Source organism: Candidatus Vagococcus giribetii, from assembly GCF_017316185.1.
GTDB classification, from domain to species: domain Bacteria; phylum Bacillota; class Bacilli; order Lactobacillales; family Vagococcaceae; genus Vagococcus; species Vagococcus giribetii.
Genome location: NZ_JAFLVX010000016.1, coordinates 1 through 57,177, shown reverse-complemented (window position 1 = coordinate 57,177; position 57,177 = coordinate 1). Strand labels below are relative to the sequence as shown.

The 57,177-nt window shown below is 35.1% G+C and carries 61 protein-coding genes and 1 other annotated feature (1 of these 62 only partly in view); of the genes, 46 read left to right on the top strand and 15 right to left on the bottom strand.

Going from position 1 to position 57,177, the window contains the following annotated elements; translation table 11 throughout:
- The 3 genes from DOK76_RS06250 to proB all read right to left on the bottom strand — a co-directional run.
- Positions 1-2,171, bottom strand: partial view of a YfhO family protein gene (locus DOK76_RS06250; RefSeq protein WP_370590102.1) — the 5' portion only. It extends 454 nt beyond the left edge of the window; the window shows 2,171 of its 2,625 coding nt (coding positions 1-2,171); the start codon lies at positions 2,169-2,171; the stop codon falls past the left edge of the window.
- A gap of 141 nt (positions 2,172-2,312) precedes the next feature.
- Positions 2,313-3,560, bottom strand: a complete 1,248-nt coding sequence (locus DOK76_RS06245; RefSeq protein WP_206965878.1) for a glutamate-5-semialdehyde dehydrogenase — start codon at positions 3,558-3,560, stop codon at positions 2,313-2,315.
- A gap of 3 nt (positions 3,561-3,563) precedes the next feature.
- On the bottom strand, positions 3,564-4,385 hold the full coding sequence (proB, locus tag DOK76_RS06240) for a glutamate 5-kinase (protein ID WP_206965876.1): 822 nt from the start codon (positions 4,383-4,385) through the stop codon (positions 3,564-3,566).
- 354 nt (positions 4,386-4,739) lie between these two features.
- Between proB and DOK76_RS06235 the strand changes: the two genes are divergently transcribed.
- The 12 genes from DOK76_RS06235 to DOK76_RS06180 all read left to right on the top strand — a co-directional run bounded on the left by DOK76_RS06235 (position 4,740) and on the right by DOK76_RS06180 (position 16,542).
- Entirely contained in the window at positions 4,740-6,743 is a 2,004-nt protein-coding gene (locus tag DOK76_RS06235) for a KUP/HAK/KT family potassium transporter (protein ID WP_206965985.1), read from the top strand.
- Between the two features lie 120 nt (positions 6,744-6,863).
- Positions 6,864-7,388, top strand: coding sequence for a dCTP deaminase/dUTPase family protein (locus tag DOK76_RS06230; RefSeq protein WP_206965874.1), 525 nt, complete (start codon positions 6,864-6,866; stop codon positions 7,386-7,388).
- Between the two features lie 109 nt (positions 7,389-7,497).
- The gene (gene radA, locus DOK76_RS06225; protein WP_206965872.1) at positions 7,498-8,865 is read left to right on the top strand and encodes a DNA repair protein RadA; all 1,368 of its coding nucleotides are present in this window, start codon (positions 7,498-7,500) and stop codon (positions 8,863-8,865) included.
- A gap of 16 nt (positions 8,866-8,881) precedes the next feature.
- A complete protein-coding gene (locus tag DOK76_RS06220) occupies positions 8,882-9,979 on the top strand; it encodes a PIN/TRAM domain-containing protein (RefSeq protein ID WP_206965871.1) in 1,098 nt (365 codons plus the stop codon).
- Between the two features lie 109 nt (positions 9,980-10,088).
- Positions 10,089-11,552 carry a glutamate--tRNA ligase gene (gene gltX, locus DOK76_RS06215; protein ID WP_206965870.1) on the top strand — a complete coding sequence of 488 codons (1,464 nt, stop codon included), beginning with the start codon at positions 10,089-10,091 and terminating at the stop codon, positions 11,550-11,552.
- Positions 11,550-11,761: a binding site (T-box leader), on the top strand. It overlaps the preceding gene by 3 nt.
- A gap of 45 nt (positions 11,762-11,806) precedes the next feature.
- Complete coding sequence (gene epsC / locus DOK76_RS06210) at positions 11,807-12,319, top strand: serine O-acetyltransferase EpsC (protein ID WP_206965864.1); 513 nt, start codon at positions 11,807-11,809, stop codon at positions 12,317-12,319.
- Between the two features lie 16 nt (positions 12,320-12,335).
- Positions 12,336-13,742 (top strand): cysteine--tRNA ligase, encoded by a 1,407-nt coding sequence (gene cysS / locus DOK76_RS06205; RefSeq protein ID WP_206965862.1) that lies wholly within the window; start codon positions 12,336-12,338, stop codon positions 13,740-13,742.
- The gene (locus DOK76_RS06200; protein ID WP_206965859.1) at positions 13,742-14,149 is read left to right on the top strand and encodes a Mini-ribonuclease 3; all 408 of its coding nucleotides are present in this window, start codon (positions 13,742-13,744) and stop codon (positions 14,147-14,149) included. The genes cysS and DOK76_RS06200 overlap by 1 nt, the downstream gene beginning before the upstream one ends.
- A complete protein-coding gene (rlmB, locus tag DOK76_RS06195) occupies positions 14,139-14,912 on the top strand; it encodes a 23S rRNA (guanosine(2251)-2'-O)-methyltransferase RlmB (RefSeq protein WP_206965857.1) in 774 nt (257 codons plus the stop codon). Before DOK76_RS06200 ends, rlmB begins: the two co-directional genes overlap by 11 nt.
- 16 nt (positions 14,913-14,928) lie before the next feature.
- Entirely contained in the window at positions 14,929-15,453 is a 525-nt protein-coding gene (locus DOK76_RS06190) for an NYN domain-containing protein (RefSeq protein ID WP_206965855.1), read from the top strand.
- 101 nt (positions 15,454-15,554) lie between these two features.
- Entirely contained in the window at positions 15,555-16,127 is a 573-nt protein-coding gene (locus DOK76_RS06185) for a sigma-70 family RNA polymerase sigma factor (RefSeq protein WP_206965853.1), read from the top strand.
- A 154-nt stretch (positions 16,128-16,281) separates the two neighbouring features.
- A complete protein-coding gene (locus DOK76_RS06180) occupies positions 16,282-16,542 on the top strand; it encodes a Veg family protein (RefSeq protein WP_206965851.1) in 261 nt (86 codons plus the stop codon).
- Between the two features lie 100 nt (positions 16,543-16,642).
- On the opposite strand, the gene DOK76_RS06175 is transcribed toward DOK76_RS06180, so the two are convergent.
- The 3 genes from DOK76_RS06175 to DOK76_RS06165 form a co-directional block, all read right to left on the bottom strand.
- Entirely contained in the window at positions 16,643-17,656 is a 1,014-nt protein-coding gene (locus tag DOK76_RS06175; RefSeq protein ID WP_206965849.1) for a peptidylprolyl isomerase, read from the bottom strand.
- 159 nt (positions 17,657-17,815) lie between these two features.
- Positions 17,816-18,184 carry a YtxH domain-containing protein gene (locus DOK76_RS06170; protein ID WP_206965847.1) on the bottom strand — a complete coding sequence of 123 codons (369 nt, stop codon included), beginning with the start codon at positions 18,182-18,184 and terminating at the stop codon, positions 17,816-17,818.
- Positions 18,177-18,608: an HIT family protein gene (locus DOK76_RS06165; protein WP_206965845.1), complete on the bottom strand. Its 432-nt coding sequence runs from the start codon at positions 18,606-18,608 to the stop codon at positions 18,177-18,179. The genes DOK76_RS06170 and DOK76_RS06165 overlap by 8 nt, the downstream gene beginning before the upstream one ends.
- Positions 18,609-18,742: 134 nt before the next feature.
- Between DOK76_RS06165 and DOK76_RS06160 the strand changes: the two genes are divergently transcribed.
- The 4 genes from DOK76_RS06160 (at position 18,743) to trmB (ending at position 22,271) form a co-directional block, all read left to right on the top strand.
- On the top strand, positions 18,743-19,480 hold the full coding sequence (locus tag DOK76_RS06160; RefSeq protein ID WP_206965842.1) for an ABC transporter ATP-binding protein: 738 nt from the start codon (positions 18,743-18,745) through the stop codon (positions 19,478-19,480).
- On the top strand, positions 19,481-20,707 hold the full coding sequence (locus DOK76_RS06155) for an ABC transporter permease (protein ID WP_206965840.1): 1,227 nt from the start codon (positions 19,481-19,483) through the stop codon (positions 20,705-20,707).
- Between the two features lie 103 nt (positions 20,708-20,810).
- Entirely contained in the window at positions 20,811-21,590 is a 780-nt protein-coding gene (locus DOK76_RS06150; protein ID WP_206965838.1) for a phosphotransferase family protein, read from the top strand.
- A gap of 27 nt (positions 21,591-21,617) precedes the next feature.
- Positions 21,618-22,271 carry a tRNA (guanosine(46)-N7)-methyltransferase TrmB gene (gene trmB, locus DOK76_RS06145; RefSeq protein ID WP_206965836.1) on the top strand — a complete coding sequence of 218 codons (654 nt, stop codon included), beginning with the start codon at positions 21,618-21,620 and terminating at the stop codon, positions 22,269-22,271.
- Between the two features lie 2 nt (positions 22,272-22,273).
- Here trmB and DOK76_RS06140 read toward each other — a convergent pair whose 3' ends face one another.
- Complete coding sequence (locus tag DOK76_RS06140; protein ID WP_206965834.1) at positions 22,274-22,849, bottom strand: LOG family protein; 576 nt, start codon at positions 22,847-22,849, stop codon at positions 22,274-22,276.
- A 65-nt stretch (positions 22,850-22,914) separates the two neighbouring features.
- Here DOK76_RS06140 and DOK76_RS06135 point away from each other — a divergent pair, with 65 nt between their 5' ends.
- A complete protein-coding gene (locus DOK76_RS06135; protein WP_206965833.1) occupies positions 22,915-23,232 on the top strand; it encodes a MazG nucleotide pyrophosphohydrolase domain-containing protein in 318 nt (105 codons plus the stop codon).
- A gap of 179 nt (positions 23,233-23,411) precedes the next feature.
- Here DOK76_RS06135 and DOK76_RS06130 read toward each other — a convergent pair whose 3' ends face one another.
- Positions 23,412-23,930, bottom strand: coding sequence for a DNA topology modulation protein (locus tag DOK76_RS06130; RefSeq protein ID WP_206965830.1), 519 nt, complete (start codon positions 23,928-23,930; stop codon positions 23,412-23,414).
- 63 nt (positions 23,931-23,993) lie between these two features.
- Positions 23,994-24,347 carry a PepSY domain-containing protein gene (locus DOK76_RS06125; protein WP_206965828.1) on the bottom strand — a complete coding sequence of 118 codons (354 nt, stop codon included), beginning with the start codon at positions 24,345-24,347 and terminating at the stop codon, positions 23,994-23,996.
- 183 nt (positions 24,348-24,530) lie between these two features.
- Between DOK76_RS06125 and pepA the strand changes: the two genes are divergently transcribed.
- The 7 genes from pepA to DOK76_RS06090 all read left to right on the top strand — a co-directional run bounded on the left by pepA (position 24,531) and on the right by DOK76_RS06090 (position 29,289).
- A complete protein-coding gene (gene pepA / locus DOK76_RS06120; protein WP_206965826.1) occupies positions 24,531-25,607 on the top strand; it encodes a glutamyl aminopeptidase in 1,077 nt (358 codons plus the stop codon).
- A 7-nt stretch (positions 25,608-25,614) separates the two neighbouring features.
- The gene (locus DOK76_RS06115; protein WP_206965824.1) at positions 25,615-25,926 is read left to right on the top strand and encodes a thioredoxin family protein; all 312 of its coding nucleotides are present in this window, start codon (positions 25,615-25,617) and stop codon (positions 25,924-25,926) included.
- Between the two features lie 18 nt (positions 25,927-25,944).
- Positions 25,945-26,397, top strand: coding sequence for a universal stress protein (locus DOK76_RS06110; protein ID WP_206965983.1), 453 nt, complete (start codon positions 25,945-25,947; stop codon positions 26,395-26,397).
- 65 nt (positions 26,398-26,462) lie between these two features.
- Positions 26,463-27,077, top strand: a complete 615-nt coding sequence (gene ytpR / locus DOK76_RS06105) for a YtpR family tRNA-binding protein (protein WP_206965822.1) — start codon at positions 26,463-26,465, stop codon at positions 27,075-27,077.
- A 90-nt stretch (positions 27,078-27,167) separates the two neighbouring features.
- Positions 27,168-27,434, top strand: coding sequence for an IreB family regulatory phosphoprotein (locus tag DOK76_RS06100; protein ID WP_206965820.1), 267 nt, complete (start codon positions 27,168-27,170; stop codon positions 27,432-27,434).
- Positions 27,434-27,850 carry a Holliday junction resolvase RuvX gene (gene ruvX, locus DOK76_RS06095; RefSeq protein WP_206965981.1) on the top strand — a complete coding sequence of 139 codons (417 nt, stop codon included), beginning with the start codon at positions 27,434-27,436 and terminating at the stop codon, positions 27,848-27,850. The genes DOK76_RS06100 and ruvX overlap by 1 nt, the downstream gene beginning before the upstream one ends.
- 626 nt (positions 27,851-28,476) lie before the next feature.
- Positions 28,477-29,289, top strand: a complete 813-nt coding sequence (locus DOK76_RS06090; protein ID WP_206965818.1) for a sortase domain-containing protein — start codon at positions 28,477-28,479, stop codon at positions 29,287-29,289.
- Between the two features lie 49 nt (positions 29,290-29,338).
- Here DOK76_RS06090 and DOK76_RS06085 read toward each other — a convergent pair whose 3' ends face one another.
- Both DOK76_RS06085 and rnhC read right to left on the bottom strand, forming a co-directional pair.
- Positions 29,339-29,659: a DUF1292 domain-containing protein gene (locus DOK76_RS06085; protein WP_206965816.1), complete on the bottom strand. Its 321-nt coding sequence runs from the start codon at positions 29,657-29,659 to the stop codon at positions 29,339-29,341.
- A 97-nt stretch (positions 29,660-29,756) separates the two neighbouring features.
- The gene (gene rnhC, locus DOK76_RS06080) at positions 29,757-30,680 is read right to left on the bottom strand and encodes a ribonuclease HIII (RefSeq protein ID WP_206965815.1); all 924 of its coding nucleotides are present in this window, start codon (positions 30,678-30,680) and stop codon (positions 29,757-29,759) included.
- Between the two features lie 185 nt (positions 30,681-30,865).
- On the opposite strand from rnhC, the gene zapA reads away from it, so the two are divergent.
- From zapA to DOK76_RS06025, 11 genes are all read left to right on the top strand, one after another.
- Positions 30,866-31,321 (top strand): cell division protein ZapA, encoded by a 456-nt coding sequence (gene zapA / locus DOK76_RS06075; RefSeq protein WP_206965813.1) that lies wholly within the window; start codon positions 30,866-30,868, stop codon positions 31,319-31,321.
- A gap of 25 nt (positions 31,322-31,346) precedes the next feature.
- Positions 31,347-31,898, top strand: a complete 552-nt coding sequence (locus DOK76_RS06070) for a CvpA family protein (RefSeq protein WP_206965811.1) — start codon at positions 31,347-31,349, stop codon at positions 31,896-31,898.
- 97 nt (positions 31,899-31,995) lie between these two features.
- A complete protein-coding gene (locus tag DOK76_RS06065; protein WP_206965810.1) occupies positions 31,996-34,368 on the top strand; it encodes an endonuclease MutS2 in 2,373 nt (790 codons plus the stop codon).
- A gap of 81 nt (positions 34,369-34,449) precedes the next feature.
- A complete protein-coding gene (gene trxA, locus DOK76_RS06060; RefSeq protein ID WP_206965808.1) occupies positions 34,450-34,761 on the top strand; it encodes a thioredoxin in 312 nt (103 codons plus the stop codon).
- Positions 34,762-34,855: 94 nt separating this feature from the next.
- On the top strand, positions 34,856-36,634 hold the full coding sequence (gene uvrC, locus DOK76_RS06055; RefSeq protein WP_206965805.1) for an excinuclease ABC subunit UvrC: 1,779 nt from the start codon (positions 34,856-34,858) through the stop codon (positions 36,632-36,634).
- Between the two features lie 55 nt (positions 36,635-36,689).
- A complete protein-coding gene (locus DOK76_RS06050) occupies positions 36,690-36,986 on the top strand; it encodes a hypothetical protein (protein ID WP_206965804.1) in 297 nt (98 codons plus the stop codon).
- Between the two features lie 104 nt (positions 36,987-37,090).
- Positions 37,091-38,296, top strand: a complete 1,206-nt coding sequence (locus tag DOK76_RS06045; protein ID WP_206965802.1) for an NAD(P)/FAD-dependent oxidoreductase — start codon at positions 37,091-37,093, stop codon at positions 38,294-38,296.
- Between the two features lie 152 nt (positions 38,297-38,448).
- Positions 38,449-38,766, top strand: a complete 318-nt coding sequence (locus DOK76_RS06040; RefSeq protein ID WP_206965800.1) for a PadR family transcriptional regulator — start codon at positions 38,449-38,451, stop codon at positions 38,764-38,766.
- Positions 38,763-39,452: a DUF2812 domain-containing protein gene (locus DOK76_RS06035; RefSeq protein WP_206965798.1), complete on the top strand. Its 690-nt coding sequence runs from the start codon at positions 38,763-38,765 to the stop codon at positions 39,450-39,452. Before DOK76_RS06040 ends, DOK76_RS06035 begins: the two co-directional genes overlap by 4 nt.
- Positions 39,453-39,463: 11 nt before the next feature.
- Complete coding sequence (locus DOK76_RS06030; protein WP_206965795.1) at positions 39,464-40,366, top strand: ABC transporter ATP-binding protein; 903 nt, start codon at positions 39,464-39,466, stop codon at positions 40,364-40,366.
- Positions 40,359-41,603, top strand: coding sequence for an ABC transporter permease (locus DOK76_RS06025; RefSeq protein ID WP_206965794.1), 1,245 nt, complete (start codon positions 40,359-40,361; stop codon positions 41,601-41,603). Before DOK76_RS06030 ends, DOK76_RS06025 begins: the two co-directional genes overlap by 8 nt.
- Positions 41,604-41,920: 317 nt before the next feature.
- Here DOK76_RS06025 and rpsD read toward each other — a convergent pair whose 3' ends face one another.
- The gene (gene rpsD, locus DOK76_RS06020) at positions 41,921-42,532 is read right to left on the bottom strand and encodes a 30S ribosomal protein S4 (RefSeq protein WP_206965791.1); all 612 of its coding nucleotides are present in this window, start codon (positions 42,530-42,532) and stop codon (positions 41,921-41,923) included.
- 359 nt (positions 42,533-42,891) lie between these two features.
- Here rpsD and DOK76_RS06015 point away from each other — a divergent pair, with 359 nt between their 5' ends.
- Positions 42,892-43,683, top strand: a complete 792-nt coding sequence (locus DOK76_RS06015) for a formate/nitrite transporter family protein (protein WP_206965789.1) — start codon at positions 42,892-42,894, stop codon at positions 43,681-43,683.
- Positions 43,684-43,778: 95 nt separating this feature from the next.
- Positions 43,779-44,555 (top strand): Cof-type HAD-IIB family hydrolase, encoded by a 777-nt coding sequence (locus tag DOK76_RS06010; protein WP_206965786.1) that lies wholly within the window; start codon positions 43,779-43,781, stop codon positions 44,553-44,555.
- A 52-nt stretch (positions 44,556-44,607) separates the two neighbouring features.
- On the opposite strand, the gene def is transcribed toward DOK76_RS06010, so the two are convergent.
- Positions 44,608-45,171, bottom strand: coding sequence for a peptide deformylase (gene def / locus DOK76_RS06005; protein ID WP_206965785.1), 564 nt, complete (start codon positions 45,169-45,171; stop codon positions 44,608-44,610).
- A 257-nt stretch (positions 45,172-45,428) separates the two neighbouring features.
- Between def and rpsO the strand changes: the two genes are divergently transcribed.
- The 3 genes from rpsO to DOK76_RS05990 all read left to right on the top strand — a co-directional run bounded on the left by rpsO (position 45,429) and on the right by DOK76_RS05990 (position 49,417).
- Entirely contained in the window at positions 45,429-45,698 is a 270-nt protein-coding gene (gene rpsO, locus DOK76_RS06000) for a 30S ribosomal protein S15 (protein ID WP_206965783.1), read from the top strand.
- 170 nt (positions 45,699-45,868) lie between these two features.
- Positions 45,869-48,001, top strand: a complete 2,133-nt coding sequence (pnp, locus tag DOK76_RS05995; RefSeq protein ID WP_206965781.1) for a polyribonucleotide nucleotidyltransferase — start codon at positions 45,869-45,871, stop codon at positions 47,999-48,001.
- A 93-nt stretch (positions 48,002-48,094) separates the two neighbouring features.
- Positions 48,095-49,417, top strand: coding sequence for a metallophosphoesterase (locus DOK76_RS05990; protein ID WP_206965778.1), 1,323 nt, complete (start codon positions 48,095-48,097; stop codon positions 49,415-49,417).
- An 11-nt stretch (positions 49,418-49,428) separates the two neighbouring features.
- On the opposite strand, the gene DOK76_RS05985 is transcribed toward DOK76_RS05990, so the two are convergent.
- The gene (locus tag DOK76_RS05985; RefSeq protein WP_206965776.1) at positions 49,429-50,010 is read right to left on the bottom strand and encodes a hypothetical protein; all 582 of its coding nucleotides are present in this window, start codon (positions 50,008-50,010) and stop codon (positions 49,429-49,431) included.
- A gap of 188 nt (positions 50,011-50,198) precedes the next feature.
- On the opposite strand from DOK76_RS05985, the gene DOK76_RS05980 reads away from it, so the two are divergent.
- On the top strand, positions 50,199-50,672 hold the full coding sequence (locus DOK76_RS05980) for an RrF2 family transcriptional regulator (RefSeq protein WP_206965774.1): 474 nt from the start codon (positions 50,199-50,201) through the stop codon (positions 50,670-50,672).
- Positions 50,673-50,686: 14 nt separating this feature from the next.
- Positions 50,687-53,410: a YhgE/Pip domain-containing protein gene (locus DOK76_RS05975; RefSeq protein ID WP_206965771.1), complete on the top strand. Its 2,724-nt coding sequence runs from the start codon at positions 50,687-50,689 to the stop codon at positions 53,408-53,410.
- Between the two features lie 9 nt (positions 53,411-53,419).
- Here the strand turns inward: DOK76_RS05975 and dhaS are convergent, their stop codons facing one another.
- Entirely contained in the window at positions 53,420-53,971 is a 552-nt protein-coding gene (dhaS, locus tag DOK76_RS05970; protein WP_206965770.1) for a dihydroxyacetone kinase transcriptional activator DhaS, read from the bottom strand.
- 165 nt (positions 53,972-54,136) lie between these two features.
- Here dhaS and dhaK point away from each other — a divergent pair, with 165 nt between their 5' ends.
- The 4 genes from dhaK to dhaQ are packed head-to-tail and all read left to right on the top strand — an operon-like array spanning position 54,137 to position 57,129.
- Positions 54,137-55,123, top strand: a complete 987-nt coding sequence (gene dhaK, locus DOK76_RS05965) for a dihydroxyacetone kinase subunit DhaK (protein WP_206965768.1) — start codon at positions 54,137-54,139, stop codon at positions 55,121-55,123.
- A 16-nt stretch (positions 55,124-55,139) separates the two neighbouring features.
- Positions 55,140-55,724 carry a dihydroxyacetone kinase subunit DhaL gene (gene dhaL / locus DOK76_RS05960; RefSeq protein WP_206965766.1) on the top strand — a complete coding sequence of 195 codons (585 nt, stop codon included), beginning with the start codon at positions 55,140-55,142 and terminating at the stop codon, positions 55,722-55,724.
- Positions 55,721-56,089 carry a dihydroxyacetone kinase phosphoryl donor subunit DhaM gene (dhaM, locus tag DOK76_RS05955; protein ID WP_206965764.1) on the top strand — a complete coding sequence of 123 codons (369 nt, stop codon included), beginning with the start codon at positions 55,721-55,723 and terminating at the stop codon, positions 56,087-56,089. Before dhaL ends, dhaM begins: the two co-directional genes overlap by 4 nt.
- A 50-nt stretch (positions 56,090-56,139) precedes the next feature.
- Positions 56,140-57,129: a DhaKLM operon coactivator DhaQ gene (gene dhaQ / locus DOK76_RS05950; RefSeq protein WP_206965762.1), complete on the top strand. Its 990-nt coding sequence runs from the start codon at positions 56,140-56,142 to the stop codon at positions 57,127-57,129.
- Positions 57,130-57,177 lie beyond the last annotated feature (48 nt).

Here is a 57,177-nt window from a genome sequence, read left to right as displayed (position 1 = left end):
TAACCCAAGTTATAGTACTGACCAGTTATGTTAATTTGCGATTTATAGCTCGTTCCTTGAGACAAGACTGTTGCCGTTGAACTTTCTAACTGAGAGAAGTTAGATGGGAATAAACTCAAGTAAGCTTGGTTTCCTGCAGGCACAAAAATATCATAAGTAATAGATTTGGCAACATTAGGTTTTTGTTCTTTATAGAGAACGTGATTGTTTGTTTTTTTAATAATATCTGTGTTGTTAGTATCGACAACAGTTGGCTTTTTGAAGCTAAAGTAATCTTCTTCTAAGTGAGACAACTGATTAACTAAGGCTGTTTGCGCACCTAGGTTATCATTTTTAGGTAACTTCATTTTGTAAAGATCGTCATCAGTGAGTATTCCTAGAGGCATGGCATACTCATTGGTATAAAGTTGATACTTGCCTGATTTAGAAGTTGAAGTAAAGCCGTATTTGTTAACCATTTGATCGCTAATGTTGTGCTTAATACCAAGTAAACTATCCATGAATAAAGTATTATTTTGGTAGCGAATATTTAGACTAGTACCTCTTGAACGAAAACCTAAGTCATTTAAAAAGTTAGAAGAGTGTCTGTTTCTAATGGAAGAAAACATACTGACACCACTATAGCCATAATTAAAACTGTCATTTGAAGAAATAGGTGCCAGTGACTCTAAGCGGTAGAAGTCTTCTTTGTTGTCTTTGTCTGCTTGATCAACAAGTTTTTTATAAGAAGGATAAGGCTCAGAGTAGAGACTTCTTGATGCGTAATTCCAATCATCTAAAATACCGTTTAACATATAAGACGTATTTAAAAAGGCTTCACCTGTCACCATAATGAGTAATAAAAAGGCTAGGCGCTTAGGGGATATTTTCTTTAATTGGAAGAAAATAATCGCTGTTAAATAAAGCAAAATGAATAAAATGGTGATTAAGAGATTGACCGGTGTCACGTAATCGTAACTACTCTTTGGTGAGGTTAGTGCGGCAATCACAAAAACAATCGGTAAGACTAAACAGATACTGACAAAGTGACCTCTGTCTTGTTTGGTGAAAGATTCCCACCCGTATCCAGCCAGCATAACGACTAGAAAAGAGAACAAGAAACTAAATCTAAAGAGAAACATATTAGGTGCATGGAAACCATGCCAAAATAGATTAAGTGGTTCTATGTAAAAACTAGCAATTAAAAAGGCGAAAAGACTACCGTAAGCTAGCTTCTCTCTAAGAGTTATTTTCTTAGTTACAAAATAGAATAAACAGAAAATCAAAGGTAGTAACCCTACATAAATAAAAGGAATAGAGCCGTACTTGGTGGTATCAAAGACACCAATCATGTTTTTCATCACGATATCCCAAAAGGCAGTGGCTTCTGTTTTGAATTTAGTCATTTCTGACAGAGTTTCACCATTTGTGGATAGGTCCATCACCGCTGGTAAAATCATAATCATAGAACTAATACCTGCTAAAAAGGAGGTAACAAAGTAAGGAATAATTCGTTTTGTATAGGCTTTGGGTTCAATGAGTAGACGAACAAAAAAGTAAGCAACAGTAAAGACGCCGACCATAAAACCAAAATAAAAATTAGAGATAAATAGTAGTAAATAACTAGCAAAAAGTAATTTGGATTGTCCTTTTTCTAACACCCGATTAATCCCTAAAATAACTAATGGCAAGTATACGAAAACATCGAGCCACATGATTAACTCGGAGTGAGCCGTAATAAAGGACATTAAAGAATAAGACACACTCAAAGTCACAATGGACCAAGGAGCTATTTTGTAAGTTTCTTTTCCGTAATACCAAAAGGCAAGACCTGCACAACCAACTTTGATTAAGGTTAGTAGATACAGCGCATCAGGAATGTTTTGGTTATTAAAAAAGAAGACTAAGGGAGTAAAAATACCACCTAAATAGTAAGAGATTAAGGACCAATAATTAAGACCTAAGGAAGCATTCCATGTGTAGAGAATACTTTCTTTTCCGTGAAGCACGTTGTTAAAGCTTGCATGGAAGTTGGAAAACTGAGAAAAAGCATCACTAGCTAAGACACTGCGATCACTTCCCCAATAAATGCCAATACTTAAATACACGAAAAACATGGTGAGAAAAGGGATTAAAAAGGCTGTTAAGCCGTATTTGCCTTCTCGTTTAAAATAATCTTTAAATTTAGCTATATTCAATTGATAAGTCCTCCGAATTTGTACTGATTTAACTCTTTTATTTTAACATAAAAGAGTGAGAGAAAATAAAAAGGTTCCTTTAATAAAGTGAAAAGTCTTCTAACAAAACAAAGGAGTGTTAGAAGACTGATTGATTTAGTGTCTGATTTGACCAGAACCATAAATAATGTATTTAGTTGAAGTGAGTTCATTAAGCCCCATAGGACCTCTAGCATGAAGTTTTTGGGTGCTAATGCCAATCTCACCACCAAAACCAAAAGCACTGCCATCAGTGAACCTAGATGAGGCATTCACGTACACAGCTGCTGCATCAATTTGTTTTAAAAAGCTTTGAGAAGTGGTGTAGTTGTTTGTCACAATCACCTCAGAATGATGTGTGGTATAGGTTTGAATGTGCTCAATAGCTTCTTCAGAGCTTGCCACCGTTTTTATTGCTAGAATAAAATCGTTAAATTCTGTTTTAAAGTCTTCCTCAGTTGCAGGAATGCTAGTTGATAAATAGCGACTAGAAAGCGTGTCTGCTCTTAGTTCTACATGAAACGGCGTCATAGCTACTTCTAATAAAGGCAAAAAGCTTTCAGCAATTGCTTCATGAACGATTAATGTTTCTGTCGCGTTACACACAGATGGGCGTTGGGTTTTACCATTCATGACAATATTTAATGCCATTTCTAAGTCCGCGTCTTTGTCCACATAAACATGACAATTACCAGTTCCTGTTTCAATGACAGGAACTGTAGCTGTTTTGACTACTGTTTGGATTAAATTAGCACCGCCACGAGGAATAAGAACATCGAGATAACCATTTAAGGTCATAAAATCTTTAGCTGTTTCACGACGAGTGTCAGCTATAAATTGAATACATGCTTCTGGGAAATTAACAGAAGCAAGGGCTTTTTGCATAGAAGTAACAAGAGCTTGATTAGAGTGGAAGGCTTCTTTTCCACCGCGCAAAATCACAGCGTTTCCTGATTTAAAGCAAAGACTAGCAGCATCCGTGGTGACGTTTGGACGAGCTTCGTAAATCATACCGATAACACCCAGTGGCACACGTTGTTTACCAATGGTTAAGCCATCAGCATTTTTCCACATCTTATCCACAAGTCCGATTGGATCTGCTAGGCGGATAATGCTTTCAATGTCAGCGCACATCGTCATCAGTCGATCAGATGTCAACAATAAACGGTCCATCATGGTTTCAGGGACATTGTTTTCTTTTGCTAAAGCTAAGTCTTTCTCATTAGCGGCTAAGATAATGGATTCATCTTGTTTTAGTTGAGCTACAATAGCTTCAAGAGCAAGATTCTTGTCCTTTGTTTCTGCCACAGCTAAAAAGCGAGCAGCTTTTTTGGCTTGTTCTCCTAGTTGAATTAGGGTTGTCATAAGTTAGTCTCCTTCTGTATACGTTGAACTGGCAAATAAAGTACCGATTGTCTGACCTTCTAGAATATCAAAGATAATACTAGGTTCTTCACCATTAGCTAAAATCATTTGGCTATCACGGGCAAATATTCGTTTTGCAGCTTTTAGTTTACTTGACATACCACCTGTTCCAAAACGACTACCTTCACCACCAGCAGCAGCTTCAAGGGAATCTGTAATATCTGTAATGCGGTGGTATAAGGTTGCATTTTTGTCAGTATTTGGATTAGCTGAATAAAAACCATCAATATCTGAGAGCATGATTAATAAATCAGCATCTGAGAGATGAGCTACGATAGCTGATAGTTGATCGTTATCCCCAAACTTAGTCAAATGATCTAATTCATCTACAGCAACACTGTCATTTTCATTAATAATGGGGATAACTTTCATTTCTAATAATTCTTGAATCGTGTTAATAACATTTTTACGGCTTTCTGGGTAATCAACAACGTCTCGTGTTAGTAGCACTTGAGCCGATGTTTGATTGTAATATTGAAAGCGTTGGTTATAGATTTTAATTAATTCTGATTGACCAATAGCAGCGACTGCTTGTTGTCTTGAAATAGTCGTAGGGCGTTTGTCTAGACCGAGTTGGTGAAGACCGGCTCCAATAGCACCTGATGAAACTAAAATGACTTCATAGCCTTGATTGTTTAATGTGGTTAAAGTGAAGGCCATTTGATCAATGGCTCTTAAATTGATTTTTCCATTTGGTAAAATAAGTGAACTAGTTCCAACTTTAACGACTAGTCGTTTAACTGATTGAATTGATGTACGAGACATGGGTAACATTCCTTTTTCTATATAATCTATTACTGATTTTAACTCATTTATTGACAGGTTGCCACGTATATAGTGCATTCTGTAGGAATTAGAGAAAAAAGGAGGCGAATTAATAAATTATGTCATAAGAAACGTACTTTATATAGTGAGGGAGTCTTTAAAAAAGAAAGAGGCTGGTTAGTTGTTAAAACTGGGTTAAATAACGAATGATTTTTTTAATAAAAAAAGAGATTGACTTTTAAAAAAAAGAGACTATAATCAGTGTGTTTGCAGTAAAAATAAACGATAAAAAAAAGGAAATGTTTGCTTGAAAGTGAGGGAAAAAAAGTGAGTCAGGAATTGACTAAAAAAAATATGGATACGTTTAAAGTGGGAGGAGCTTTAGTAGCCATGGGAGTGGTGTATGGTGACATTGGTACCAGTCCACTTTATGTAATGAAGGCTATTATTGAAGGAAACGGCGGCTTAGCTAATGTTTCCACTGATTTTATCTTAGGATCAGTTTCTTTAGTGTTTTGGACACTAACACTATTAACAACGGTGAAATATGTGATGATTGCTTTAAATGCAGATAATCACGGAGAAGGTGGGATTTTTTCTTTATACACCTTAGTCAAGAAATCAGGAAAATATTTATTGTTCCCAGCCATGATTGGTGGAGCGGCACTTTTAGCCGACGGGGTGTTAACACCTGCCGTAACAGTAACAACAGCTATTGAAGGCTTAAGAGGAATCCCAATCTTTTATGACACCTTTGGCAATGATCAAAATATTATTGTTATTATTACCATGATTATTATTTTTGGATTATTTATGATTCAACGCTTAGGGACTCAAAAAGTCGGAACTGCCTTTGGACCCATTATGTTAGCCTGGTTTACTTTCCTAGGTGTTATGGGAATTATGAACTTCGCTAATGATTGGAGCGTGTTAAGAGCGCTAAATCCATATTATGCGTTCCATGTATTAGTATCAGACGAAAATAAAATGGGAATTTTTATTTTAGGAAGTGTCTTCTTAGCCACAACAGGAGCAGAAGCGTTGTATTCTGACTTGGGGCATGCGGGAAGAAAAAACATTCGTGTTAGCTGGCCATATATTAAAGTGTGTTTAACCCTTAATTACTTTGGTCAAGCCGCTTGGTTAATTAGTGTGAAAAATAACCCAACGTACCAACAAATTGAGTTATTAAATCCATTCTTTAGAATGATGCCTGATTCAATGACTGTTGTAGGTGTGGTCTTTGCGACACTAGCAGCGATTATTGCCTCTCAATCACTTATCTCAGGTTCTTATACCTTAGTATCAGAAGCAATCAAGTTAAGATTGTTACCAAGACTTAAGATTATTTATCCTACAGATCAAAAAGGACAGCTCTATATTCCAGCTGTTAATACCTTATTAATGATTGGATGTTTAGGAATTGTATTAACTTTTAGAACATCAGCTCATATGGAATCTGCTTATGGATTAGCCATTACGATTACGATGTTAATGACGACCTTCTTAATTCTTTTCTACTTGTTACAAGAAGGTATGCCAAAAGTCTTTGCCTATAGTATCTTTGCATTCTTTGCCGTGATTGAAAGCATCTTCTTTATTTCAAGTGCGACAAAATTCATGCATGGTGGTTACGTAGCAGTATTCATGGCTCTTCTTATTTTTGGTATCATGCTTATATGGCACCGAGGCAATGTGATTCAAGAAAGAGAGTACGACCGTATTTCTTTATGTGATTACAAAGAGCAGCTTCAAGAATTAAGACAAGACCCATCAATTCCTCAATATCAAACGAACATTGTGTTCTTAACATCAAAAATTAAAGGGCATCAAATTGGCAAAGAGATTATTTATTCTATCTTGGATAAACGACCTAAAAAAGCTAAAGTTTACTGGTTTGTTAATGTGTTTGTGACAGATGAGCCATACACTAATGAGTATTACGTTGATATGATGGATACGGATTACATCGTTAATGTACAATTACGTTTAGGATTTAGAATGAATCAAGAAGTGAATGTTTACATTCGACAAATTGTGAATGACTTAATGGAAGAAGGTAAATTGCCAAAACAACCTCAAAAATACTCGCTAACTAAGGGACGTGAAGTAGGAGATTTTGCTTTTGTTTTAATTCGTGAAGAGTTAACACGTGTGACTTCGTTAAGTGCTATTGATACAGCTGTTATGCAAATTAAGTTAGCAATCAAAAAAATTGCTTTTGATCCAGCCAGATGGTTTGGGTTAGAGTATAGTGATGTGATTGTTGAGCATGTGCCTTTAGTGATTGGTAGTCAAAAACAAGTCACTAAGCTGACTCAAATTCAAGTAGATGATTTTGATGAAGAAGACGACTAAACAATAGAGATGAGTTTTTAAGGAAGAGATAAAACTTTTATAGTTTTATCTCCTTTTTTTTGTTATTTTAGGTATAATTAATAGGATAAAATAAAACGTAATAAGGGGAAGAAGAGACAAATGAGAACTAGAGGTTTTGAAAAAGTATCAACATTTGAAGGAATTAACTTACCAAAGAGAGCGACAAAGCACGCAGCTGGTTATGATTTTGAAGCAGCTGAAGAGATAGTTATTCCATCTATTTATAAATCAGGTATCGCAACAGCGTTAAAAGTGGCTTTCAATAAAGAAGAGATTTTCATGGATGAAACCATGTTAAAACAAGTGAAACCTACTTTAGTACCAACAGGTGTGAAAGCTTACATGGGAGAAGAAGAATTTTTACAACTATGTAATCGCTCAAGTAACCCAATGAAAAATTTCTTACTTCTAGGAAACGGAGTAGGGGTCATTGATAGTGATTACTATAACAACGCTGATAATGAAGGTCATATCATGTTTCAGTTTATTAACTTTGGTTTGAAAGATAAGGTAATCAAAAAAGGGGAACGTATTGGTCAAGGAATCTTTTTACCTTTTTTAAAGGCAGATGGAGATGAAGCTGGTATAGATCGCACAGGTGGGTTTGGGTCTTCTGGAAAATAAGGAAAACTTCAATAAAAAGTTACTCTTTTTTTAAAAGGAATACTTAATAGTATGTTAGAATGTTTATGTACTTGTGAACAAACTAATCAGTAGGTGAGGAGATGAATTAATGGCAAAAAAGAAAAATGAATTTGTTTGTCAGGAATGTGGGTATATCTCGCCTAAATACTTGGGACGTTGTCCTAATTGTGGTAATTGGAATACCTTAGTGGAAGAGATTATCCAAGAAAAGGCCACTCGTCATAGTCGTGTCAGCTTAACAGGTGAAACAACTAAACCTGAAAAACTAGATAAAATTGTGTTTAAAAAAGAAACGAGAGTCCAAACAGATTTAGAAGAATTGAACCGGGTTCTTGGTGGTGGGGTTGTGCCGGGCTCAATGGTATTGATTGGGGGAGACCCAGGAATCGGTAAATCAACCTTGCTTCTTCAAGTCTCTCAACAACTGAGTAAGTTAGACGATCATGTGTTGTACGTGTCAGGGGAAGAGAGTGCCCAACAAATAAAAATGCGTGCAGAACGATTAAGCCAAGAAAACAATGATTTTTATGTTTATGCTGAGACAGATATGGGCATGATAAAGCAAACCATTGAGCAAATTAGACCGAATTATGTAGTGATTGATTCGATTCAGACGATGATTCACCCTGAGGTCACTAGTGTGGCTGGTAGTGTGAGCCAAGTTAGAGAAACCACAGCTGAGTTGATGCAGATTGCTAAGACAAATCAAATCACGATTTTTATTGTGGGACATGTGACAAAAGAAGGGTCTTTAGCTGGACCGCGTATGTTAGAACATATGGTAGATACGGTGCTTTATTTTGAAGGAGAACGTCATCATACCTTTAGAATTTTGAGAGCTGTAAAAAATCGTTTTGGCTCAACTAACGAAATAGGTATTTTTGAGATGCGTGAGGAAGGTTTGGTGGAAGTTAGTAACCCCTCAGAAGCGTTTCTTGAAGAACGGTTAGCTGATGCTACTGGATCGGCTATTGTGTGTTCTATGGAAGGAACGAGACCAATTTTAGCTGAAGTACAAGCGTTGATTACTCCGTCTGTTTTTGGTAATGCCAATCGAACAGCAGCTGGTCTAGATCGTCACCGAGTGTCACTTATTATGGCAGTGTTAGAAAAACGAGCAGGCTTGTTACTCCAAAATCAAGATGCCTATTTAAAAGCAGCTGGTGGTGTGAAATTAGACGAACCTGCTATTGACTTAGCTATTGCGGTTAGTATTGCTTCAAGTTATAAAGACCAAGGAACTTCCCCTCATGAGTGTTTCGTTGGTGAGATTGGTTTAACAGGTGAAGTGAGACGAGTCAATCGAATTGATCAACGAGTTAAAGAGGCTAAAAAATTAGGTTTCAAGAAGATTTATGTTCCTAAAAATAATTTACAAGGTTGGAAATTACCAACGGGAATTGAAATCATTGGTGTCTCAACTGTATCTGAGACATTAAGAAAAGTGTTTAAATAAGAAAGGAGGAAAACAGATGCAAAAAAAGATTTTTAATGGTGTAATGGCCCTAGTAGGTTTTAGTATCGGGGTCACGTTAATTCCAACAGTTTGGAAAGTATTTAACTTATCTAGTAATCAATGGTTGAACAATGATGTGACGAACGGCTTGATTGGTGCCATTATTTTTATTATTATTTCCATGTTTACGTTTCGTTATGTTAGAAGTGCCATTAAACAAGTAGAAAAATTTATTGGGGAGCAAAGCTTACAAGACATTGTGTTTGGTAGTATTGGTGTTATTGTTGGTTTGCTTTTAGGGGCTTTGGTATCCATACCACTGTACTCACTAAAAGTAGCCTTACTTAATATCTTGTTACCAGCGTTAATTATGCTCCTGTTAGGTTATTTTGGTTTTAAAGTTGGAACAACCAAAACCGAAGAGTGGAAGAAATTATTTGCACCTAAACCTAAAAAAGGCACTGAGGAAATTATTGATAAGAAACAAGCAGTTAATTATCATCAGTACAAAATTTTAGATACAAGTGTTATCATTGATGGACGTATCTATGATGTAGCTAAAACTGGCTTTATCGAAGGAACGTTATTGATTCCTAATTTTGTGTTGTATGAGTTACAATACATTGCTGATTCAGGGGACAGTTTGAAACGTGTCCGTGGTCGTCGTGGTCTAGATATTTTAAATGCCCTTCAAAAGGAAGAAAATATTTCAGTTGAGATGTACGAAGGGGACTTTGAGGATATTCAAGAAGTTGATAGCAAGTTGATTAAACTAGCTAAGTTATTAGATGGTATTGTTGTAACGAATGATTACAATTTGAATAAAGTAAGTGAGTTCCAAAATGTACCAGTGTTTAATATCAATGCGTTAGCCAATGCGATTAAACCTGTAGTGATTCCTGGTGAAACCATGGATGTCTTAGTAATGAAAGACGGAACCGAGCGTCAACAAGGAGTAGCTTATCTAGATGATGGTACAATGGTTGTTGTAGAAGACGGTAAGCATTTTATGAACAAACGCATTAATGTGGTGGTGACAAGTGCTCTTCAAACAGCAGCAGGTCGCATGATTTTTGCGAAACCTTCACATTCACAAACCACAATCAACAACTAAGTAAAAAAAGGAAGTATTCCTGTTCAGTTAGCTTTACTAATGACCCAAATGAGGGTAAAATTTAGAGTGACAAATAGATGGGAAAAAAGAGAGTAAGGAAGGTAATTTCATGACAAAAAAAGTACGTGTAAGATACGCACCAAGCCCAACAGGACATTTACACATAGGGAATGCGAGAACCGCATTATTTAACTATTTATATGCAAGACATCACGATGGAGAGTTCATCATTCGTATTGAAGATACGGATCAAAAACGCAACATTGAAGGTGGCGAAGAAAGTCAGTTAGACAACTTAACATGGTTAAATATTGATTGGGACGAATCTCCTCAAAAACCAGGGAAGTATGGTCCTTACCGTCAGTCAGAACGTGGTGACATTTATGCACCACTTATCGATCAATTATTAATGAGCAACTTAGCATATAAATGCTATTGTACAGAAGAAGAATTAGAAGCAGAACGTGAAGCTCAAAAAGCTCGTGACGAAATTCCTCGTTATAACGGTAAATGTGCTCATTTATCTGTAGAAGAACAAGCAGCTAAAGAAGCAGAAGGTATTACACCAGTTGTACGTTTCCGCGTACCAAAAAACCGTTCATACAGCTTTGAAGATTTAGTGAAAGGCAACATTACATTCGAATCAGATAGCGTTGGTGGGGATTTTGTTATCCTTAAACGAGATGGTATGCCAACTTATAACTTCGCTGTAGCAGTTGATGATTACATGATGAAAATTACTCACGTTTTACGTGGAGACGATCACATTGCAAACACACCAAAACAATTAATGGTTTATGAAGCTTTTGGTTGGGAAGCACCAGTTTTTGGACATATGACATTAATTATTAACACTGAAACAGGTAAAAAATTAAGTAAACGTGATGAAACGATTTTACAATTTATCGAACAATACCGCGACTTAGGTTATTTACCAGAAGCGATGTTTAACTTCATCGGCTTACTTGGTTGGTCTCCAGTTGGGGAAGAAGAAATCTTCTCTCAAGAAGAATTTATTAAAATGTTCGATGCCAATCGTTTAGGTAAATCACCAGCAGCATTTGATAACAAAAAACTTGAGTGGATTAGTAATCAATACATGAAACAAGTTGAACGCTCAGAAATGGCTAAACTTGCTTTACCATACTTAGTAGAAGCAAAATTAGTGGAAGAAAACCCAAGTGAAGAAAAATTAGCATGGGTAGAAGAACTAGTTTCTTTATACCAACCACAAATGAGCTATGCAGGTGAAATTGTTGAATTATCAAGTCTATTCTTCAATGACACATTGAGCTTAGATGACGTTGCTAAAGAAGTATTAGCAGGAGAAACAGTGCCTCAAGTATTAGAAGCATTTGCAAAAAATATTGCTGAATTAGAAGTCTTTGAAGCAGCTGAAATTAAAGCGTGTATCAAAGCCGTTCAAAAAGAAACAGGGGTTAAAGGTAAAAACTTATTCATGCCAATTCGTGTGGCAGTCAGTGGTCAAATGCATGGTCCAGAATTAGCTGAAACCATTATGCTTTTAGGTAAAGAAAAAGTATTAGATCACATTAAACAATCTAGTAACTAAAATACGTTGACAAGAAGAGTAGATAACATGGTTATATAGAGAGCTCGTGGGTGGTGAAAACGAGTAAACCGTGTTATTGAAGTGCCTCTTAGAGTAGTTTTGATGAAAGATAAGTAGTCAAAAACGAGTGATGCCCGTTAAGCAATCAAAAGGTGGAGAAGCTTATTTCTCTACGAAAAAAAGTGGAACCACGTGGAAACGTCTTTTAGTCAAGTGACTAAAGGGCGTTTTTAGTTTGTTAAGGAAGTGAATTCATGAGTATAAAAGAGGATATCGCAACTGTCAGAAGACTTGACCCAGCCGCTAAATCAAATGTAGAAGTTTTTTTCACTTATCCTGGCCTACATGCTGTTTGGGCCCACAGATTATCCCATTTTTTATATAAAAAGAAATGCTACTTTTTAGCTAAAAGCCATGCTCAATTTTGGCGATTTATCACAGGGATTGAAATTCATCCAGGAGCGCAAATTGGAAGACGACTTTTCATTGATCATGGTATGGGATTAGTGATAGGTGAGACGACTATTATTGAAGACGACGTGACTCTTTATCACGGAGTGACCCTAGGTGGGACAGGTAATGATTGTGGTAAGAGACACCCGACAATTCGAAAAGGAGCTTTGATTTCAGCTCATGCTCAAGTGTTAGGTCCTATTGAGATAGGAGAAAACGCAAAAATCGGAGCCTCTTCAGTTGTCTTGAAAAGTATACCAGCCAATACAACAGCTGTTGGTATACCAGCTAAGGTAGTCAAACAAAATAAGTAAGGAAAGAAGGGCTTATATGAAAATATATAATACAATGACTCGCACAAAAGAAGAATTTAAAACCATTGAACCAGGGAAAGTTCGCATGTATCTATGTGGACCAACTGTTTATAATTACATTCATGTAGGAAATGCAAGAAGTACAGTTGCTTTTGATACGGTTCGTCGTTACCTAGAATACAAGGGTTATGAGGTTCATTATGTGTCAAACTTTACTGATGTGGATGATCGCATTATTAATCAAGCCATTGAAGAAGGTGTGTCAACAAAAGACATTGCTGATAAGTATATTGATGCTTTTACAGAAGACACAGGTAAATTAAATGTGAAACCAGCATGCTCTCATCCACGAGTGATTGATCACATTGATGATATCATTGAATTTGTTGAGGTTTTAATTGAAAAAGGCTATGCTTATGAGTCACAAGGTGATGTGTATTACCGTGCACGTCGTTTCAAACATTACGGTGAACTAAGTAATAAGAGTATTGATGAGTTAGAAGTAGGAGCTAGTCAGCGAACAGGCTCAGAACAAGATAAGAAAGAAGATCCTCTAGATTTTGCTTTATGGAAAGCAGCTAAAGAAGGCGAAGTGTCCTGGGAATCCCCATGGGGCGAAGGAAGACCAGGTTGGCATATTGAGTGTTCTGTTATGGCGACGAAACATTTAGGTGAAACCATTGATATTCATGCAGGTGGTCAAGATTTAGAATTCCCACACCATGAAAATGAAATTGCTCAAAGTGAAGCTAAAACAGGGAAAAAATTTGCTAATTACTGGATGCACAATGCTTACTTAACAGTAGGTGAGTCAGGTGAAAAAATGAGTAAATCGCTTAAAAACTTTGTAACAGCTCACGAGTTGATGGAAGAAGTGTCACCAGAAGTGGTACGCTTTGCTTTAGCGACAACCCATTACCGTCACCCGATGCCATTTAATGAGACTATTATTAAAGAAGCAAGTAGTAACTTGAGTAAAATCAAAGCCACTTTAAATAATGTGACATTTAGACTTGAGACAGCCCTTCCTGATTTAGAGGACGATTCAGAGTATTTAAATGAATTGACTCAAATAAAAGAGCAATTTGAAAAAGGGATGGACGACGATTTTAACACAGCTAATGGAATTACGGCAGTGTATAGCTTAGTTAAATGGTTAAATACCTATATTGAAAAAAATCAAGTCTCACAAATTGTTTTAACACAAGGTGCTGATTTACTTAATACCCTAATGGCTATCTTTGGCATTGAATTAGGTGAAAAAGAAGATTTAGACGCTGAAATAGAAGGCTTAATTGCAGAACGTAATGAAGCACGTAAAAATAGAGATTTCAAACGAAGTGATGAGATTCGTGATGACTTAAAAGCACGAGGCATTTTACTTGAAGATACGTCTCAAGGAACAAGATGGAGTAAGATTTAATGGAAGATAAAAAAGATTATTCGTTATTAAGTGGGCTGACGTTAGCGTACATTGGAGATGCGATTTATGAGGTGTATATTCGTGACTTTTTAATTCGTTCAGGTCAAACAAAACCCAATCAATTACACCGCCTAGCAACTCACTATGTATCAGCTAAGGCACAACATTATTTAATTGAGGCTATGCTTGAAGAAAAGGTACTCACTGAAACAGAAGAGAACATGTATAAGCGTGGTCGTAATGCTAAAAGTCATACGAGTGCTAAAAACACATCAATCTTCATTTACCGAGCTTCAACAGGATTTGAATGCTTGATTGGTTATTTACATTTAACAGGACAAAAAGAACGCTTAGATGAATTAGTAGACTGGTGTATTAAAAGGATAGGTGAAAAAAATGAGAAATAAAAACGAGAAGCCTCGTAAACAAGAGGAGCAAGTATCTTTAGAGGACGTGGTATTTGGTCGTCATGCCACAGTGGAAGCTTTACAAGCAAGACGTGGAAACAAGTTGTTTATTCAAGAAGACTTAAAAAGTAAGCACATTGAAGAATTAAAAACTTTAGCTAAAGAGTTTTCAGTGCCTATTGTTTGGGCACCAAAAACAAAATTAGATGACATGACTAATAAAGAAAATCATCAAGGAATTGTGATGAAAATTACGCCTTATGAATATCTGTCATTAGATGAGTTATTGACTCAAACAAAAGACAAAGAGAGTCGATTCTTCTTAATACTAGACAGCATCATGGATCCTCATAATTTAGGATCAATCATGCGAACTGCTGATGCGGTTAATGTGGACGGTATTATTATTCCAAAACACCGTGCTGTAGGGATTACTCCAGTTGTGGTTAAAACATCAACAGGAGCTGTGGAGCATGTACCAGTTGCTAGAGTAACTAACTTAAGCCAAACAATTAAAAAAATGAAAGAACAAAATATCTGGTTCTTTGGAACAGACATGGAAGGCACGGACTACACTAAATGGAACGTTGCTGGAGATATTGCTTTAGTGATTGGAAACGAAGGAAAAGGCATGGGTGCTGCTCTTAAAAAAGAGATGGACGAAATGATTACAATCCCAATTGATGGCCATGTACAAAGCTTAAACGCAAGTGTAGCGGCAGGCTTGTTGATGTATGAAGTCCACCGTAAACGCCGAGGCTAAGAAAAGGAGAAAATCATTGAAACGTCAAATTTTATTTGTAGATGGGTATAACATGATTGGGGCTTGGCCAAAGCTTAATCAATTAAAGAAGCAAGACAAACTAGGAGACGCTAGAGATGCCTTACTCTTTATGTTGTCTAACTATGCGAAGTATGAAGGCATTGAGATTATTGTTGTCTTTGATGCACAACTTGTGCCAGGTATTCAGAAGACATACAAAGAATTTGGTGTGACAGTTATTTTTACCAAAGAAGATGAAACAGCAGACACTTATATTGAACGAGAAGCTAGTCTGAGAATTAACCCTTTGACCCACGTTCGAGTGGCAACTAGTGATATGGCAGAACAATGGATTATTTTTTCAAGAGGGGCTTTGAGAGTTTCAGCAAGAGAATTGTATCAAGCTATTAAAGAATCAGAAAAAAAAATATTAGCTCATGCTGAAGATTATCAATTTGAAAATTATAGACGTAAAAGCCCATGGTCTAAGTCACAAATGGATAAATTACAAAAGATATTTAAAGAATTAGACTCAAAATAAACACGGAAAGGAACTTACGTTCTCTTTCGTGTTTTTTTATTATGTGGTATCATTTTTCGATAAATAGAGGAAAACGTTTTCAAGGGGAAGGGGAGCTTTTCATGAACGAGTATGAATTAATAAATCAAGCAAAAGAAGGATGTGAAGATGCTTTTGAAAGTATCTTCAAAAAATATGTACCAGTCGTATTACGTCAGAAAAGACGTTATTATTTAAGGTACTATGAGTTAGATGATTGGTTACAAGAAGGTAGAATTGTGTGTCATCAGTCAATAGCTAATTTTGATGCGGCACAGAATGTAACATTTGGGTTGTTTTTTAAAATCAATTTTGAACGTTGGGTGGTCAGCGCGCTTCGGTTTCAAGAAGCTCAAAAAAGGCAAATCTATCGTTACACAGACTCTTTAGAAAACCAGATTGAACTACACGGGGAAGGGTTCAATCCAGCAGAAGAAGATCACCGAGCGGGGACTAGTTTAGAGTACATATTTGTTCGAGAAACCTTGGAAAATTTTTCTGTTACGTTATCAAAATTCGAAAAAGAGGTTTATCGGTGCATTTTGGAAGGGAAAGATATTAGTCAAATTGCAAAGGAATTAGACGTGCCTGAAAAAAAAGTGATTTGTGGATACAGTCGTTTAAAAAGAAAGTTGAAAGATCAAATTGCGCAATGATAGGACAAAACTCGCTAAAACGTTCAAATAAAGAAGTAAAAAGAACATGAATAAATAATTAAAATTAAAAAAAAGAGTTGATTATGAAATCATGTTATGATAAAATTTGAAGTTTTTTCATTATTGTGGTACAATGATGGGAGAGGTGAGTTAGATGGCAGCTAGTATTTTATCAATTAAAGAGCAACTAGAAAATAAAGTTGGTAGTCGTATTACATTAGTCGCACAGACTGGTAGAAAACGACAAACAGAACGCAGCGGTATTTTATCAGAAACATATCCATCTGTTTTTATTGTAAACTTAGATCAAGATGAGAATGCTTTTGAAAGAGTGTCATATAGTTATGCTGACATTTTAACAAAATCAGTTGAGGTCCAATTTACAGAAGATGAAGACCAAGAATTAATGGGATAAGATATAAAGCCTACGTGTAACATGAAGGCTTTATATTTTTTTCTTTATCTAAAAAAAGAGGCTACAGTGTCTAAATGACACTATAGCCTCTTTTTGATTCTTATTTAGATGACTCAGTTGTTTCTTTTTTGTCGTCTTTTTTGTCAGCTTTTTTATCTGATTTTTTGTCTTGTTCTTTAGTATCTTTTGTTTCTTCTTTCTTAGGTAAGTAAGGAGTTAAAATATCCTTAAAGTCAGGGTCAGAAATTTTAACATTAGCTTTTTCTAATTCTTTACCAATTACTTCTTGTTGGAACATTGGATCAGCTAATTTAGCTTCTTCAGTGATTGTTTTTAATTCTTTTTCAAATTTCTTGTAGTCGTTACCTTTTTTCTGGTTTTTAACCATTTTAACGATGTAGAAGCTATCAGCACCAGTTGTCATGTCAGTTGCTTTGATGACTTCTGATGTTTTACCGTCTTCTAATTTGTATGCTGCTTCTTTAACAGTGTCAGGAATAGCAACACGTTCAGGTTTAGTTGTGTAAGTTGAATCAAATGTTACTTTACCGCCATCTTTTTTAGTTGCTTCTTGAGTTGATTTAGCTTTAGCTACTTCATCAAATGATTTACCATCGTTAATTTCTTTTAGAGCAGCATTTGCTTCTTCTTCAGAACCTAAAACGATCATTTGAGTATCAACGCTTGGATGGTATGTTGCCCAAGTTTGTTTTAAATCTTCGTCAGTAATTTTAACGTGTGCTTTAAGCATTTCTTTGTAAGCTAATTGAGTTTTCATGCTTTCTTTATACGTTTTAACATCTAAACCATTTTGTTTTAATAAGTCTTCAAAGGCTTTTTTACCGCCGTTTTGTTCTTGCATTTCGTTGTATTGTTTATCAACTTCTTTTTGGTCTACTTTACTGCCGTATTCTTTATCAGTGATTTCGTTTAAAATCATACCAGTTAAGACTTGGCCAGAAGTGTTTTTATCTTTCTTTAATTCTTTGTATAAATCTTCTTCTGTAATTTTTGCGCCTTTCATTGAGGCAACTTCTTTGCTACTAGAGCAACCTGCTAAAGTTAAAACACCTAAAAGTGTCACTGCAGCTAATTTAAATGATTTGTTTTTCATTACTATTTGCACGTCCTGTTCATATTTATTTTTATTGTAAAACTAATGATTGCATCACGGATATAACTATAACATAATCTCCTTTTAAAGAATATGAAATTCAAAAAAAAATCATATAATAAACACATGTTTAACCCTGTTAAATAAAAGGTTAGTGTCTTATTCATCTAATTGATTAGTTAAATTTTCCACTTCTGTGTTAATTTTTTCTAATTGTTTTTTGATGTCTTCAATTCGGTGTTTGGCTTTAAAATCAAATTTATTCAAAGCTCTCTGTGTGTCTTCTAAAAACTCAGGAACCATGGTCTCAGATAAGTGTTGCAGATTAGCAGCATGAAATTGTACATCTTCAGCGTTATTTTTCACATCAGTTATGAGTTTAATAGAATCATCAACTTCTTTAGTGATTAACTCTTTTGTTTCTTTTCCAGAGCGAGGGGCAAAAAGAAGAGCAGTTGTGCCTCCAAGTAACCCTCCTACAAATAAGCCTTTAAAAAGTTGTTTACCAGAGAATTTTTTCTTACTCATGGTCAATAACCTCCTTGATAGTTGACGCAATTTGGCTCATAGTTTCTGGTGTGTAGTTATCCCCATTGTTTTTAAAGGTAATAGAAAAGTCATCGTCTTTAGAGTAGCGAGGAATCAGATGAACATGAGAATGAAACACAGATTGATAGGCTAACTCTTTATTGTTATTGATTAAGTTTAAACCTTTCATGTCTGGGAAAGCTTTTTCTAAACCACGAGAAATTTTAGGGATTCGAGAAAATAACTTAGCAGCTAAAACGTCATCGTATTCAAAAATATCAGTGACGTGTTGTTTAGGAATAACTAAGGTATGTCCTTTAGTTGTTTGAGTGATATCTAAAAAGGCATAGACCTCATCATCTTCATACACCTTGTAGCTAGGGATTTCTCGATTGATAATTTTGCAAAAAATACAGTCTGTCATAAAAAAGACCTCCTTTGATATAAAACCACTTTACCATAAACAAGATGGGAAATGAATGGAATTATTAGGCAAAAGAGGAAATAGTGAATCGAAGATATGCTATAATTTAGCTAGTATTATTTAGGAGGATCTTTATGAGTTTAAAAATAGAACACCTTACAGGAGGCTATGGTCACATTCCTGTATTAAAAGATATTAGTTTTCAAGTAGAGTCAGGTGAAATTGTTGGCTTAATTGGCTTAAATGGAGCAGGTAAAAGTACGACGATTAAACACATCATTGGTCTTTTAACAGAACAAAAAGGGAAGATACTTGTAGATGGCAAAACCTTAGCTAGTGAGCCAGAAGCTTACCGCAAAACCATTGGCTATATTCCAGAGACACCGATTTTGTATGATGAATTAACATTAAGAGAACACATTGAAGTGACTGCTATGGCCTATGATATTCCTATGGACGAAGCTTTTGAACGAGCAGATCACTTATTAAAATTATTTCGCCTAGAAAATAAATTAGACTGGTTTCCAACTCATTTTTCAAAAGGAATGAAGCAAAAAGTCATGGTGTTATGTGCCTTTTTAACAAAACCAAGTTTATTCATTATTGATGAGCCATTCTTAGGCTTAGACCCGCTTGCGATTAATGCCTTACTTGAGTTGATGCAAGAAATGAAACAGCAAGGGGCGGCTATCTTAATGTCGACTCATATTTTAGCTACTGCAGAAAAATTTTGTGATCGTTTTGTAGTACTTCATGATGGTAGTGTAAGAGCCTTAGGTTCAATTGATGATTTAAGAACTGAATTTAATTTACCTAACTCTTCTTTAGATGATATTTATTTGTCATTAACCAAAGAAGAGGAGGCAAACTAAATGGAGGAGTTTTACAAAAAACGTCAAGCTAGCCATAAAAAGAATATGATGAAATACATGAAATATGTCTTGAATGACCATTTTTTACTCGTTATGCTGATTTCTTTAGGTGGCTTTGGTTTGTATTATTCAGAATTTGTTAAATCTCTGAATAGCTCTTTTGTCATAGGAAAAGTAGTAGCCATTGTGTTATGTGTGTTGACTGTTTTTGTAGGGCGTTTAGCGACGCTAATAAAAGAAGCGGATAGTGTATTTTTACTACCTAAAGAGCGTCACATGCTAAATTACCTTAAAACAAGTTTCAAAAACTCTATCTTATTACCATTTGTGGTGATTGTGTTAGTGACAGGTGTCCTAATGCCATTACTAGTTGCTACAAGTAAGCTTACGTTTAATGACTTTTATCCATTAGTTTTAAATTTATGGGTATTGAAGTTAGCACACTTAATCATTCAAGTTGAAAATTTATACTTAGATACAGAAAAAACAGTTAAATTTCAATGGTTTCTACTATTAATATCAAGTGTTTTAAGTATGAGTTTAAATGTCTTGATTATGCCGTGGTTTGGTTTACCTATTTCAATTCTATGTCTGGTTTATTGTTTAGTTCAGAGTAAAAATGCCGTTAGTCATCATCCGTTTAATTGGCAAAAATCTATTGAGTTAGAGCGAAAACGAATGAAGAAAATTTATTCCTTCATTAATTTATTTACAGATGTACCAGGGCTTTCAGCAGATATTAAACGACGTGCCTATTTAGATCCTGTGTTACATAAAATAAAAAGAGAGCAAGGTCAAACTTATACTTACTTGTATAGTCGCGTCTTTTTAAGAGGGACTGAGTACAGTGGTTTGGTAATAAGATTAACGCTTATTGGTAGTTTGGTTCTATTGTTTAGTGACCAACTCATTCTAAACGCGATTGTCAGTGCTTTATTTGTTTACTTAATTGGTTTTCAGTTGTTACCTATGTATAATGAGTTTGATTATATGTTAATGACCCAGTTATACCCAGTACCAAAGGGACAAAAAAGTGTAGCAGTGCAAAAAATAATTGGACTGATTTTATTAGTTGTTTCTATCTTATTTAGTCTATTACTTCTCATTGTTTTAGAGGATAAAGTAAATGCAGCTCTTGTGAGTGTCATTATTTTAGCTGAAAGTATCTTTTTCACTAAGATTTATGCGGCAAAGAGACTAAAAAAATTAGAGAAATCATTGATTTAAAAAGAAAGTCTTTTGAGAATATGTTATACTAATCTTCGACTTCCTTTTGAAAGAAAGTGGCTTTGAGTAGATCTTAGGAGAAAGTGGACGGGGAGAAAGAAAGATGTTTAATTTTGATAAAAACTGGAATCTCCAACCAATCAAAGGAGATACTGGTAAGGCATATAAAGGAATGAAAGACAGTGAACCTGTCTTTATTAAACGAAATTCAACACCATTTTTAGCGGCTCTTTCACGAGAAGGATTAACCCCTAAATTACTTTGGACAAAAAGAACAGGTGATGGGGACGTTTTGACAGCCCAAGAATGGCTAGATGGTAGGCAACTAACACCAGAAGAAATGAGTGAAAGTACAGAAGTGATTCGCATTTTGCAACACTTACATCATTCAACTTCATTAAAATCAATGTTAGAACGTATGGATGGTAGAGAGAGCTCTGCCTTTGATTTTTTAAGTGATTATGCTGTTAATTTGCCAAAAGAGTTAAAAAATAATTTGTATTTAATGCGAGTGTTTCGCTATTTAGAGGATCATTTACCGTCGTTTCATCCTGTTTATTATGCAGCGTGTCACGGCGATGCGATTCATAATAATTGGTTGTTGTCGACTAAAAATGAAGTTTATTTAGTTGATTGGGACTATTCAGTCTTAGCAGACCCAGCTTTTGATATTGGTTTAATCTTAGGTCAGTATATAAAAAAAGAGTATTGGCAGGCATGGTTGGATATGTATGACCCAACAGGAGCGGATAATTTAAGTGATAGAGTGTATTGGTATGCGGGCATGAATTTATTATTGCAAATCAAGCGCAGTTACTTAAGAAATGATCACAAACAAGCGAATTTTCATATTGCTCAATTAAAGAGTATTTATAATTATTGATGAGTCATGATGACAGAGGAGAAAAAAATGAGATTACGTAACAAACCAGGTGCTAAAGACACGATTTTAAACCATCCTGAATTAATCTTAACAGATGGCAGTGATTGGAAAGGAAAATGGCAAGAACGTTTTGGTAATGACCAACCTATCCATATCGAAGTAGGAAGTGGTAAGGGACAGTTTATCGTTGAGATGGCTAAAGCTCATCCAGACGTTAACTACATTGGAATTGAAATGCAAACCAATGCGATTATTTCTATTTTAGAAAAACAATTAGAAGAACAATTACCTAACCTACAACTATTGTTAGTAGATGGTGCTGATTTAACGGATTATTTTGCTGATAGTGAAGTGGATCAAGTATACTTGAACTTCTCAGATCCATGGCCAAAAACCCGTCATGAGAAACGTCGCTTAACCTATAAGACGTTCTTAAAAACTTACGAAACTATTGCAAAACCAGAAGCTGAACTACACTTTAAAACTGATAATCAAAGTCTTTTTGAGTATTCGTTAGCTAGTGTCACTTGGTATGGTATGACGATAAAAAAAGTATGGTTAAACTTACACGAAAGCAACTTTGAAGGCAATATTATGACTGAATACGAAGAAAAATTCTCACAAAAAGGTCAACCTATTTACCGATTAGAAGCTATTTTTAATGGGAAGAAGCTGAATTAATATCAGCTTCTTTTTTTGTATTCTCTTATCTTTGGTGGTTCGTATGAAGCAATAAACTGCTCAATCTCTTCTAAGGAATCAGAAAAGAGTATTTTATCTCGGTCACTTTGGCTTAGAAAATCAGTTCGGACCATTGAATCAAAAAAGTTTTTTAAGGAGTCATAATAGCCATCTACATTGTAAAGTATACAAGGTTGTTGATGCTCACCGATTCTTCCCCAAGAAATAACTTCGGCAATTTCTTCTAAAGTTCCAGGTCCACCAGGAAGAGCGATATAAACATCTGCTAGTTCAATCATTTTTTTCTTACGTTGATGCATGTTGTCGACTAAAATAAGTTCATCTAAATGGCTATGAGCTAGTTCGCGCTCAGCTAAAAAATGAGGCATCACACCAATGCTTTTTCCACCACCTTCAATGATGGTATCAGCCATAACACCCATTAAACCGACGGCACCTCCACCGTAAACAAGACCGTAATGATGAGTAAGCATCCACTTGGCTAATTTTTGTGTTGTTTCTTGAAAAATAGATTGGTTGCCTAAGTTAGCACCACAATATATAGCGATTTTTTTCATTTTTATCCCCCTTAACCTCAAGATATATGATAACATAGTGAAAATGATTAAAGGAGATTTTTTTAATGGATTTAGAAAATTATCAAGAATGGGTACGTTTATTTTATCAAAAAAGAGGTTGGTATGAGCTAAATCCTTTTATCCGAGTAGGCTTTTTATCAGAAGAAACGGGTGAAGTTGCTAGAGCTATTCGAGCAATTGAAATAGGGCGAGATCGACCAGATGAAGTGGAGAAAATACCAGCAGAAAAAATAGCAGAGTTAAAAGAAGAATTAGGAGATTGTTTAGCTAATATATTTATATTAGCTGACAAATACGAGTTGACTATGACAGATATTTTGACCAGTCATCAAGAGAAATTAATCAAACGATTTGATGTTTAAAGTGATTTAATAAAATCTTAGAAAAAAGCCAACGATTTGGTCATAAAAAATTCACAAATCCAGGCTATTATATACATATACCAACAAAACAACCCTAACAAACTTTTTCATTTTATTTACTCCTCCAAAGTAAATAAAACAACTCCTTTTAAGCGATAAGTAGAGACTTATCGCTTTTTTTATATGTTTTTTTCACTCAGACTGAGTAAAAACTGCTCAACTTCTTTTTTTGAGGTGAGTCGAATCACTGTTTTAGTTGGAGGGATTTGTGACAATGTATGGATAATCGCTACGCGTTGTTTATTTTTAAAATGCCAAATCCATTTAATGAATGAAAAATCAAATCGTTCAGGACAACCATCTCCCATATCGGGGCGCGTTTTTCCGTAATTTGTGACAACTCGCTTAAGGGCTCGGTAGATGCAGACTCTTCGTGGCAAATCAAGAAAAATAATGGTATCTGCTTCATTGATACGTAAGTCTAAGGTGTCTCCGTAATTGCCGTCGATAATCCAAGATGGCTGTTTAAAAATCTCTTGTTGGATATTTATTTGTTTGTCCTTATCACTTAATACCCAGTTTGGTTGCCAAAATAGTTTATCTAAGTGATATAAGTCTAAAGAAAGTAATGTAGCTAGTTGCTTAGATAAAGTGGATTTACCTGCACCTGCTGAGCCAATAAGAATCAGTTTTTCCATATGAAAACCTCCTTTTTAGGGACGCAAAAGGACTCTCTTTAACAGAAAGTCCTTTTTGAGTTGTTATGATTGTAAACGATAAATATCAATAATAGTTCCAGTGTAAGCATCAGCGACGAATTCGTATTGGACTAACTCGCCATCTTCAATACGAGAGATACCACCTGTGTAAGTTTTCGAGTGAACCGCAAATTTTTGAAGAGGTTCTTTTTTGAAATGAATCCAAGAGCCTTCAATAGGTCCTTCTAATAGAAAATCTGCTTTTACTTTTTCTAAGATGTCATCTGCAGATAAAGCTTTGTTTTTTTTGTAGAAATGAAGCAATGCTGCTCCACCGATTGCACCAACAGTAAGCCCAATGCCAATACCTGTTGTAAGGCCATGTTGATAAAATTCTTTACTTTTACTGTTTGTCATGTGTGTCATCCTCCTTAAAAAAGAATACTTGCCTATATTGTAGCAAAAAATGGGGCAAAAGCAAAAATATTTCGAAAAAATCCTATTCTAGCTTAAAGAATTTTTTTTGGCTTATCCTGAATTATGTTATAATTAAGTGTAGATAGAAAGTGAGGTGGATCTACTAATTATTAGTAGATGAACATGGAAGAAAAATTATTTAATCGCATCAAACAACTAACAGAAATTAAAAGTGTTAGTGGTTCAGAAGAAAATATGAGAGCTGTTATGACGGAAGAAATGACACCTTTAGTGGATAGAATTGAATATGACGGCTTAGGTGGCGTTTTTGGTATTAAAGAAAGTAAAGCAGAAAATGCACCAAGAATCATGCTAGCATCTCACATGGATGAAGTTGGATTTATGTTATCTCAAATTTTAGATAATGGTTTATTTAGAGTGGTTCCTTTAGGTGGTTGGAATCCTTATGTTGTCTCAGCACAACGCTTTACATTACAAACAAAACAAGGGGACTACCCAGTTATCTCATCATCAGTACCACCTCATTTATTAAGAGGAACAGATGGTCAAAAACAAGTAGATGTATCAGATATTCTATTTGATGCTGGTTTTACCTCAAAAGAAGAAGCAGAAGAATACGGAGTTAGACCAGGAGACTCTATCGTTCCTGATGTTGAAACCATTCAAACAGCTAACGGCAAACGTATCATTAGTAAAGCTTGGGATAACCGCTATGGTTGTACCTTAGTTCTTGACGTATTAGAGGAGTTACAAGGTGTTGATTTACCTAATACATTAATCGCAGGAGCAAACGTTCAAGAAGAAGTTGGTTTACGTGGAGCTAAAGTTTCTACAAATAAATTCCAACCAGATTTATTCTTTGCTGTTGATTGCTCACCAGCTAATGATTTAGATGGTAAAAAAGATGCTAACGGTCGTCTAGACGGTGGATTCTTACTTAGAATTTTTGATCCAGGTATGATTATGTTACGTCGTATGCGTGAGTACATTGTTGAAACGGCAGATGTTAAAGAAATTCCTTATCAATCATTTGTTTCAAAAGGTGGAACAGATGCAGGAGCGGCACACTTAGCAAATGATGGTGTACCTAGTGCTGTTATTGGTGTTCCAGGCCGTTACATTCACACACATCAAACGATGTTTAGTATTAAAGATTATGAAGCAGCTAAAGCAATGGTAATGGCTTTATTAACGTCATTAGACAGAGAAAAAGTAGACGAAATAATCTACGGAAAGTAGGTCACATATGATTATTCCAACATCACTTGAAGAAATCGCTAATGTCATAGAAACTAAAAAAACAGTTCTTTTCTTTACGGCTGATTGGTGTGGTGATTGTGTCTTTATTAAACCTCACATGCCTGAAATTGAAGAAAGCTTTAAAGAATTTAGTTTCGTTCAAATCGATCGTGATGCGTATATTGATTTATGTCAACAATGGGATGTCTTTGGTATTCCAAGTTTTATCGCAATTGAAGATGGCAAAGAAATTGGTCGATTTGTCAGTAAAGACCGCAAAACAAAAGAAGAGATTATTGCATTTTTAAATACATTATAGAAAGAGGATGAGCGTATGATGGATTCACAAGAATACACTTCGATACTAGTTGGAACAGATGGTAGCGATCAAGCAAAACTTGCATTTGAAAAAGCAATTGCTGTTGCTAAAAGAAACAATGCTCGTGTCGTTGTTGCCCACATTATGGAAAACAAATTGTATGGTGGAACAATGTCATTTTCAACGTTTACACCCGATTTACTTCAAGCACAAACAGATCAAGCTAAAGTGTTGTTAGATAGCTATGTTGAATTAGCTAAGCAACTAGGTTACGACCATGTTGAAACAACATTAGAGTTTGGCTCTCCAAAAGTCATGATGTCAAAAGACTTGCCAGAGAAGTATCAAACAGATTTAATCATGGTAGGTCAATCAGGATTAAATGCTGTGGAACGCTTAGTAATGGGGAGTGTGAGTGATCATATTATTCGTACGGCTCCTTGTGATGTTTTAATTATTAGACCAGAATAAAACACGAGAGAGTAAGTACATCGTTGTGCTTACTTTCTTTGTGTCTAAGAGAAAGGGTTAAAGAAATGATAGTTAGTTATAATTTACAGGGTGTCGGTGACACGTTAATGTTACTTTTACAAGATAGTAAGGGCCAAGAATTAACACACACTAGAAAAGGAGATGTTGCCTCAGTTAGTGTGAAAGAAACAGGAGATATTGTTGGGTGGAACATCTTCTCAGCGAGTAAAAAAATCACTGATTTAACAGGAGAAGGTCAAATCAATCTATCTGCTACTCAATTAGATGAATTGAATCAAGCAGTTAAAGAAGCAGGTTTTGAGGCAACGTTTGAATTAGATAATTCACCAAAATTTGTTGTTGGCTTTGTTAAAGAATGCGAAAAACATGAAGATTCAGATCATTTAAGTGTAACTAAAATTGTTGTTGATCAAGAAGAAGAGTTGCAAATTGTTTGTGGTGCTTCTAATATTCGTGAAGGCTTAAAATTGGTCGTGGCTAAAGTTGGTGCTATGATGCCTGATGGGATGATTATTTGGCCAGGTGAATTACGAGGTGTTAAGAGTGATGGTATGGTTTGCTCTGCTCGTGAATTACAATTACCGAATGCTCCTGAAGTTAAAGGAATTTTAGAGCTAGATGACTCTTACGAAGTAGGCGCAGAATTTAAACTTAATTAAGGTATAATAGAATACAATTAAAAAATATTGTAGTTTTATGAACTTTCTTGTAGAATAAATCTAAAGATGAAAATACTGGGGGGAATACAGATGAGCTTTACAGACGAAACAGTTAGATTCAATTTTAATGAAGACAATAAAAAAGAAGTTAGCGAAACATTAGCTATTGTCTATCAAGCATTAGAAGAAAAAGGTTACAACCCAATCAATCAAATCGTTGGGTACTTATTATCAGGTGACCCTGCTTATATCCCACGTTATCAAGATGCTCGTAACTTAATCAGACGTCATGAACGTGATGAAATTATGGAGGAGTTAGTGAAAGATTATCTTTCTCACCGTGGCATTAACTTATGATGAGAATCATGGGCTTAGATGTCGGGTCAAAAACCGTTGGGGTTGCTGTAAGTGATCCTCTTGGTTGGACTGCACAGGGAATAGAAATCATTCGCATTAATGAAGCTGAAGGTGTTTTTGGGATTGAGCGAGTAGCAGAGTTAGTGAAAGAGTACAAAGTCACAGAGTTTGTTGTTGGCTTACCTAAAAATATGAACAACACGATTGGTCCAAGAGCAGAAGCTTCTATGGCGTATGGTAAATTGTTAGAAGAAGCTTTTGGCTTACCGATCCATTATCAAGATGAACGTTTAACAACAGTTCAAGCTGAGAGAATGCTTGTTGAACAAGCTAACACATCTCGAGCAAAACGAAAAAAAGTCATTGATAAAGTGGCTGCTGTTATGATTCTACAAAATTATCTAGATAAAAAATAGAAAGAAATCACATCTGTTAAAGGTGTGATTTCTTTTTTTTACTTAAATATATAGGAAAAAAAGATAAGCATATAACTTGAAATATTACGGTTTTTCTGTAGTAAAACAACATTTTTCACAAAGTGTTATTTAGAATCGTTTTAATTGCAAAAAAATAAAAGTGGGTATATACTGCCTTTACAAGTAAGGGGGGTTTAATTAACTTGTAATAATTAAGTGGGGGTTGGTGATCGATGAACAAGATGGGGAATATTGTTTAAGGAGATGCTGCACTTAGTTCAAATGAGTTATTAGAAAAGAATAAATGACTATATAACGCTTACTTATAGCTTTTTGTAAGTCTTACTTTCTTTTGGTGGGATCAAGAGAAAAGGGGTGTTTGATGACAAATAATGTGTAGTCAGAATAAATATTCTAATATCGTGGGTTCTAAAGGCGAAAGTCTGTCACCGACAATGTAAAAAGTGTTTCGAGGAAATACCCTAAAGATAATGGCTATCTTTAAATGAGAATAAAGGTGACTTTGTGAAATTGGTACATATGCACTATGAATAAGCCCAAGAAGTAAAAGAATCTTTATCTGGCTGATTTGACTTAAAATAAAAATCAGATAGGAGAAGAATCTATTGACTGCAAAAATTTACAGAGGGTTAGTGTCAATGTTGCTATTGTTAGCTGTGGGGAAAGCTGTATCACTTGGTGCTCCAGAGGAAGTCGTATTAGCCAAAGAGGCGGATGTTGAATATAGTGAAGTAAGTTCGCCTGAACAAGAAACATCGGAAGTTGATATTTCTGATGTGCCTCTTCCAGGAGATGAAGAAAAAATCGACAGTAAAGTCGAGGATAAACAAGAAACTTCTAGTGAGATAGAAGAAACAGAAGCAACAAAAGAAGAAGACAGTAATCAAACTGTTGAAAATGAAATAATAGAGGGACAAGGGGACGTAGATTATCAAGAGGTTGAAGAAGAGGTGATTGATAACTCTAATAATGAGGCACAACCAGTAGATGATTACGCGGGTCCACAAGCAAGAAAGCTTTATATCTTAAATCAAGAAATTAGTTATGAGAATGGCGGAATGTCACAAGGGCAGTCTATAATAGATGCGGATCCTTCAAGAGTCTCTACATGGGGTGGAGCAGCTGTTCAAAGTGGGGATGATGGGTTAAGTACACATTTTATTGGACATAATCCAGGTGTGTTTAATTGCTTGTTTAGTTTAGTTGTTGGATCAGAAATTAAGGTAACTGATGATAACGCCGTGTTAACAACATATGTCGTGCAACAAATTTTAGTCTCAGATGATTATGGTTACTGTGTTAATACAGGGAATGATAAGTGGGATTTAATTACCAGTGCGGGAAATGGGGAAGCAATCTGTTTACAAACGTGTATTGATGATTGCACTAATTTAATTGTGTTCGCAACTAAAATCTAAAAAATAAGCCTGCGGTAGACCATTACGGTCATGTCGCAGGCTTTTCTTTTTATTCTTCAGCTTCAAAGGCGTTGAAAACTTCTTCAATCATGTCCCATTCAGCTTCTGTTTCAATTTCAGTTAAGCGTCCTTCAGCTTCACCGTCATTTTGTTCGTAAGCGTAAGCAAGTAATTCAACTTCTTCGCCTTCTGGTGTACTAGCATCATATAGTAAAACATAATCTTTACCATATTCTTCTTGACCATCGATTGTTAAATGGATACGAAACAGGACTTCGTTACCTTCATCATCGATTAAAGTGATTAAGTCATCAGCATCATGGTCATGGATATGATCGTGATCATGGTCGTGGTTATGTGTATCTGTCATTATGCATTCCTCATTTCTTTTCATTTTACTTCACTCCGTATTATACCGAAAACTTTTGAAAAAGGCTAACAATCCCCTTAAATTCAATCAAAAAAATTTAACGAAACGCAATTTTTTTAGCTTTTTCAGTATTAGCAAAATGAAGTTTTGCGTAGTTATTTAGTAGTTCTATCCCACCGCGCTTTAAGATTTTTGCTGCGGCTTGATCGGATTTAGTTCCTGCACCTGATGGAATTGTAAAGCCAAGTTCTTTGGTAGCTTTATCTAACTCATCTAAGAAGGTGGCTCGACAAATGATAGAAGCAGCAGCCACAGAAAGATGATACTGCTCTCCCTTTGTTTTAAAGTATAAGTTGTCAGTTACTTGGTTAGGTTCTTGTTTCAAGTAAGAACGATAACTTTTTTCTGTTGTAAACTGATCGATTAAAATACCATCTGGTTGAATCGGAGCTAATTCTTGTAAGAGTAGATAAATCGCCTGGTTATGAAGGGCGACTTTCATACGATTCACGTTATAACGAGGTTGTATCTCGTTGTATTTGTTAGGTGTCACAATCAGTTGTTTGTAAGGAACGACATGAATTAAGTCCTTAGCAATCTGACGAATCATAGTATCTGTTAACATTTTTGAATCTTTAACCCCTAATTCAGTTAATAAGGGAATTTGTTTTTTCTCCACATAGGTAGCGCAGACAACGACAGGACCTAAATAACTTCCGTTACCAACTTCATCGCTTCCAACAACAGACCAATTAGAAAAGCCTTTTGGTAGTTGATTTTCTGAGTTGTTCTTTTTATTAGAAGCAGGTTTACTTGTTGCAGCACCCCATTGTTGTGATTCACTTTCTGCTTTTATTCCTTGGAACAAAACTTTTCCTGATTGATAGGCAGTAATAGTAACACCTGGTAGTTTTGCAGAAAAAACAGCATAAGGAGGCGTTTTACCTAAGCTTGATTGGTATTGATGCTTCATTTTTTCGATTGTGTCTGGTGGACAGACTAAGGTGATGGATTGACTCATCGAAATCACTCTCTTTCTATTGGTTCAAGAGTAATTATAGCAAGAAAGAAAAAGGAATCAAACAATGTAGAAAACTTCTTTATTTTATCACTGGAAAAATTGTTATTTACGACAAAGTCTTATATAATTAACTTTAAGATTAGACAAATGAAGAAAAAACTCATGAAAGTGAGGAGGGATTTAGTATGACCCATGAAGAGATGAAACGCTACAAAGCAAGAATTGCGGGAGAAGTGTATACAATTATTGGTCCAGAAAGTCACTATCATATGGAAATTGTTAATGATTTAGCTAATGAGCAAATTGATGTGATAAAACAACACGCCCCTGGACTAACCAATGAGCAAGCTGCTATTTTACTGGCTATCAATACGCTATCTATTCAAGTTAAACAACAAGAAGTCATTTTAGATCAACGAAAAGAAATCAATGAGTTAAAAGAAGAAGTCAAACGAGTTGAGGACTTAGAAGAACGTTTAAAGCGAATTGAAGAGCGTGAAAAAGAAGCAAGACAAGCTATTATTAAAGAAAAAAGACAATTGACAGAAGAGGAAACTCTGAATCACATTGAAGTCCAAAAAGTCTTGAATCAACAAGTTAAAGAAAAGATCCAACGAAACAACGATCAAAAACGTAAATAAAAATAATCAATGAGTAAGGTTTGAAATGATGCTAACTATTTTAATTATCCTATGTTTAGGAACAAGTTTTTATGCTGGGTATAGAAGAGGATTAATGTTACAACTAGTTTATGGACTAGGATATGTGGCTTCTTTTGTAGTGGCTCAAAGTCAATACAAAGCTTTAGGAAAAAAACTCGAATTACTCGTTCCATACCCTGCGCCTACAGAAAAAACGAGTTTAGTTTTATTCGATAAAAATTTAATATTTGACCTAGACAAAGCTTTTTATGCCGGATTTGCTTTTATTTTAATTGTTTTTATCGGTTGGTTATTAACGAGATTTGTGGGGATGCTCTGCTATGGTTTAACGTTTAGACCTGTCATTCAAAAAGGGAATGATTTAGCAGGTGGTGTGTTGAATGCACTGTTAACAGTGGTTGGATTAACGCTATGCTTAACTCTTTTAGCAATGGTACCACTTGATTTTATCCAAAATCTCTTTAAAAAGAGCTCTTTAGCGCGATTTCTAGTCGATTCAACGCCGATTATCTCTAATTTATTGCATAACTGGTGGATTACTAAAATTATTTTATAAAATGTGGGCAATGGTCTTTTCTGCAGGCAACTTTTAGAAGTTGTGTGTCTAAAAGAAACTTGCCTTTTTGTTTGAAGTAACTATTAAGGAGTACATGATGAATAAAAAAATACTACAAACCTTAGAGTTTGATAAAGTGAAACAACAATTGTCGCAACATGTTGTGACAAAATTAGGTGAAGAACAACTGCAACAACTAACACCAATCAGTGATTTTGATAAAATTGAAGAACAATTATTGGAAACAAAAGAGGCTTTTGATGTCTTACGTTTACGTGGCGGTATTCCTATCCCTATCTTAGAAAATATTAAACCACATATGAAACGTATTGAAATTGGTGCGATGTTAAATGGGTTAGAAATTGCTCAAGTAGGTCGTGTGTTACGCACTGTCACAGAATTGCAACGCTTTTTTGAGGATTTAAGGGAATTAGAAATTGAGTTGCCTCGTCTGTACGAGTGGAACGATAAAATGATTGCTTTACCTGATTTGGCTAAAGAAATTCGAATTGCTATTGATGAAGATGGTCGTGTCACAGATGACGCTTCAAGTGAATTGAAACATATACGTCAAAGTATTCGCCGTGCTGAACAAGGGGTTAAAGACCAATTGAACAGTATTTTACGCGGTGGTAGTAGCAAATATTTAAGCGACAATATTGTGACTATGAGAAATGAACGTTACGTTATTCCTGTTAAAAGTGAATACCGTAGTCACTTTGGCGGAGTGGTTCATGACCAAAGTGCCTCAGGTCAAACTATTTTCGTTGAACCAAGACAAGTTGTTGAATTAAACAATAAATTAAGACAACATCAAATCGCTGAAAGAAAAGAAATTGAACGTATATTAGCTGTGCTATCGAATGAGTTGGCTCCTTTTAGACAAGATATTCTACAAAATGCGTTTGTCTTAGGAAAACTAGATTTTATTAATGCAAAAGCTAATTTTGGAAAGAGTATAAAGGGGATTGTTCCTGATCTAAGCGCTGATAAACACGTTTCTCTTAAACAAGCGAGACACCCTTTAATTGATAGTGAAAAAGTCGTAGCTAACGATATTATTATCGGGAAGGATTACCAAGCTATTGTTATAACAGGACCTAATACAGGTGGTAAAACCATTACCTTAAAAACGTTAGGATTACTGCAATTAATGGGGCAAGCGGGATTACCGATTCCAGCAGAGGAAGATAGTCAAATTGGTGTGTTTTCAGAGGTTTATGCAGATATTGGAGATGAGCAGTCAATTGAACAAAATTTAAGTACGTTCTCTTCTCACATGACAAATATTGTCTCTATTTTAGCTCATTTAGATCAAGATAGTTTAGTATTATTTGATGAGCTAGGTGCTGGGACGGATCCTCAAGAAGGAGCGGCCTTGGCTATTTCGATTTTAGATCAAGTTGGTCAAACGGGTGCTTTTGTTATGGCCACAACTCATTATCCAGAGTTGAAAGTTTACGGATACAATCGAACTGGTACGATTAATGCCAGTATGGAATTTGATGTGGATACCCTTAGTCCAACTTATCATTTATTAATCGGCATACCTGGACGAAGTAATGCCTTTGAAATTTCAAAGCGTTTAGGCTTATCCACACAAATTATTGACCAAGCTAAGCAAATTATTGACGGAGAGAGTCAAGACTTAAATGACATGATTTCTGATTTAGAAAATCAGCGTAAAATGACAGAGACAGAATATTTAGAGATGCGTCACTATGTTGATGAGGCAGAAGACTTATACAAAGACTTGAAAGAAGCCTATGAAACTTTCTTCTCTGAAAGAGAAAAAGAGATGAACAAAGCAAAAGTCAAAGCAAATGAAATCATTTCAGAGGCTGAAGAAAAAGCCGAAAATCTGATTCAAGATATTAGACAGATGCAACTACGTAGTCAGTCAGAGAGTAAAGTCAAAGAGCATGAATTTATTGATGTAAAATCACAATTATCAGATTTAAAACATGAAGAATCTCATTTAGCTAAAAACAAAGTATTGAAAAAAGCGAAAGAGAAGAAAAATTTTAAAGCTGGAGATGATGTTTTAGTAGAAGCTTTTGGCCAAAGAGGAACTTTAATCAGTAAGACAGGTAATAAAGAATGGCAAGTTCAATTAGGAATTCTAAAAATGGCAGTTTCTGAGGATGGTATGACTTTATTAGCTCCTGAAAAAGAACCGACAAGACGCATGACAACGGTCAAAAGTGATGGTGGCAGTAGTCGTTCATCAGTTAAAACGCAACTGGATTTAAGAGGTAAACGTTTTGAAGAAGCCTTGGGAGAAGTCGATCAGTACATTGATGCAGCACTTTTAGCAGGTTATCCTCAAGTGACAATTGTCCACGGAAGAGGAACTGGAGCGCTTAAAAATGGTGTGCAAGAGTATTTAAGAAGCCATAGACGAGTGAAACATTTTGAATATGCTCCTGCTAATCAGGGTGGAGACGGCGCAACTATTGTAACTTTCTAAAGCTCAAGCAAATGATTAGTCTAAAAGTACCCCCTTTGGTATAATTCAACTATAATCAGACATAAGGAGAGTGGAAGTATTATGTTATTAGAATTAACAGATAAAAATTTCGCAGAAGAAATCAGTGAAGGATTAGTCTTAGTTGACTTTTGGGCTCCTTGGTGTGGACCTTGTCGTATGCAAACACCTATTTTAGAGCAAACATCAACAGATTACGTGGACCAAGTGGCATTTGCTAAACTTAACGTAGACGATAACCCAATGACTAGCCAACAATATGGCATCATGAGTATTCCAAACATGTTATTATTTAAAGATGGTCAAGTGGTTGAAAACATCGTAGGTGTGCATCAAAAAGCACAATTAAAACCAATTATCGACAAACATTTATAAGAAACTTAAGAAGCGTTCAGTAGAGACATTACTGAATGCTTTTTTTTTGAGCTCTTGGTATACTAAGACAGATATGTCTTGAAGGAGTGAGAAGATGAACGAAAACATAAAAAGTAAACTAGCTCTTTTACCAGATCAGCCTGGTTGTTACTTAATGAAAGATAAAAACAAGACGATTATTTATGTAGGAAAAGCAAAAGTCTTAAAAAATAGAGTACGTTCTTATTTCACAGGGAGTCATGATACGAAAACAGAACGTTTAGTGAGTGAGATTGTTGATTTTGAGTATATTGTGACAGAATCGAATACAGAAGCGTTACTGCTTGAGATTAATTTGATTCAAAAAAATATGCCTAAATATAACATCATGTTAAAGGATGATAAATCTTATCCTTTTATCAAAATTACCAATGAAAAAGCACCCAGATTATTGATTACAAGAAAAGTGTTGAAAGACAAGGGGATTTATTTTGGACCTTATCCAGATGTTCGAGCAGCCAATGAAACCAAGCGTTTGTTAGATCGCATGTACCCTCTTAGAAAATGTAAAAATTTACCAAATGAAGTTTGTTTGTACTACCACATGGGACAATGTCTAGGTCCTTGTGTGAATGAAGTGGTAGAAGCAAAATACAAAGAGATGGTAGAAGAAATAAAGCATTTCTTAAACGGTGGAGGGTATGTGAACGTCCAAAAAGAGTTGGAAGTAAAAATGAACCAAGCTGCTGAAAATATGGAATTTGAGCGAGCAGCAGAGTACCGTGATCAAATCAATGCTATTGAAACAGTGATGACAAAACAAAAAATGACTAATGCAGATTTTATTGATCGAGATATTTTTGGCTTTGCTGTTGATAAAGGCTGGATGGTGGTTCAGGTATTTTTTGTTAGACAAGGGAAATTGATTGAACGACGTGTGTTTGACTTTCCTTTTTACAACGAAGCTGAAGAAGATTTCTTAACATTTATTGGCCAGTTTTATCAAGAGAGTCAGCATTTTATTCCAAAAGAAGTATTGATTCCACGAGAAATCAGTAAGGAAGATGTTGAGGCTATTGTTCCAACTAAAATTATTCAACCACAACGCGGCGAAAAGAAAAAATTAGTTGAATTAGCTTGTAAGAATGCAGATGTTTATTTGAAGGAGCAGTTTGGTTTAATTGAACGAAAAGAAGAGAGAACCATTGGAGCTGTTGAAAAACTAGGTGAAATCATGGGCATACCTACCCCGTACCGTATTGAAGCATTCGATAACTCCAATATTATGGGAACTGATCCTGTTTCTGCTATGGTAGTTTACATCAATGGAAAACCGGATAAAAAAGAATACCGCAAATTTAAAATAAAAACGGTAAAAGGTCCAGACGATTATGCTTCAATGGAAGAAGTCATTTTTAGGCGCTACTCACGCGTGTTAAAAGAGAATTTACCCTTACCTGATTTGATACTTATTGATGGAGGGAAAGGACAAGTTCATGCCGCGCAAGAAGTACTTGAAAATCAATTAGGATTAGATATACCAATTGCTGGATTAGCTAAAAATGATAAGCATAAGACCAGTGATTTACTGTTTGGAACAGACCTAGAACCTGTACCATTAAAAAGAAACTCATCAGAATTCTTTTTACTTCAGCGAATTCAAGATGAGGTACACCGATTTGCTATTACCTTCCATCGAAACACACGAAGTAAAACGAGTTTTTCATCTCAATTAGACAACATCGATGGGTTAGGGCCAAAACGCAAGAAAGAACTTCTAAAAGCTTTCAAATCAGTAAAAAGTATTGCTAAAGCAACGGAAGAAGAAATCATTGCGATTGGTATGCCTAAAAATGTAGCCAAAGCCATAGTAGAACACTTTAATCAAGCTTAAATAAGTGGTACAATGGACGAGATTTTTTAAAATTTATTATTAAAGGGGAATATTTGTGTCATTAATTATTAATATTACATCAATTGTTGTTATCTTTGCTTCTATGCTTTTCTTCTATTACCGTAGTAATGTAGCTAAAAAGAGCCCATTAGGTCAAAAAGTAATGGCCTTTACTAGTCAAATCACAATGAGTGCCTTTATCTTAGGTTTAGGAATCCTATTAATTGAATTAAATGCAATGGGTTTATCACGTTCAAAATTTGTTGATCATTTATTACTCTACGGAGCCTTTGTTAGTTTAGTGAACAGTTTAAGTTTATGGTACTTTTCACGTACTTTAAGTGAGGACTAATCTGTAGTTATAAATTAATTTAACTGTAATAGTTTCAATCAATTGACATTTTTGTGAAATACTCCTATAGTGAAATAGAGATTAGTCATGGAGGGAATAGGAAAATGAACAAGCCGAAAATCGTCATTCTTGGTGCTGGTTATGCTGGATTAAAAACAGCTAAACAATTACAAAAGAAAAATGTAAATGCCGAGATTATTTTAATCAACAAAAATGAGTATCATTATGAGTCAACACAATTACACGAAGTAGCAGCAGGAACAGAACCTGCAAGCAAAATTAGCTACAACGTTGCTGATGTTATCGACAGCAAAAAAGTTACTTTCATTCAAGACACTGTTACATTAGTGAAAAAAGAAGAGAAAAAAGTAGTTTTAGCTAAAAAAGGTGAAATTAGTTACGATTATTTAGTGATTGCTTTAGGGTTTGAATCAGAGACATTTGGTATCCCTGGAGTTAACGATTTTTCAAAACCTTTAGTTGATATTAAAACAGCAGAAAGTTGCCGTGAATACTTAGATAGCAACTTAGCTAAATACGCAACATCTAAAAATGAAGCGGATTTATCAATTGCTGTTTGTGGTGCTGGTTTTACAAGTATCGAGTATTTAGGTGAAATTACTAACCGTTTACCTAAATTAGCAGAAAAATTAAACTTCCCAATGGATAAAGTTAAAATTACTTGTGTGGAAGCAATGCCAACTCTTTTACCAATGTTCTCTGAAAAATTAGGAGCATACGGAATTGATGTCTTGAAAAAACGTGGTGTGAACTTCATCGTTGGAACACCAATTAAAGAAATTAAAGAAAACACTGTTGTTTACGAACAAGATGGTGAATTAAAAGAATTAACAGCTAACACTATTATCTGGACAACAGGAGTTCGTGGTAGTGCTGTCGTTGGTGAATCAGGCTTTGACGAACGTCGTGGACGTGTTGTTGTAGAATCTGACTTATCAGTTGCAGGTTTCCCAGAAGTCTTCATGATTGGAGATGTTAGTGCTGTTATGGACGGAGAATCAGGACGTCCATTCCCAACAACTGCTCAAATTGCTTTACAACAAGGTGCTTATTTAGGAAATGCGTTAGCAGCTAAATTAAACAACCAATCAGTAGAAGCGTTTGCTTACAAACCATTAGGAACAGTTGCTTCAATTGGTAATAACGTTGGTTTAGGTAACGTTATGGGTAAAGAAGTTAAAGGTTATATCGGTTCAATTATGAAGAAAAACATTATCAACAAATCACTAGTAACAACTGGTGGAACAAAAACATTACTGAAAAAAGGTCGTTTTGACTATTATCATTAAAATGAAATAAACTAAGAAGGAAGTTTCTGTAGGAAACTTCCTTCTTTTTTGTTATTGACAGACTCTTTTTTTTAAGATAGTATATCACTTAACGATATATCAACGAGTGATATATCGTTAAGTGATATTGTTAGTGGATAGGGGATGACGCAGTGGATGAGCCGTTAACAGATTCAAGTTATTTGATCCTTTTGGCTTTACTTAAGCCAAAACACGGTTATGCTATTATGAAGGATATTTCTGATATAACAAATGAAAGGGTTTCTATTGGTCCAGCTAGCATGTATACAATACTCAAAAAATTGCTTAAAAGTGATTTGATTGCTTTGGAGCAAGATGATGATCGTAAAAAAGTGTATTTAATTACGGACTTAGGGATTAACAAGTTAGAAGAAGAAGTCGAAAGACGAAAGTTATTTTACCTTGCTGGGGAAAGGTTATTAGAAGAAAAGCGAGGAAGTCATTCATGATTATTCGGGAGAAAAAGTATATCTATTCTAAGGGTTTGGCTTTTTATGCAGAATTAGAAGGGCAACGTTTAGAAGAGGAATTAGCGAAGGGGTGGCTCATTGAATCAATCAATTGGTTTGGTTGGTATAAATTAAGACCAGTTGAAAAAGAAAAGGCTCAGATTGTCATCGATTTTTATTCTGGTGATAAGAAAGAAGTCGATGAGTATTTAGACTTGTACGAAGCAGCAGGGTGGAATCAAGTGATGAGCTATCGCAATAGGTATTTTGTCTTTAAGTCAGATATCGGGACGCCTGCTGTGTATTCAGATGAAGAGAGCTTTTCCAGTCGTTTGAATCAAGAACGACGTTGGTTAATGTGGAATTCATTGTATTTTGTGTTAGCTAGTTTAATCGGTTTTTTTGTCTTAAATCAACAAACAGTCAAAGAGTTCTTGATGCAAGTAAAAGGCATTTATTATTCATTAGCAGTTCTATGTGCTGTTAGTTTAATGGCTCCTTTAATTGTATTTAGTTTGTTAACTTATTATAAATGCGTTTACTTAAAACGAACTAGCTATTTTAAAGAGCCAAAGAAATTTGCGAAAAAGCAACACTTCATACTTGATTTAGTGATTGCTATGATAATTGGCGGTATACTCGGAGGCCTAATTGGTTTTATAACGGGTTATTTTAATATTTTTTAAGGAGGATTTGTATGTTAGAGGTTGAAGGGTTAACAAAAACATTTGGTGATATGACAGCAGTTGATAAAGTATCGTTTCGTATCCCAGATGGTAAAATTTTAGGGTTAATTGGGCAAAACGGAGCAGGAAAATCAACGACTTTTCGTTTGATTTTAAACTTTTTGGATCAAGATTCAGGAACGATTCATTGGAACGAACGTCGTATTACAGAAGAAGATTACAATATTATTGGTTATCTACCTGAAGAGCGTGGACTTTATCCAAAAGTAACCATTGAGGATCAATTGATTTACTTTGGTCGTTTACGTGGCAAAACCAAAAAAGAGATTGTGCCATTAATCGATAAGTGGATGGACAAGTTTCAAGTGAAAGGTAAGAAGACAGATAAAGTGAAGTCTTTATCTAAAGGGAATCAACAAAAAGTACAATTAATTTCGACGCTAATTCATGAGCCTAAGTTAGTTATCTTAGATGAGCCGTTCAGTGGACTTGACCCAGTGAATGCTGAGTTATTAAAGCAAGGGATTATTGAATTGAAGGATCAAGGTTCTTGTGTTATTTTTTCAAGTCATAATATGGAAAATGTGGAGCAAATATGTGATCATCTAGTCATGTTGAAAAACGGTAAGATGGTGCTTAACGGTCGCGTGGATGACATTCGTGAGCAATTTGGTCGAACACAACTACAACTAGAAACAGCTCTTTCAAAAGAAGAGCTAGAAGAGGTTCCAGGTGTTTTAGAAGTTGTAGAGAAAAGAGAACATACATACAACATTCGTTTGGAAGACCCAAGTGTTGGTAAAGTATTATTTGATAAAGCAATGAGCCTAACTGACTACTTACCAGTATTCAATCAACAACCACCAACATTAGAAGAAATATTTAAAATGAAGGTAGGGGAAAAAGATGAATAAATTTTGGGTAGTTGCATTAGAAACCTATAAAAAACAAGTGAAGTCTGTCAGCTTTGTGATGATGATATTAGCACCTCTTTTATTTTTAGGGATTTCTGCAGGTAGTGGTTATGTGGGTTCTCAGTTTAACAAACTAAATGAAATCGCTGTAGTTAGTGATATGCCAGAAGTATCAGCAGCCTTTACAGAACAAAATAAAAAAGAATTTGATATTGTGAAGGATATCAAAACAGAAGCGGAAGCTGAAAAAGCTTTAGAAGATGAAAAAATTGAAGGTTATCTAACGATTAAAGTGTCAGACGGTACCTTAACAGGAGATTATGTTGGAACAAAAACGTTAGGAATGGAAAATAGCCAAAAAATTCTACAAAATCTAAGTCAAATCCAACTAGGTCTAACAAGTGCTAGTTTATCCTTATCTCAAGAAGAGGTAGGGAAATTAATGTCACCAGCTAAATTTAGTGAAAAACAAGTTGAAGTTAAAGATGGTAAAATCACAGAAACAAAAGATAATAAACCAGTCATGATGGTTGTTGGTATGGTAGTTATTTTTATGATGTACTTTATTGTCTTACTTTACTCGTCAATTACTGCTCAAGAAGTGGCGTCAGAAAAAGGAACTCGTATTATGGAAGTTATTCTTTCTAGTACAACGGCTTCAAAACACTTCTACGGTAAAATCACTGGTATCTCTCTTGTGATTCTAACCCAAGTTGGTGTGTATTTAGTAACAGGTTTACTAGGATACTTCTTTGTTAAAGACATGGATTTTGTTAAATCATTCTTTGAGGAAATACCAGCAAGTGAGTTATTAAAAGGATTACTAGGTTACAATTTGTTGTACTTATTGTTTGGTGTGTTAATCTACACTATCCTAGCAGCCTTCCTAGGCTCACTAGTTAGTAAAGCAGAGGACTCAGCAAAAGCTGCAGCACCGATCACTTACTTAACGATGATTGGTTTTATCGGTGGTGTTGTTGTTGGAATGAATAATCCAGAAAGTATTATTATTAAGGTGATGTCATTTGTTCCATTCTTGTCATCCTTTGGTATGCCAATTCGTATTGCTAATAACAGTGTGAGCAATATGGAAGTCCTTATTTCGTTAGGTATTTTAATCATTAGTATTGTTGTACTGCTTAGACTATCAGCAAAAGCGTACAAATCAACAGTCTTGATTTACAGTGATAAGAGTATGATGAATGTCTTTAAAGATGCGATGAAATTTTCAAAATAAATAAAAAGGCGATAGCTAGGAATATTAATTCTTAGCTATCGTCTTTTTTACGTGGAAGGTAGGAGTCGAACCTACACCATACATATAGGAAAAACTAATCAGCTATACGAGTATAACACCAAGTTCATCCACTAATTAAGTATATATATACTATAGAATAGAGTGTTTAAGAAAAGGTAAAGTAAAAATGAAGAAATAGCTAATTATTGAGTTGATTCTATGAGGAGTATGAAAAATTTGTGGTTTGCTTCTATAGAATAGATGAAAGCAAAGAAAAAAACCAAAACTTGAAATAAGTTTTGGTTTTTTGAATAATCTTAAAGTAATTTGTTGTAGAATTCTACTACGTATGACTCATCGATATCTTGTGATAACTCTTCACGTTCAGGTAAACGAGTTAAGCTACCTGATAAAGCGTCAGCATCAAAGCTTACGAATGCTGGGCGGCCTAATGTAGACTCAACAGCTTCTTTGATGAAAGCAACTTCTTTAGATTTTTCACGAACAGAGATAACTTGTCCTGGTTCAACGCGGTATGATGGAATATCAACGCGTTTTCCGTCAACTAAGATATGACCGTGGTTTACAAATTGACGAGCTTGACGACGAGTAGTAGCTAAACCTAGACGGTAAACTACGTTATCTAAACGTTGCTCTAGTAAGATCATGAAGTTAACACCGTGTTTACCTTCTTTGATTTGACCAGCAGCCATGAATAGGTTACGGAATTGACGTTCTGTTAATCCGTAAGTATGACGTAATTTTTGTTTTTCAGCTAATTGTAAGCCGTACTCAGATTTGTTTCTTCTTTGGTTAGGTCCGTGTTGACCTGGTGCGTAAGGACGACGAGCTAATTCTTTACCAGTTCCTGATAATGAAACGCCTAAACGTCTTGATAATTTCCAACTTGGTCCAGTATAACGTGACATGAATAATTCCTCCAATAAATTTCTTTTGTTTTGGAGTAAAATAATTTCTTAAAAATATTAACATTCGCTTAGTTTATTTTTCAATCTTCACCCTTGCAGCCGTGGCTACTCAATTGAACCTATCAATAGGCAAACAAACTAATGACGAGCTGTTTATTTTTTAGCTGCATTATTTTACACAAATTATATTATACAATGAAGAGACTTGATTGGTCAATCAAAAAAACAAGATAATAAAAATTTATTATTTTTGACGGTTTTTTTCCTTTTTTGAGATATAATTCAGGAGTTATTTGTGATAAATTATACTAAGAAAAAAATTTAAAACGAGTTACTGTGAGAAAGGGATTTGAAAAGAGATGGAACAGCATTCAGAATTAATGACAAAGATTGACGGAGCAATTGCCAAAAAGAATGAATTAATTGATAAACAGTTTTCAAAATATGCCATGAGGTCGGTACTAGCTACACTTTACTTAAGTTTAGGTTCAGCGATCGCTTTAGGTTTAGGATTGAAATTTGATGGAAGTGTAGGAAAAGCTTTATATGCTTTTGCCTTTGGTTTAGGTTTAGCCCTTATTATTTTTTTAAATGCAGAATTAGGTACATCAAATATGATGTATATGTCCGTTGCGACTTATCGTAAAAAATTACCATTCTCAAAAGCCATGAAAATATTAATGGTTTGTGTGTTGTTTAACTTGATTGGAGCACTTGTGGTTGCCTTTTTACTATCTTTGACAGGGGCGTTTAAGGGATTACCTGCGGACAATTTTTTAGTCCACATTGTAGAAGGAAAATTTGACAAAGGCATGATTCAAACAGTTGTTGAAGGTATTTTTGCCAATGTGATTGTTAACTTAGCTGTATTAATGTCTATGAAAGCAAAAGATGATACAGCGCGTTTTATTTCAATTTTATGTGTGATTTTTATTTTTACTTTCTTAGGATTCGAGCACGTTATCGCCAACTTCATTTACTTCCCACTAGCATTTTTCACATCAGGTGGAGCTGTTGCAGGAATGACAGTTGGAGCGGTGTCACTAAACTTAATCTTAACCTTCATTGGAAACTTTATTGGTGGAGGAATTGTTATTGGTCTGACTTATGCATGGCTTAACAACGATGAAAGCTTAAAATACATTGATTAATAATAAATAGAATCAAGCAGACAAGAAGAGGATGCCTTTTGCCTCTTCTTGTTTTTTGTTATACTCAGATTAGTAAAATTGAGGGGGAAGTATGAATGACAAGAAAACTAGTTGTTTTTGATATTGATGGTACCTTAGTAACGGATACGCATGAGGTATTGCCTGATACAATAGAAGCGATTAAACAGTTGCAAGAAGCAGGTCACATGGTGATGTGTGCTACAGGAAGAAGTTTACCTCTTGCTAAAGAAGTGTTAGATGAAGCAGGGATTGAGCATGCTGTTTTAAGTAATGGCGCAGTTGCTTTTGTTGATGGGAAGCAAGTTTACGGAAATGAATTAGATCCTAAAGCTTTAGAAAAATTAGTTAGAATCAGTGATGAAGAGACGATTGATTTAGTCTTTAATGGCTTACTAGAGACCAAATTAAGAAATGAAGATTTTCAACCTGAGACAAAGCTAGCTATGGAAAGCTTTGGTGAGTCACTGCCTGCTATTGAGCGTGACTTCTATCAAAAGGAACCTGTTTATCAAGTTGTGGCTTTGTTAGGTGAAGAAAAAATGTCTGTATACGAAGGTCAATTTCCAGAGTTTCGTTTTGTGAGATGGCATGAATATGGAATTGATGTGTTACCAAAAAATGGTTCAAAAGCAGAGACCTTAAAGATAATTGCTGAAACATATGGTTTTAAACAAGAGGATATTATTGCTTTTGGAGACGGAAATAACGACGTAGAAATGATTCAATATGCTGGTGCGGGTGTGGTAATGGCAAACGCTCAACCATCACTAAAAGAGTTAGGTGATTTTGTAACCTTATCTAACAATGATGGTGGTATCTGTCACGGATTACGCGAGTACGGTTTACTATAAAAAAGAAAAAATGCTAAAGAACAATTTCATGATTGTCCTTTAGCATTTTTAGTTAGCCTAATAATACAACATCATCAGGTGCGTAGTTTGGACGTTCTTGATCAATATGATCGTAGAACATCACGCCATTAATATGATCAATCTCATGTTGAACCACAATGGCAGGGTAATTTCTCAAGCGGATTTTTTTAGTTTCCCCTTCAGCTGTTTGGTAAGAAATAGAAATTTTAGCATTTCTTATCACAAGTCCAGGCACATGACGATCAACTGATAAACAGCCTTCACCTTCTTCAATAGCAGCGCGTTGAACAGAGTGACTTAATACCTTAGGGTTGTACATCACAGTACTTAAAAATGGTTCTTCACTGTCTTCATCCATACTAGGAATTTCGATGGCGATAATTCTTTTAGAAATAGCTAACTGGGGAGCAGCTAAACCAACGCCTCCTCTTAAACCGTATTTTTCAGATAAAACAGGGTCTTGGCTATTTTTTAAGAACTCGGTCATTTTTTCTCCTAGTTCAATATCTTCTTGCGATAAAGGAAATGCGACTTCTTTTGCCACTTCACGAAGCACAGGATGTCCTTCACGAACGATGTCTTCCATTGTTATCATCAATAGTTACTTCCTTTCTAATGTCTATTCAATTTATTCTATCACATTTATCTGTAAACATTGTAATATTTGTTCCCTCAAAAATAAAGGAATATATTTGATAAAAGTATTATTTACAACTGAAAAACCTTGCTTTTAATGTAGAAATCATGTAAAGTACCATTGTGTGATAAATACACACACGTACCTATTTCTAGGTTATTCGAATCACCAACGAATTACTCAGTTGTAGGGAAAAATTAGAAGAGGTGAAGAAAATGGCAATTACAAAAGAACGCAAGAACGAAATCATCAATGAGTACGCTCGTCATGAAGGAGATACTGGTTCTCCAGAAGTACAAATCGCAGTTTTAACAGCTGAGATCAATGCACTTAACGAACATGCACAAGTACACAAAAAAGATCATCATTCATACCGTGGATTAATGAAAAAAGTTGGACACCGTCGTAACCTTTTAGCATACCTACGTAAAAATGATGTTGCACGTTACCGTGAGTTAATTAAGAGCTTAGGTTTACGTCGTTAATTTTTGAACAATTAAGAGAAGTGAGGTCTAGTTTTGGATCTCGCTTTTCTTTTAAAAAAATAAAACACTAGTGAAAGGGACACTACTATGCAAATGTGAGGATTTCATAGGAATCTTGACGTTTGTCTAGTAGAACTTATCATATGTGTGACATAAGGAGATAATAAAAAATGTTGAATTCTGAAAAAAAAGTTTTCGAAACAACGTGGGGCGGACGTCCTTTATCAGTGGAAATTGGTCAATTAGCTAAACAAGCAAATGGTGCAGTTTTAGTAAGATACGGCGACACAGTTGTCTTATCAGCAGCAGTAGCATCAAAACAAGCAAAAGATGTGGATTTCTTCCCATTAACAGTTAACTACGATGAAAAAATGTACGCAGTAGGTAAAGTACCAGGTGGATTCATTAAACGTGAAGCTCGTCCAAGTGAAAATGCGACATTAACAGCTCGTTTAATCGACCGTCCTATTCGTCCAATGTTTGCTGAAGGCTTTAGAAATGAAGTTCAAATCACTAACGTTGTTATGAGTGTGGAACAAGACTGTCAACCAGAAATGGCTGCTATGCTAGGTTCTTCTCTTGCTTTATGTGTATCAGATATTCCTTTTAACGGACCAATCGCAGGTGTTGATGTAGGTCGTGTCAATGGTGAGTACATCATTAACCCAACAGTCGAACAACAAGAATTATCAGATATTCATTTAACAGTAGCTGGTACAAAAGATGCCATTAACATGGTAGAAAGTGGTGCTAAAGAAGTATCTGAAGAAGATATGTTAGGTGCGCTTTTATTCGGTCATGCTGAAATCAAACGTTTAGTTGCTTTCCAAGAAGAGATTGCCAATGAAATTGGCAAAGAAAAAATGGCAATTACTTTATTACAAGTAGATGCTGATTTAGAAAAAGAAATTAATGATGCTTACAAAGGTCGTATGGTTGAAGCGATTCAAACAGAAGAAAAATTAGCTCGTGAAGATAACATTGATGCGTTAAAAGCTGAAATTATTGAGCTTTACGAAGAAAAATTCGCAGAAGATGCTGAATTAGCTAAATGGATGAAAGAAATCCGTCAAATTTTAGAAGACATGGAAAAAAATGAAGTACGTCGTTTGATTACCATTGATAAAGTACGTCCAGATGGTCGTAAAATTGATGAAATCAGACCTCTTGCATCAGAAGTGGGTATCTTACCACGCGTTCATGGTTCTGGTCTTTTCACACGTGGACAAACTCAAGCTTTAACAACTTGTACCTTAGCTCCTTTAGGAGAACATCAAATTATTGATGGTTTAGGAGTTGAAGAAAGCAAGAGATTTATCCATCATTACAACTTCCCTCAATTCTCAGTAGGCTCAACTGGACCAAGTCGTGGACCAGGTCGTCGTGAGATTGGGCATGGGGCATTAGGAGAAAGAGCTTTAGCTCAAGTTATTCCTGACGAAGCAGATTTCCCGTACATGATTCGTTTAGTATCAGAAGTGCTAGAATCAAATGGTTCATCTTCTCAAGCAAGTATTTGTGGTGGAACATTAGCTTTAATGCATGCTGGTGTGCCAATTAAAGCACCTGTTGCTGGTATTGCTATGGGTCTTGTTATGGATGATAATAACTACACTATCCTAACTGATATCCAAGGAATGGAAGACCATTTAGGTGATATGGACTTTAAAGTAGCAGGTACTGAAGCAGGTATTACAGCTCTACAAATGGATATTAAAATTGAAGGAATCACGGAACAAATCCTAACCGAAGCATTAGCTCAAGCTAAAAAAGCTCGTATGGAAATCTTAGCTAACTTAACAGCAACAATTGCTGAGCCAAACAAAGAGTTAAGCAAATACGCTCCTAAGATTGAAATGATTCAAATCAATCCAGATAAAATCAAAACAGTGATCGGTAAAGGTGGCGAAACCATCAATAAAATTATCGAAGAAACTGAAGTTAAAATTGATATTGATCAAGAAGGTAATGTAAGTATTGCTCATTCAGATCAAGAGAAAATCAATCGAGCTATTGAAATCATTAAAGAATTAGTTAGAGAAGTAAAACTAAATGAAGTTTACTTAGCTAAAGTAGTTCGTATTGAAAAATTTGGTGCCTTTGTTAACTTATTTGGTAACAAAGATGCCTTGGTTCACATTTCTCAATTAGCTCATGAAAGAGTTGCTAAAGTAGAAGACGTACTTAAAATGGGTGACGAGATTTTAGTTAAAGTAACTGAAATTGACAAACAAGGTCGTGTGAATGCGTCTCGTAAAGCAATGATTGAAAAACCAAAAGAAGAAAAAACAGAAGAAAAATAAGTAAAAGGTAGAGCAATTAAGCTCTACCTTTTTTTATGCCTTACTTGTGTCTAGTTATTAGGTATACTAGTAAGTGATAAGGAGTTGAGACACGTGAAAAAGAGATGGTATGTGAGTTTATTAATCGGAAGTTTACTCATTGTATTAAGTCTTGGTGGTTTCTTATTTAAGGAAAAAGAAACTAAAATGACTAAAGAGGCAACTTATTGGGTGTTATCAGATAATCATTATATTGATAAAAGTTTGTATGATGAGGGATCAGAATTTCAACGAATTCAAACCACTGCTGCGGGAAAAGAGCTCCTCTATCAAAAGGAAAGCTTAAAAGCTTTAGTAGATGCAGCAATCCAAAAGCAGCCTAAAGGGATTATTATGACTGGAGATATTACCTTAAATGGAGAGAGAAAAAGTGCTGAAGAGTTAGCTAAACTTCTCAAACCATTAGAGGAGAACGGTATTGAATGTTGGGTTATTCCTGGCAATCATGATATTAATGATGGTTGGGCAAGGTCTTTTCAAGGAGATAAGGCCTATAAGACAGAGCAGATTAGTCCAAAAGACTTTGAACGGCTGTTTGATATGAGTTATCAAAATGCTAAGGATAGAGATCCCCATTCACTTAGTTATCTGATTGACGCGTCAGATAACACGCAATTTTTATTACTAGATACGGCTATTTACGGAAAAGCCAATGGAACAACGAATCCTCAAACGAAGGGACGTCTAAAAGAAGAAACCCTAGCTTGGATGACAACACACTTAGACAAAGCCAAAAAAGAGGGGAAAGAGACTCTTGTTTTTATGCACCATAATTTACTTCAACACAATCCCCTCATATATGAAGGCTTTGTTTTAGAAAATAGTCAGGAGTTGGAGACATTATTAACTAATTATTCTGTCCCTTTGGTGTTTTCTGGACACACTCATGCTCAAGGTATTAAAAAATCTGAGCCAAGTGGGTTAGTAGAAGTGGTATCTTCTTCTTTTAGTATCACAGAACAATCGTATGGTGAAATAAGGATTTCTCCAGAGAACATTTCTTACAAAAAGAAATCTCTTAATGTAGATGAGTGGGCTAAGAACAATGGATTGATTGATGATAATCTTCTGAACTATCAAGCTTATACTAAAAAACTTTTTGTTGAAGATGGTCAAAAAATGGCTTACGGACAACTCATTGAAAGCGGTATTTATGATGAGTCAATCTTAGATCCTATTGCTTATTTTGTAGGAGAGATGAATTGGCGCTACTTTACAGGTAATACACCTAAAAGTTTAGCAGAAGAGGAAAGTTTGAAAAAGGAAGAGGGTTATCAATTACTTAAAGAGTATTCGCCAGGTTTATTAGATTATGCGGATTCGATTATCCGGTTTGATTCGGATAAATTAACCATTGATATCCCTCTAAATGACTAGTTAGGGAATATTTATTTAAATTTTCTCTTTCTTTTTCTAGTTTTTTCAGGAATATGTAGATAGAAGTAAATAGCTGAAGCTGAGAAGTAACTGCTAATTAGTAAGACACCAATCACATAAGAAATATGGAAATCTCGAATAATTAACATGAAGGTACCTCCAATAAATAAACTTGTTATTAAGGTATCTATTATGAACAATAAGGTAAAAGACATTTGTGGAAACCGATTAAGAAGGCTTCTAATGACAGTTCCGTTTAAAGGGTCTTTATCTCTTTTTTGTTCCGTTTGTTTAAAAATAAAGGTAAAGATAGCTGCACAAAGAGCAGCTAAACCGCCTGTAATGTGAAGATTGGTCCAATAAATTAGCCAAGGTTTCATGTGAAAGAGGATAAAGAAGCAGATAAAGGTGACGAAAAAGTTTAGAATGACTCGATTGGCATGAAATAAACCAAAATAACCGATAATAATAAGGGGAATTAGACTAGTAAAAGCTTGCGGAAAAGTGAAATCCGGAATGAAGAAGGCTCGACTTAGGATAAAAAAACTAAACATAGACAACACAAAAATGAAATCAACTTGTTCTTTTTTCATGATAATTCTCCTTCCTTTTTCATTTATTATACCTTAAAAAACAATTGTTTTCTATGAAGTGTTAGTTGTGAGATAATAAGAATCAATAAATAGTAATTTTTTTTCACAAATCAAGGTAAATATATTGCATTGTGGACAACAGAAGTCTATAATAGCTATTTGAAGTAGAGAATAGGGGTGAAAATTTTATGAAACTAACCAATGCAACAGAACAAGCTTTAGCAATCTTAGCTATTTTAGCTACACAGCAAGAAGATATCCCTGTATCGAGTCAAACGATTTATAAAAAATTATCTGTGTCTCAATCTTATATCAAAAAACTATTACGAAAATTAGTAGTAAGTAAAGTGATTGAGGGGGTTTCAGGAAATAATGGTGGTTTCTTCATTGAACGGAATTTAAAAGATATTTCGCTATTGGAAATTGTTGAGTCTATTGAAGGTCCATTTTATTCATTTCCGCATATTGGCGTTTTAGAACGTGCCTTCTCTGATTTTAATGAGATTGCTGAAGATGGAAACAAAGTAATTTCTCAGGTTTTTAACAGAGCTGATTATGCTTGGAATGAAGAGATTAGAAGAGTTTCTATTCAGGATATGTTAGAAGAAGTATTTAGTGGTTATGGGGAAATACCAAAACGAGATTGGAATCAATGGATGTAAAGTGAGGGATAAAGATGAAACGTTTTAAAAATGTTTTAGAACTGTATCATTTAGATTGGAAACGAATTTATAAAAATAAATTAACGCTGTTGTTAATGCTAGCCTTGATGTTTATTCCATCATTGTATGCGTGGTTTAACATTGCAGCTTTATGGGATCCATACTCAAATACAAGTGACATTAAAATAGCCGTTTATTCAGATGATAAGACAGCAACTGTCATGGATAAAGAGGTCAATATTGGTAAGGATATTGTTGAAAATTTAAAAGATAATCACAATATGGGTTGGCAATTTGTTGACTCAAAAGAGGAATTAGATAAAGGTGTAAAAAGTGGGAAATACTATGCTGGTATATATATGCCTAAGAATTTCTCTGAAAATTTATTGAGTTTTGTTAAAGGAGACATTAAGAATCCTGAAATAGAATACAGTGTGAATCAAAAAATAAATGCTATTGCACCGAAAATTTCTGATAAAGGTGCAAGCACTATTAAAGATACCATTTCAGATGAGTTTATAGCGACTGTCAGTAAAACTTTAATGGAGACTTTAAATGAAGTTGGCTTTAATTTAGATAGCAATTTACCATCTATTAAAAAGATAACAAGTAAAATTTTAGCAGCTAATGACCATCTAGATGAAATTGATGGTTACACAAAAGAAGTACTAGAATTAAATAAAAAAATGCCTGAATTTAAAGAGAAATTAAAATCAGCTAATGAGTTTGTTGGTTTAATTCCTGAAGTGAATCAAATGACAACCAAAGTATTAGATTTAAATAAAAAAATGCCTAAGATCGAAAAATATGGTGGCATGGTTTATCAAGCACAAGCTAAAATTCCAGAAATTCAAGATGCAGGACGTCAAATTAATCAAATCGATAATGATTTTGGTGACGTAGTGAAAATGATGGATGATGTCATTAATGAAGCTAATGACGGTCTAGGAATTATTCAAGATGCACAAAAAGTCTTGCCAGAAGTGAATGAATTAGCCAAACAAGCAAATCAAATGATACCAGAAGTGAAGAATGACTTAGCAAAAGTTCAAGAATCATTACCTAATATTGCTAAAGGCGTTGATTTTGGTTTAGCTATTATTCAAGCAATAGCTAAAGAAACAACTAGTATTACGGCTGATTTGATTAAACTTATCGATTCAAATGAATTGTCTCCTGAAGAATTAGATGTGATTCATACGCAGTTAAGTAATCTATCAGAACGTCTGCAAGCTCAAAGTGACATGATTCAAACAACTATTGACTTGTTACAAGACTTGCAAGGCGTTACAGGCTCTCATGCCTTAGATGGTGTTATTAATCAATTACACGGAGCCAAACAAGCTGTGGACAGCTTGAAGCAACGTGTGGATAATGTGTTAGGCAATTGGGGAAGTATTCAAGGGTCTAAAGAGCAATTAAAAGATGTCCTATACACAATCAATCAAGAAGCAAACAATGTATCTAGTTTAATTAATGGTGTAGATGTTCATGCGATTGAAGCAGAAGTGAATCAACTAATTGCTGAAGCACAAGATGCATTATCAAAAGCAGGTAATATTACAAATACTATTATCAGTGACGACATGATTAACCGTGTGGATCGTTTGTTAACTAATACTACAAAAACAATTACTCAGGCTATTTCTTTATTACAATCGTATCAAAAAGAAATGCCTGCTATACATAATGATATTCATGCAGCTAATGAGTTATTGAACGGCAATATGAATTTAATTATTAATGGAATTAATGGAGGGGCGGCTTTCTTTAGAAACGACTTCCCAGTACTTAAAACAAAATTAAATCAAGCGTCGTTATTTATTCAAAATGATTTGCCTGGTGTAGAAGCTGATATAGAACGCACTATGAAAATGGTGAACAACAAAGCTCCTGAGTTTGAAAAAGCCATGGGTGCAGCAGTAACCATGATTAACGAAGACTGGCCAAATATTAAGCAAGGTATTGTTAAAGCCAGTGATTTGATTAAAAAAGGTGAAAAAGATGTTGATTTAGAAGAGTTAGTCAAATACTTGAAAAATGATGCGACTAAAGAAAGTGATTTCTTATCAAATCCAGTGAAATTAAAAACCCAAGACGTTTATCCTGTTCCTAACTATGGATCAGCTAGTACACCGTTCTATACAGCTTTATGTTTATGGGTAGGAGCTGTATTGTTCTCAAGTATTGCTTCAACTAAATTCCATTTAAATGAAAGACAACAAAAGAAATATTCAAAACGTCAACAATTTTTAGCTAGAATGATGACTTACATAACAGTTGGTTTCTTCCAAGCTTTAATTGTAACATTAGGAAATCAATGGTTATTAGGAACATATACTAAAAATCCAGTATGGAATGTTCTCTTTGCCTTACTTATTGATTTAGCCTTTATGGTAATGGTGTATGTGTTAGTAGCTCTCTTTGATAATTTAGGTAAAGGGATTGCGATTATTATTTTGGTTCTATCCATCTCAGCAGGTGGTGGGAACTTCCCAATCGAAATGTCAGGACCATTCTTTAGAGCGATTAATCCTTATATTCCATTTACCCATGCGGTTAATCTTTTGCGAGAGTCTGTAGGTGGTATTTACTGGCCAACAGCGATTAAAGCAATCACTATATTAATGGGAGTAACAGTAGCCTTCTTTATAGCTGGTTATATTCTTTATCCTAAAGCAGAAAAAATCTTCAAAAAAGTAAGCGATGAATTAACCAAAGGGCATATCTTGCATTAAAAAAATAGTTTAGTCGATTGAATCGGCTAAACTATTTTTTATTATCCAATTTAAGTTAGTTAGTAAATGGATTTCTAAGTCATCTCTTTTTAGCTCACAGTTTGTAAATAGCCATTCCTTGATAATGGCTAATAAAGCGTAAGAATACATTGTCGTAACCGACTCAGGTAATCCTTTTTCTGAGTAGGCAGAAAATGTACTTTTAAGTAGGCGATTAAAGCTATGGATAAAAATAGCGTTGACTTGAGGCTCTGGGATAGCTTGCAAGGTTTTTTGGTAAAACAATTTATTGGTCTCTAAGTACTGAAGCGTGCGAGCAATAATTTTTTCTGTGGATTCATAATTGATAAAATCATCAATCACCTCAGACAACTCTTGCTGGTAAATCCATCTTAGTAACTCTTCTTTGTCACTAAAGTAATCATAAAAGGTTTGCCTACGATAATCTGCTTGATGCATGATTTCTTTGATAGAAATCTTTGAAAAGTCTTTTGATTTTAATAAATCTTTTAGAGAATAAGCAATAATTTTTTTAGTGATTAATGAGCTACTAGAAACCATCTGTCTTCTCCTTTATAGGGCTTTTATTAAGAATAACAAGATAGAAACAAAATAACAAACAAAAATGAAAACGGACACATATCAAGAAGTGTCCATTCCAAAGAAAACCTTTTCATTCTATACTAGAAAAGTAGTAAAACTAGACATGAGAGGAAGATTATCACAATGAAAAAAATTATTAACCAACCTGAAGAGATACTAAATCAAATGCTTGAAGGCTTAACTTATGCCTATGATGGTTTGATTGAACGAGTTGAGGGAACTGATGTCATTGTTAGAAAAGATCGTCAAGAAGGCAAAGTTGGCTTAGTAAGTGGTGGTGGTAGCGGACATGAACCATCTCATGCTGGATTTGTCGGAAAAGGAATGCTTAGTGCAGCAGTTTGCGGGGAAGTCTTTACTTCACCAACACCTGACCAAGTATTTGAAGGTATCAAGGCAGCTGATACAGGCGCTGGTGTGTTACTGATTATTAAAAACTATTCAGGGGACGTTATGAACTTTGAGATGGCTAAAGAAATGGCAGAGATGGAAGATATCACTGTTGAAACCATTATTGTAGATGATGATATTGCTGTTGAAGATAGTACTTATACAGCAGGTCGCCGAGGTGTTGCAGGGACTGTTTTAGTCCATAAAATTTTAGGTGCTTATGCTGACCAAGGTAAGACTCTACAAGAAGTAAAAGAAATGGCAGACAAACTAGTACCAAATATTAAAACAATTGGTGTGGCTTTAACAGGAGCAACCGTTCCTGCAGTAGGTAAACCAGGTTTTGTATTAGAAGATGACGAAATTGAATTTGGTGTGGGTATTCATGGTGAGCCAGGTTACCGTAAAGAAAAACTTCAACCATCAAAAGAATTAGCTTTAGAGCTTGTTGAGAAACTAAAAGCTGAGTTCAAGTGGGCTAAAGGAGAGTCATACGGCATTTTAGTCAATGGATTAGGAAGTACACCATTAATGGAAGAATTAGTCTTCATGAATGATGTGAAAGAGTTAGTTGAAAAAGAAGGTCTAGTGATTGAGTTTAAAAAAGTAGGCGACTTAATGACTTCTTTAGACATGGTAGGATTATCTCTCACAATGATTAAACTAGAAGAAGAATGGAAAGCACAATTAGAATACCCAGTAACAACAGTAGCTTGGTAATTTTAGGAGGATTAAGATGGACGTTAACAAAGTAAAAGTGTGGTTGCAGTTATTTACAGATAAAGTGGTTGAGAATAAAGATTATTTAAGTGAATTAGATACACCAATAGGAGACGGAGACCACGGAGCTAATATGGCTCGTGGGACAACGGAAATGATGAAAGCTATTGAGGATAAACAACCAGAAACAGTTAGAGATACGTTTAAATTGGCTGCTATGACGTTGATTAGTAAAGTAGGTGGAGCTTCTGGTCCTTTATATGGTTCAGCTTTTATGGGAATGACTAAAGCTAGTGCGGATTCTGAAGATATGACAACTATTTTAGCAGCTGGTTTAGCTGATATTCAAAAACGAGGTAAAGCTGAAGTAGGCGAGAAAACTATGGTAGATGTTTGGGCACCTGTGATTGATGCTCTTGAGAAAAAAGAACTAACGCCAGAGTTGATTGAAAGTTATGTCGACGCCACAAAAGATATTAAAGCAACGAAAGGACGAGCTTCTTATTTAGGTGAGCGTTCCATTGGACACCTTGATCCAGGCGCTGTTTCAAGTTCCTATTTATTTGAAGCTATGTTAGAATCGGGAGTGATTGATAAATGACATTAGGAATTGTAATGGTTTCTCATGTACCAGAAGTCGTTATTGGTATTGAACGCTTATTAAGAGAGGTCGCTAAGGACGTTTCTATTACAACGGCTGGTGGGACAGAAGAATTAGAAATCGGTACGAGCTTTGAGAAAATATTAGAGGCCTTTGAAACAAATGAAGGCGATCATATTTTAGCCTTTTATGACTTAGGAAGTGCTAAAATGAATTTAGAGTTAGCGATGGAAATGACAGATAAGCAAGTGACGTTGTATGATACAGCTTTACTGGAAAGTAGTTATACTGCAGCAGCATTGATTCAAGCAGGAGCAACGATAGAAGCCATTGAAGATCAGTTAGCTCCATTAGTTGTTAAATAGTAAGCAACTAATAGAAATTTATTAAGAGATGGAAATGAAGGTATGAAGACATGACTCAGATATTAAATAAACCCGAAGACACTGTTTCTCAAATTTTAAATGGTGTGTCTTTTATTCATCAGGAAAAACTAGAGCGTGTGCCACAAACAGGGATTATTAAATACAGACACGTGACGAATCAATCAGTTGCTATCATAAGTGGTGGCGGTAGTGGGCATGAACCAGCTCACTTTGGTTATGTCGGTCGTGGCATGCTTCAAGCAAGTATTAGCGGACCCGTTTTTGTACCACCTAGTGTTGAAGATATTCTTCAAGGTATCGAAGAAATAAATGCACCAAAAGGAACCTTGTTGATTATTAAGAATTTTGAAGCTGATGTGAGAAACTTCCTTGAAGCGAAAAAACAAGCAAGGCAAAAGGGCTATTTAGTAGAACATGTAATTGTTAACGATGACTGCTCAATTGAGAAAGGTAGTTACCGTAAACGAAGACGTGGAGTGGCAGGTACTGTGTTTGTTCACAAAATTTTAGGGGCAGCAGCAGCTAATGGCATGAATTTAAATGACTTAAAAGAACTAGGTGAAGACGTGGTTGCTTCTATGAATACTTTAGGAGTCGCTGTTAGTAGTGGTCGCAAAATAGGCAGTGATGAACGTGTCTTTAAACTTGAAAAAGATGAAATCTCTTTTGGTATTGGAATTCACGGAGAACCTGGTTACCGAAAAGAACCGTTCTTTTCATCAGAGTATCTAGCGAATGAGTTGTTAAATAAATTACTAGTTCGTTACTCAGAAATATCGAGTAAACAGTTTGCCATTTTGATTAATGGTCTAGGTAGCACAACTTTAATGGAACAATTTGTGTTTTCAAATGATATTAAGCGATTGTTAGAGCTAGAACAAGTTAATTGCGTCTTTCAAAAAAGCGGAAATTTTATGACATCTACTGATATGTCAGGTATTTCTTTGACACTGTTAGAAATCAAGGATCTTTCTTGGTTAGACTACTTAAAACAAGAAACAGATGCATTTGCGTGGTAAAAAAGGTTGGAAGAATCTTCTTCCAACCTTTCAGACTGTAGACAAAGT

Coding starts and splice junctions, on each gene's coding strand:
- DOK76_RS06150 (WP_206965838.1), top strand. CDS start 20,811: ATGTTTAATTTTGATAAAAACTGGAATCTCCAACCAATCAAAGGAGAT.
- DOK76_RS05980 (WP_206965774.1), top strand. CDS start 50,199: ATGAAACTAACCAATGCAACAGAACAAGCTTTAGCAATCTTAGCTATT.
- DOK76_RS06140 (WP_206965834.1), bottom strand. CDS start 22,849: ATGAAAAAAATCGCTATATATTGTGGTGCTAACTTAGGCAACCAATCT.
- pepA (WP_206965826.1), top strand. CDS start 24,531: ATGGAAGAAAAATTATTTAATCGCATCAAACAACTAACAGAAATTAAA.
- DOK76_RS06035 (WP_206965798.1), top strand. CDS start 38,763: ATGATTATTCGGGAGAAAAAGTATATCTATTCTAAGGGTTTGGCTTTT.
- DOK76_RS06070 (WP_206965811.1), top strand. CDS start 31,347: ATGATGCTAACTATTTTAATTATCCTATGTTTAGGAACAAGTTTTTAT.
- gltX (WP_206965870.1), top strand. CDS start 10,089: ATGACAAAAAAAGTACGTGTAAGATACGCACCAAGCCCAACAGGACAT.
- DOK76_RS06200 (WP_206965859.1), top strand. CDS start 13,742: ATGGAAGATAAAAAAGATTATTCGTTATTAAGTGGGCTGACGTTAGCG.
- pnp (WP_206965781.1), top strand. CDS start 45,869: ATGTTGAATTCTGAAAAAAAAGTTTTCGAAACAACGTGGGGCGGACGT.
- uvrC (WP_206965805.1), top strand. CDS start 34,856: ATGAACGAAAACATAAAAAGTAAACTAGCTCTTTTACCAGATCAGCCT.
- trmB (WP_206965836.1), top strand. CDS start 21,618: ATGAGATTACGTAACAAACCAGGTGCTAAAGACACGATTTTAAACCAT.
- cysS (WP_206965862.1), top strand. CDS start 12,336: ATGAAAATATATAATACAATGACTCGCACAAAAGAAGAATTTAAAACC.
- DOK76_RS06135 (WP_206965833.1), top strand. CDS start 22,915: ATGGATTTAGAAAATTATCAAGAATGGGTACGTTTATTTTATCAAAAA.
- rpsD (WP_206965791.1), bottom strand. CDS start 42,532: ATGTCACGTTATACTGGACCAAGTTGGAAATTATCAAGACGTTTAGGC.
- radA (WP_206965872.1), top strand. CDS start 7,498: ATGGCAAAAAAGAAAAATGAATTTGTTTGTCAGGAATGTGGGTATATC.
- DOK76_RS06170 (WP_206965847.1), bottom strand. CDS start 18,184: ATGAGTAAGAAAAAATTCTCTGGTAAACAACTTTTTAAAGGCTTATTT.
- DOK76_RS06115 (WP_206965824.1), top strand. CDS start 25,615: ATGATTATTCCAACATCACTTGAAGAAATCGCTAATGTCATAGAAACT.
- DOK76_RS06245 (WP_206965878.1), bottom strand. CDS start 3,560: ATGACAACCCTAATTCAACTAGGAGAACAAGCCAAAAAAGCTGCTCGC.
- def (WP_206965785.1), bottom strand. CDS start 45,171: ATGATAACAATGGAAGACATCGTTCGTGAAGGACATCCTGTGCTTCGT.
- epsC (WP_206965864.1), top strand. CDS start 11,807: ATGAGTATAAAAGAGGATATCGCAACTGTCAGAAGACTTGACCCAGCC.
- DOK76_RS06175 (WP_206965849.1), bottom strand. CDS start 17,656: ATGAAAAACAAATCATTTAAATTAGCTGCAGTGACACTTTTAGGTGTT.
- DOK76_RS05985 (WP_206965776.1), bottom strand. CDS start 50,010: ATGAAAAAAGAACAAGTTGATTTCATTTTTGTGTTGTCTATGTTTAGT.
- DOK76_RS06180 (WP_206965851.1), top strand. CDS start 16,282: ATGGCAGCTAGTATTTTATCAATTAAAGAGCAACTAGAAAATAAAGTT.
- ytpR (WP_206965822.1), top strand. CDS start 26,463: ATGATAGTTAGTTATAATTTACAGGGTGTCGGTGACACGTTAATGTTA.
- dhaL (WP_206965766.1), top strand. CDS start 55,140: ATGGACGTTAACAAAGTAAAAGTGTGGTTGCAGTTATTTACAGATAAA.
- ruvX (WP_206965981.1), top strand. CDS start 27,434: ATGAGAATCATGGGCTTAGATGTCGGGTCAAAAACCGTTGGGGTTGCT.
- rlmB (WP_206965857.1), top strand. CDS start 14,139: ATGAGAAATAAAAACGAGAAGCCTCGTAAACAAGAGGAGCAAGTATCT.
- DOK76_RS06165 (WP_206965845.1), bottom strand. CDS start 18,608: ATGACAGACTGTATTTTTTGCAAAATTATCAATCGAGAAATCCCTAGC.
- rnhC (WP_206965815.1), bottom strand. CDS start 30,680: ATGAGTCAATCCATCACCTTAGTCTGTCCACCAGACACAATCGAAAAA.
- rpsO (WP_206965783.1), top strand. CDS start 45,429: ATGGCAATTACAAAAGAACGCAAGAACGAAATCATCAATGAGTACGCT.
- DOK76_RS06100 (WP_206965820.1), top strand. CDS start 27,168: ATGAGCTTTACAGACGAAACAGTTAGATTCAATTTTAATGAAGACAAT.
- DOK76_RS06220 (WP_206965871.1), top strand. CDS start 8,882: ATGCAAAAAAAGATTTTTAATGGTGTAATGGCCCTAGTAGGTTTTAGT.
- DOK76_RS06235 (WP_206965985.1), top strand. CDS start 4,740: ATGGATACGTTTAAAGTGGGAGGAGCTTTAGTAGCCATGGGAGTGGTG.
- DOK76_RS06230 (WP_206965874.1), top strand. CDS start 6,864: ATGAGAACTAGAGGTTTTGAAAAAGTATCAACATTTGAAGGAATTAAC.
- DOK76_RS06125 (WP_206965828.1), bottom strand. CDS start 24,347: ATGACAAACAGTAAAAGTAAAGAATTTTATCAACATGGCCTTACAACA.
- DOK76_RS06010 (WP_206965786.1), top strand. CDS start 43,779: ATGACAAGAAAACTAGTTGTTTTTGATATTGATGGTACCTTAGTAACG.
- dhaK (WP_206965768.1), top strand. CDS start 54,137: ATGAAAAAAATTATTAACCAACCTGAAGAGATACTAAATCAAATGCTT.
- dhaM (WP_206965764.1), top strand. CDS start 55,721: ATGACATTAGGAATTGTAATGGTTTCTCATGTACCAGAAGTCGTTATT.
- DOK76_RS06160 (WP_206965842.1), top strand. CDS start 18,743: ATGAGTTTAAAAATAGAACACCTTACAGGAGGCTATGGTCACATTCCT.
- DOK76_RS06065 (WP_206965810.1), top strand. CDS start 31,996: ATGAATAAAAAAATACTACAAACCTTAGAGTTTGATAAAGTGAAACAA.
- zapA (WP_206965813.1), top strand. CDS start 30,866: ATGACCCATGAAGAGATGAAACGCTACAAAGCAAGAATTGCGGGAGAA.
- proB (WP_206965876.1), bottom strand. CDS start 4,385: ATGTCTCGTACATCAATTCAATCAGTTAAACGACTAGTCGTTAAAGTT.
- DOK76_RS06185 (WP_206965853.1), top strand. CDS start 15,555: ATGAACGAGTATGAATTAATAAATCAAGCAAAAGAAGGATGTGAAGAT.
- DOK76_RS06155 (WP_206965840.1), top strand. CDS start 19,481: ATGGAGGAGTTTTACAAAAAACGTCAAGCTAGCCATAAAAAGAATATG.
- dhaQ (WP_206965762.1), top strand. CDS start 56,140: ATGACTCAGATATTAAATAAACCCGAAGACACTGTTTCTCAAATTTTA.
- DOK76_RS06025 (WP_206965794.1), top strand. CDS start 40,359: ATGAATAAATTTTGGGTAGTTGCATTAGAAACCTATAAAAAACAAGTG.
- DOK76_RS06130 (WP_206965830.1), bottom strand. CDS start 23,930: ATGGAAAAACTGATTCTTATTGGCTCAGCAGGTGCAGGTAAATCCACT.
- DOK76_RS06110 (WP_206965983.1), top strand. CDS start 25,945: ATGGATTCACAAGAATACACTTCGATACTAGTTGGAACAGATGGTAGC.
- dhaS (WP_206965770.1), bottom strand. CDS start 53,971: ATGGTTTCTAGTAGCTCATTAATCACTAAAAAAATTATTGCTTATTCT.
- DOK76_RS06085 (WP_206965816.1), bottom strand. CDS start 29,659: ATGACAGATACACATAACCACGACCATGATCACGATCATATCCATGAC.
- DOK76_RS06045 (WP_206965802.1), top strand. CDS start 37,091: ATGAACAAGCCGAAAATCGTCATTCTTGGTGCTGGTTATGCTGGATTA.
- DOK76_RS06015 (WP_206965789.1), top strand. CDS start 42,892: ATGGAACAGCATTCAGAATTAATGACAAAGATTGACGGAGCAATTGCC.
- trxA (WP_206965808.1), top strand. CDS start 34,450: ATGTTATTAGAATTAACAGATAAAAATTTCGCAGAAGAAATCAGTGAA.
- DOK76_RS05975 (WP_206965771.1), top strand. CDS start 50,687: ATGAAACGTTTTAAAAATGTTTTAGAACTGTATCATTTAGATTGGAAA.
- DOK76_RS06030 (WP_206965795.1), top strand. CDS start 39,464: ATGTTAGAGGTTGAAGGGTTAACAAAAACATTTGGTGATATGACAGCA.